Source organism: Rhizobium sp. O111 (assembly GCF_055616315.1).
Genome location: NZ_JBSHXL010000001.1, coordinates 1,612,138 through 1,666,799, shown reverse-complemented (window position 1 = coordinate 1,666,799; position 54,662 = coordinate 1,612,138). Strand labels below are relative to the sequence as shown.

Here is a 54,662-nt window from a genome sequence, read left to right as displayed (position 1 = left end):
TGTCCTGGTGACCAGCAAGCTTCTGACCTCGCACGCCACATATGCCAATAATGGCCAGGTGGCCGCCAATGCGCAGCTCGACAAGGCGCTGTTCCAGGCGCTTCTGGCCTTCCGCAGCGAACGTGGCGACAGCGCGACCGCGCTGACACTTTCCGCGGCTGATGCTGCCGGGAGCATGGAGAGCGTGCGCAAGCAGCGCGCGATTGTCGATGCGGCGCTGACTGAGGTCAAGGATATCTCTTCCGGCCTCAGCACAGACACATTGAAGACAGTGCTCTCCGATCTCGATGCCGGTTATGCATCGCTGGTGTCGCTACGCTCGTCGATCGACGCCGAACTGGCAAAGCCGGTCGACCAGCGCGACGCGGCACTTGCGCCACGCGTGCTTTCGTTCGGCAGCGAATTCCTTGCCAAGCTCGAGACGACGTCGGCTGCCACCGAGGCTGAAATTCGCACGCTCGACAATTCGCTGATGGATCTCGTGCAGCTGCGCTACTTCGCGTGGTCGGCGCGCGCAGCCGGCGGTTCGGCGACGGTCGCCATCAATGGCGCGATATCAGGCAACCGGGCGCTGACGCCCAAGGAAGCCTCCGAGCTTGTCGCCGGTGACGTGCGCATCGCTTTCGCCTGGGCATCCACCAAGATCCTTGCCGATCACCCCTCCGTTCCCGAGGCGATCAAGAGCGCCGTCACGACCGCTGACTCCAGCTATTTCTCCGGCTCGTTTTCTGAAAAGCGCGCCGGCATCGTCGCCGACCTGACCAACGGCCGTCCGTCGACGATGGGCATCGACCAGTGGCGCACGGAAGCGACGACTGCACTCGGCACGATCGGCAATGTCGCTTCGCTGGCGATGGATGCGCTTGCCGCCAAGGCGGAAACGACGCGTCAGGCAGCGCTTGCCACGCTCATCTTCTACAGCCTGATGCTGGTTGCCACGGTTGCCGTGACGGTCGCCGCCTTCGTGATCGTCGTCTTCCGCGTCGTTCGTCCGATCGGACGCCTGACGACGGCGATGAGCGTGCTTTCCGACGGTCACACCAACATTCTGGTGCCCTACGCCGAGCGCGGCGACGAGATCGGCAACATGGCCCGCTCGGTCGAAGTGTTCCGTCTTGCCGCTATCCGCAACAAGGAGCTGGAAGCCGAGGCCGAGGTCAATCGCCAGCAGTCAGAGCGCGAGCGCATCGAAGTGCAGCGTCGTGCCGAGGAAGAGGCCGAAATCCGCCTCAACCAGGCAACCGGCGCGCTCGCTTCCGGCCTGAAGCTGCTGGCCGCTGGTGACATGACCTGCGAGCTCAACACGGCGTTAGCACCGCAGTTCGAAGCGCTCCGCCACGACTTCAACACTTCGGTGATCCAGCTTCGCCAGGCGCTTGTCGGCGTCGGCAGCGCGGTCGACATGGTGCGTAACGGCAGCAGCGAGATCTCCGGCGCGTCCGACGATCTGGCCAAGCGCACCGAACAGCAGGCAGCCTCACTGGAGGAAACGGCCGCCGCGCTCGAAGAAATCACCTCGAACGTCGTCGCCACCTCCAAGCGGACCGGCGAGGCGCGCGACGCGGTGCGCGAGACCCGCAGCCGTGCCGAGCACTCCGGCTCGGTCGTGCGCAATGCCGTCGAAGCCATGCGCCGGATCGAGGATTCCTCGCAGCAGATCAGCAAGATCATCGGCGTGATCGACGAGATCGCCTTCCAGACCAACCTCTTGGCGCTGAATGCCGGCGTCGAGGCGGCACGCGCCGGTGAAGCCGGCAAGGGTTTTGCCGTGGTTGCCCAGGAAGTGCGCGAACTGGCGCAGCGTTCGGCGAACGCCGCCAAGGAGATCAAGGGCCTGATCGGCAACTCCGCCGTCGCCGTCTCCGAGGGCGTGCGGCTGGTCAACGAAACAGGCGAGGGGCTGACGGCGATCGAGCAGCTCGTGCAGCATGTCAACGCGCATATGGATGCGATTGCGACGGCCGCACAGGAGCAGTCGGTCGGTCTCGGCGAGGTCAACACCGCCGTCAACCATATGGACCAGGCAACGCAGAAGAACGCCGCGATGGTCGAGGAGATGAATGCGGCGGGTGCTGGCCTGGCGCAGGAAAGCACCAATCTCAGCACGCTGATCGGCGCCTTCCAGCTCGGCGGCCGCACCGCTCAGCTGCGCGACGTCGCCCGCCGCATGCAGGAACCGGCAGCCCCGGCACGGGCAGCTGCACCAGCAGCTGCACCGACGCGGGCGCCGCGCGCGGCTGCACCTGTCTATGCCAGCCACGGCAACGCGGCTATTGCCAACAAGGATTGGGAAGAGTTCTGAGGACGGCTTCTCCGGCTGAATGAGCGGACGCCCGGACCTCTGGTTCGGGCGTTTTGCGTTTTGTGCTGGGGCGGGAGAGAGACGCGACGGGCAGCCGAGGCGGCGAGCATCGTTGGGGGTGAGATTGAAACTCATTAACGTGTTGATTTAAGGTCATAATCCACAGTCTCGACGTCATCCTCGGGCTCGTCCCGAGGATCTGCCGAGGGGTGGTCTGGGCTGTACGTGCATTGATTTTGGTTCCTGTGGATGATCCATGACCGTTGCATTCCGGGCCGCGTGCTTAGATCCTCGGCACAAAGGCCGAGGATGACGCTGAGCAAGAGGAAAGCTCGGCCACTTCAGTAGGTTACTAGCGTCGTGTCCATTCTCGCGTCATCCTTCGGCTCGTTCCTTGATCCCACTCAATGAAGAGACCGGCCATTTCGACCATAGTGCGCCGTCGCATCCCGGCAGGGCGACGGGTGGAGGTTGCCGGTTGGACCGATGCCGTGGCGCTGAAGACGATCTCATCCATCTTCGACGATCTCGATCCCGGCGACGCGCTCGCCGAGGTGCTCTTCGGGCTGATCATGGCGCTGACCTGGACGGTCGGGTCGCGCCTGGTGATGCAGGAGGAGGGGCTGGATGTTCGGGGACTGATCATTTCCACACTCGGATGCAATGTCGCATGGGGCATTATCGACGCGGTGTTGCGGATATTGGGGACCACGTTTTTCAGGAGCAGGCGGTTGCATCTGTTTCGGCAGATCAGGGGCGCGAGGGATGAAGCCTCAGCACTCGCCGTGATCCGCAATGAGTTTCCGACTGAGGGGACGGCGCTTGCCGTCGATAGCGCCGATGCGGAGGCGCTCTACCGGTCGCTGCTGGCGCTTGCTATCAGGTCCGAGCCGGCAAGGGTTTCGTTGACGCGAAGTGATCTGCGTGCGGCAGTCGCGGTGTTTTTCCTGGTCGCGGCCACGGCCATTCCGGCGGTGATCCCGTTCTTTCTGATCGACGATGCCGATCGCGCGCTGAGGGTGAGCAATCTGCTGCTGATCGGGCTCCTGTTTTTCACCGGCTATGCCTGGGCGCGCTTTTCCGGCGGGCGGCCGCTTTATGCGGGGGTGACCATGACGTGTCTCGGGTTGATCATGGTCGGCATTGCCGTGGCGTTGGGTGGTTGAGGCAGCGATTTAGCCGATCTCCTCGGGGATGAAGCCGCCGGTCTGGCGTTTCCAGAGGCGGGCGAAAAGGCCGTCGCCTTCGGCGAGTTCCGCCGGGCTGCCTTGTTCGACGATGCGGCCCTGATCGAGCACGACGATGCGGTCCATCATGGCGATGGTGGAGAGGCGGTGGGCGATGGCGATGACCGTCTTGCCGCGCATGACGAGATCGAGCTTTTCCTGGATGGCGGCTTCGGACTCGCTGTCGAGCGCAGAGGTCGCTTCGTCGAGGACGAGGATCGGCGCGTCCTTCAACAGCACGCGGGCGATCGCCACGCGCTGCCGCTGGCCGCCGGAGAGCTTGATGCCGCGGTCGCCGACATAGGCGTCGTAGCCCTTGCGGCCGTCCGCGTCGCGGAGTTCCGCAATGAAGGCGTCGGCGCTCGCCGTTTCCGCCGCCTCCTCGATCTCGGCGCGCGCTGCCTCCGGTCGGCCGTAGCGGATGTTGTCGCCGACCGAGCGGTGCAGCATCGCCACATCCTGCGCGATGACGCCGATGTTGCGGCGCAGGCTTGCCTGGGTGATGTCGCGGATGTCCTGGCCATCGATCTGGATTGCGCCGGAGCCGATGTCGTAGAAGCGCAGGAGGAGGCTGACCAGCGTCGTCTTGCCGGCGCCGGAGAGGCCGACGAGGCCGACTTTTTCGCCGGGATGGACGGTGAGTGCGAGGTTTTCGATGACGGGTTTTCCGGTCTTGTAGGCGAAACTCACGTTGTCGAAGCGGATTTCGCCGTTGGTGACGGAGAGATCGACGGCACCTTCGCGGTCGGTGATGGTGGGTGGCGTCGTCATGACGGGCATGGCGTCCTTGATTGTGCCGATCGCCTGGAAGATCTGCTGGCCCATCTGCAGGAAGGTGAAGGTGTGGCCGGAGAGGCGGTGAAGCACATAGATGGCGCCGACGAACTCGCCGATCGTCAGGAACTGATGCACGAGCCCGGTGAAGCCGATCGAGACCATCGCCAACCAGAGCAACATGTTCAGCGCCACGACGATGAGCTCGGAGGTGCGGTATATGCGCTGCTCGCTGTGCTGGGTGCTGACCGACTTGCCGATGACGCGGCGGATGGCGCCGGCCTCGCTGTCTTCGGCGGCGAACTGCTTGATCATCTGCATGTTGGTGTAGAGATCTGTGATGGCGCCGGCGACCAGACTGCGCTGCTTGGCGGTGCTACGCGAGCGTTCGGTGAAGACGGGCGCCATCTTGACCGCGAGCGCGACGTTGAGCGCCATCCAGATGGCGGCGGGCAGTGCGAGTTGCCAGGAGAGCGCGCTGAGCAACACCACCGAGCCGACCATCTGAAGCAGGAAACGCGGGATCGACTGGAAGGCGGCGATGATCTCCTGCTGCACGGCCGACGACACCTGCTGCAGCCGCGAGGCGACCTGGCCGGCATAGAGATCGTGGAAGAAGGCGAGGTCCTGGCGCTCCACCGCCTTGTGTCCCTGCCACTGGATGGCGGCGGGCATGCCGACGCCGAGCGTGTGCGAGGTCAGCGTGTTGACGAGAAAGGAGGCGATCGGCATGGCTGGGAAGATCAGCAGGCCGAGGAAGGTCAGGAACGGCCATTCATCGTGCAGAAATGGCGCCGCGCCCTTCTGGGTGACGCCGTCGACGATGACGGAGAGGCCCCAGACCATGGTGAGGTTCATCGCCTCGATGGCCATGGATGAGAGCGCCAGCGCGATCAGCACGCCGCGGAACATGGCGATGAAGTGCAGGAGGACGGCAACCGGTCCCTTCGACGGCAGCGGCCGGTAGGGGATGTCGAGCGGCCGGATCAGGCGCTCGAAGGGGCGGTAGATCGCATCTGAAATCGACATCGGCTCTCGGGTCTGTTGGGGGGTGACGGGCGCATGCAGACAGTCCCCGCGGGCATCATATCTTCAGGTGGTGACTAACGGCGACGCACGAGAAGTTCGTAGGCGGCGAAGGTCAGCGACATCAGCGCGAAGACGCCGATTGCCAGCGGATAATTGACCGGCGCGTCGGCGTCGAAGAACTTCGGCAGGCCGATGACGGCGACGGCGGATATCAGGGCGGAAACCGCTGTTTCCCGGGCGATCATGCTGACAACAGGCGACATGCAGTGCTCCCTCGGCTGTATGAACGGCGGCGTGAACATGCGGACTAGGGAAGATTAGAGCAATCTCAGCGGGTATCAAGCGTTTGTGGCGCCGTACTTGGCGCGCGGTGCGTGCATGTTTTTGCTGTGGAGGCTGGCGGCGCGGGCGGCGGCTTGATAGGGCTTTTGCCTGCAATCTGTTGAGCCACATGTCTCAATCCACCCGAGGATAATCTGCCATGGCCATCCAGACGTCTCATTCCAAATCGACCGGGGAAGTCATCAAGATACCGGCGATCGGGCTGGAGCTCGGCGTGCGGGTCGATCCGTCGACGACCGACGGCGCGTTCTGCTTCATCGACACAGTCAATGCGCCTGGGTTCGGCCCGCCGCGCCATCGGCACAAGGAGACGGAAGTCTTTCGGGTGATGGAGGGGCGGTATCTGTTCGAGGTGGATGGCGTGCAGTTCTACGCCGAGGAGGGCGATGTCGTGACCGTGCCGGGAGGTGCTGCGCATGCCTTCGTCAATGTTACCGACCGGCCGGCGCGGCAATATATCCTGATCGCGCCCGGGCTCGATGCGCGGGCCTTCTTCCTCGGGCTTGCAGACGTCATGCGCGACGGTCGGCCTGATACGGCAGCGCTTAACGTATTCGCGATGACGTGGGACGTGGAGTTTCTCGGGCCGCCGTTGTCAGTGCCGACCGAGTGACGGCCTGTCCGCTCAATCCTTCTTGATATCGATACCCGCCTCGATGGCGGCCGCGATAAAGGCCTTGCGGGCGTCCTCGTTACTGCGCTTGCCCTTGATGACGTCGGCGCAGACGAGAAGCGCCTTGTCGAGCGCGGGTCCGTCTTCCGTCGGCCAGTCCTCGATCATCGCCCAGGAAGCGGCCTGGGTCGTGTCGATTGTCACATACTGGCCGGGTTCTTCGAGCGCCAGCATGACGGGTTTCGGCCAGGGCTGCTGGGTGAGATCGCTGTCGGATTTTGCCATTGGACTGGTCGCCTGTTGTCTGTTGTCGAGTGGCGGCCTGCTTAAAGTGGCGGGCGGGTATGGGCAAGCGGAAAGACGCGGGATGCCAGCCATTGGCCGATGATGGCGGGTTCGTCCTCGTTGAGATTGTGGTCGGTGGGTGATGAATGGCTGGTGACGTCGGCGCCGGCCGCCTGGAATTGCCTGGTGATTGTGACGGCGTCCTCGGGGGAGCGGCGGTCGTCTCGGTCGCCGGAGAGGATGAGGACGGGCTTGGCGGGCATGGTCGGGATGATCGCGCCGGGATCAGGCGAGAGCGGGCGGATGAGGATGGCGCCGGCCACGATATCGGGATCGCGGATCATCAGGGAGGCGGCGATGATGGCGCCGTTGGAGAAACCCAGGAGGATCGGCGGACGGGTGAGCAGGCCGCTCTCGATTGCGGCTTGGATGAAGGTGTTAGGCGTTCGGTCTGGAGCGCGAGGTCGGCGTGGTCGAGCGTGCGGTCGGGGTTGCGGCGGAAGAAGGCGTAGCCGCTCTCCCAGGGGATCGGCCCGCGCAGCGACAGGTATGGCCAGCCGGGGGCGGCGGTTTCCGCCCGCGGCGGGAGTTCGGTCTCGTCGCGGTTGCTGCCATGTAGGAGGAGGAACGGCGGGCGGGTGTCGGTGGATGAGGTCGCGCGGTAGTGGAAGCCTTCGAGGTCGGGCATTGGGGTTTTGGCTTCCTGTTGATTGTCGGGTGTTGGTCAATGACCGTTGCGGGTGTGGTTGGCCCTTTGTCCGGCGTTTTCTCGGACGTTAGGATCCCCACGGCGTCATCCTCGGCCTCGTGCCGAGGATCTAAGCACGCCGCACGGAATTCAAGGGGGCGGATGAATTGGCGTGGGTGCCAGCGGTGGCTTTGTCCACTGCCGTAGCGGCTTTGGTGGGCGTCGGCAGATCCTCGGGACAAGCCCGAGGATGACGGTCGAGAGAGGATTGTGATTCTCGATCAATGGGTTGGCGGTGGTATGGTTTTTGTTTTGCTTGCCGTGCTGCCTAGTCAATCTTCCGGCCCTTTGTCCGGCGTTTTCTCGGACGTTAGGATCCCACGGCGTCTTCCTCGGGCTTGTCCCGAGGATCTAAGCACGTTGCTCGGAATGCAAGGGTGCGGATGAATTGGCTTGGGTGCCAGCGGTGGTTTTGTCCATGACCGTAACGGTTTTGATAGGCGTTGGCAGATCCTCGGGACAAGCCCGAGGATGACGGTCGAGCGAGGATTGTGGCGCTCGATCAATGGGTTGACGATGATGGGTATCACGCTCCTCGTCCGTCAGTCCCCGACCGGATCAACGATCCCCCAAACACCAAAACGCCCGGACAAAGCCGGGCGTTTCGATCTCGTGTCCTTACTCGGCCGCTTCGGCGTAGGCTTCCAGCGGCGGGCAGGTGCAGATCAGGTTGCGGTCGCCGAAGACGTTGTCGACGCGGTTGACCGGGGACCAGTATTTGTCCACGCGGAAGGCGCCGGGGGGGAAGCAGGCCTGTTCGCGCGAATAGGGGCGATCCCATTCGCCGACGAGGTCTTCGACCGTGTGCGGGGCGTTCTTCAGCGGGTTGTTGGTCTTGTCGGAGCGACCTTCCTCGATGTCGCGGGCTTCCTGGCGGATCGCCAGCATGGCTTCGCAGAAGCGGTCGAGTTCGGCCTTGGTTTCCGATTCCGTCGGCTCGATCATCAGCGTGCCGGCAACGGGCCAGCTCATGGTCGGGGCGTGGAAGCCGCAGTCGATCAGGCGCTTGGCGACGTCGTCGACGGTCACGCCTGCGCTGTCGACCAGCGGGCGCGTGTCGATGATGCACTCATGCGCCACGCGGCCGGCCTCGGACTTGTAGAGCACGTCGTAGGCGCCCTTCAGCCGGGCGGCGATGTAGTTGGCGTTGAGGATCGCCACCTTGGTCGCCTGCGTCAGGCCTTCGCCGCCCATCATCAGGCAGTAGCTCCAGGAGATCGGCAGGATGGAGGCCGAGCCGAAGGCTGCTGCCGATACCGCGCCGGAACGGCCGTCGGTTTCCGGATGGCCGGGCAGATGGGCCGCTAGGTGCGACTTGACGCCGATCGGGCCCATGCCGGGACCGCCGCCGCCATGCGGGATGCAGAAGGTCTTGTGCAGGTTGAGGTGGCTAACGTCGGAGCCGATGTCACCAGGGCGGGACAGGCCGACCATGGCGTTCATGTTGGCGCCGTCGAGATAGACCTGGCCACCATGCTTGTGCACGAGATCGCAGATCTCCTTCACCGTTTCCTCGAACACGCCGTGCGTCGAGGGGTAGGTGATCATGCAGCAGGAGAGGTTCTCCGAATGCTGCTCGGCCTTGGCGCGGAAGTCGTCGAGGTCGATATCGCCGTTTTCGCGAACCTTGACGACCACGACCTTCATGCCGACCATCTGGGCGGATGCCGGGTTGGTGCCGTGCGCGGATGTCGGGATCAGGCAGACGTCGCGATGACCATTGCCGTTGGCGATGTGGTAGTTGCGGATCGTCAAGAGGCCCGCATATTCGCCCTGCGCGCCGGAGTTCGGCTGCATGGAAAAGGCGTCGTAGCCGGTGACGGCGCAGAGCTTTTCGGTGAGGTCGTCGATCATCTCGCGATAGCCGAGTGCCTGATCGGCCGGCACGAAGGGATGGATATCCGAAAACTCGGGCCAGGTGATCGGCAGCATTTCCGCCGTGGCGTTGAGTTTCATCGTGCAGGAGCCGAGCGGGATCATCGAGCGGTCGAGCGCCAGATCGCGGTCCGACAGGCGACGGATGTAACGCGTCATCTCGCTTTCGGCGCGGTTCATGTGGAAGATCGGATGCGTCAGGTACTCGCTGGTGCGAGCGAGACCTTTTGGCAGGCGATAGCTCGGCTCGAAATCGGCGACGGCGAAGTTGCCGCCGAAGGCGCGCCAGACGGCTTCCAGCGTCGCCGGGCGGGTGCGCTCGTCGAGGCTCATGCCGATCTTGGTGGCGCCGACCTTGCGCAGGTTGACGCCTTCGACGACCGCCGCGCGCAGGATGACGCCCTGCATGTGGCCGACATCGACGGTCACGGTGTCGAAGAAGGTTTCAGGCTCGATCGTGTAGCCGAGCTTTTCCAGGCCCTTGGCCATCAGAACGGCCTTCTGGTGGACCTGCTGGGCGATCGCCTTGATGCCCTTGGGGCCATGGAAGACGGCGTACATCGAGGCCATGACGGCGAGCAGAACCTGCGCGGTGCAGATGTTCGACGTCGCCTTTTCGCGGCGGATGTGCTGTTCGCGGGTCTGCAGCGACAGGCGATAGGCGCGGTTGCCGCGGGCATCGACCGAGACGCCGACGAGACGGCCGGGCATGGAGCGCTTGTGGGCGTCCTTGACCGACATGTAGGCCGCGTGCGGGCCGCCGTAGCCGACGGGAACGCCGAAGCGCTGCGACGAGCCGATGGCGATGTCGGCGCCCATTTCGCCCGGTGACTTCAGAAGCGTCAGCGCCAGGATGTCGGCGGCGACGATGGCGATTGCGCCGGTCTGGTGCAGGCGCGAGATCAGGCCGGTGAAATCATGCACATGGCCGTGCGTGCCCGGATACTGGAAGATGGCGCCGAAGACGTCGACCGGGTCTAGATCGGTGAAGGGATTGCCGATGACGACGCTCCAGCCGAGCGGCTCTGCGCGGGTCTTGATCAGCTCGATCGTCTGCGGATGGCAGGCGGCGTCGACGAAGAAGGCCTTGGCCTTCGACTTGGAGACGCGCTCGGCCATGGCCATGCCTTCGGCGGCGGCCGTTGCTTCGTCGAGCAGCGAGGCGTTGGCGACGTCGAGGCCGGTCAGGTCGCAGATCATCGTCTGGTAGTTCAGGAGCGCCTCGAGGCGGCCCTGGGAGATTTCCGGCTGGTAGGGCGTGTAGGCCGTGTACCAGGCCGGGTTTTCCAGGATGTTGCGCTGGATGACCGGCGGTGTGATCGTGCCGTAATAGCCCTGGCCGATCAGCGAGGTCAGGACCTTGTTCTTGTTGGCGGTTTCGCGCAGCTTGTCGAGCGCCTCGCGCTCCGTCATCGGCGCGCCCCAGACGAGCGGTACCTTCTGGCGGATGGAGGGCGGCACGGTCGCGTCGATCAGCCCGTCGAGGCTGTTATAGCCAATGACCTTGAGCATATCGGTCATTTCGGCCGGCGAGGGGCCGATGTGACGACGATTGGCGAAGTCGTAGGGCTGGTAGTCGGTAAACTGGAATTCCGTCGGCGTCGTCATTACGCGGTGAGCTCCTTGTAGGCCGCTTCGTCGAGCAGGCCGTCGGCATCGGCTGAATTGGCAAGCTTCAGCTTGAAGAACCAGCCAGACCCTTGAGGGTCTGAATTGACCAGAGACGGATCGGCGACGATGGCCGGGTTCACTTCGGTGATCTCGCCTTCCAGCGGGCAGTAGACATCCGAGGCGGCCTTGACGGATTCGACGGTGGCCGCGTTGTCGTTCTTGCCGAAGGTGGCGCCGACTTCAGGCAGTTCCACGAACACCAGATCGCCGAGCTGCTCGACGGCATAGGTGGTGATGCCGACGGTGGCGACACCGGCTTCGATCTGCAGCCATTCGTGTTCTTCGGTGAATTTCAGCATGGGATGGTCCTCTCTGGGGAATGGGGTGTTTGGATGGTGTAGGTACTGAAGGCTGTGCCTGGCGATACCCCCCTCTGTCCTGCCGGACATCTCCCCCACAAGGGGGGAGATCGGCGAGTGGGGAGGGCAGCGCTAAACAATGAAGGTAGAGCGAGCGGATGCGCCCAGCCAATCTCCCCACCTGTGGGGGAGATGTCCGGCAGGACAGAGGGGGGTACCCCACGCGCAACGCTAACAGCGGCGGCCCGCTCCACGCTCACCGTTTGGTGAGACGTCCGCCGCTGGTCGATCTCCCCCCTTGTGGGGGAGATGCCCGGCAGGGCAGAGGGGGGTACTCCACGCACAACGCCAGCGGCGGCGGCCTGCGAACAGTGCGCCTGAACAGGCAGTGCAACGATATGGATCGCCGCCGCGCTCATGGTCTTATCGCTTGTAGGTCGGCGTGACGAAGGGCAGGGCCGCGACTGTCACCGGCAGGTACTTGCCGCGAACCTCGGCGTAGACGACCGTTCCGACGTCGGCAGAGGCGACCGGTACATAGCCCATGGCGACAGGGCCTTCGACGCTCGGGCCGAAGCCGCCTGAGGTGACTTCGCCGATTTCAGTCTTGCCTTCCTGGTCGGCATAGAGCTTGGCGTGGCCGCGCACCGGCGCCTTGCCGTCGGGCTTCAAGCCGACGCGGCGGCGGGTGGCGCCGTTGTCGAGTTCGGAAAGGATGCGCTCGGCGCCGGGGAAGCCGCCAGCACGGGCGCCGCCGGTCTTGCGGGCCTTCTGGATAGCCCAGACGAGGGCTGCCTCGACGGGGGTCGTGGTGGTGTCGATGTCGTTGCCGTAGAGACAAAGACCAGCTTCGAGGCGCAGGCTGTCGCGCGCGCCGAGGCCGATCGGCTCGACGTCGGGATGCTCAAGCAACCGCTTGGTGACATCGACGGCCATGTCCGAGGGGATCGAGATCTCGTAGCCATCCTCACCGCTATAGCCGGAGCGCGAGACGAGACAGGAGACGTCGTGCAGGCGACAGTGGCGCACGTCCATGAACTTCATGGCGGCGACATCGGCCCAGAGTTCGGCCAGAGCCTCGACGGCGCGCGGACCCTGCAGCGCGATCAGCGCGCGGTCGAGCACGGTGATGTCGCAGGTGTCGGAGAGATGCTTCTGAAGGTGCGCGACGTCGGCATCCTTGCAGGCGGCGTTGACGACGACGAAGAGATGGTCGTCGAGATGGGTAATCATCAGGTCGTCGAGAATGCCGCCATTGTCGTCGGTGAAGAAACCGTAGCGCTGGCGTCCTTCGGCCAGCCCGAGGATATCGACGGGAACGAGGCTTTCCAGCGCGAGTGCTGCGTCCTCATACTTGCCCGACTTCGCCTTGATGACGACCTGACCCATGTGGGACACATCGAAGAGACCGGCGGCTGCGCGGGTCTGCAGATGTTCCTTCATCACGCCGGCCGGATATTGGACCGGCATGTCATAGCCCGCAAACGGTACCATGCGGGCGCCGAGCGACAGATGCAGGTCATGCAGCGGGGTTTTCTTCAGGGCAGCAGTATCGTCCAAGGACGCCTCCGGTGTTTGCGCGTGGGTTCCATGCGCGGGCTCAAATATTCGGGCGCGGTTGCGCCTTGTTTCGAGCCCCCTCTGTCTGTTTGCCTGAGATTGTTATCCCTTCGGCGCGCGTTTCGAAAACGCGTCTCTCCAGAGTTCCGTCTGCCCCTTGCTGGTCCTTTTGCCTGAGAGTTTCCGGGGCGGTTGCTCCTTCGGCACCGGCTGCGACGAGCCGGCTTCTCCCAACAAGGTTGAGCGCAATTATCTGGCGATGGCGGTGCTTGGCAAGGGGGAATGTCGCCGGCGAGCAATTTTTTGTCGCGGTCTTCTTTGCCGATCGAATTGCGGATCGATCGGGACGGGTGGTCTCAGTCTTCTTCGTAAAGCTTGAGAGCCTGCTGGAGCGCGGCCTGCGGCTGGCGCTGGCCCATGGTCATCAGGTCGAGCGCGACTTCGGTGGAGTTGATGACGGCGGCTGATTCATCGGTATCCTGGCCGGCATCGGTCCGGCGCTTGATGTCGGCCACCTTGCGGGCATCCTTGGCGGCGGTGCTGGCGGAGACGCGCGGGGGGATGCGCAGCGCTTCAAACGCCGCGGCCGCCGTACTTGCCGAAATGGAACCAACCAGAACTGTCATGTGACAGATTTAGGACGGCGGACCTTCCTGTCCTGATAAGAATATCGCTAAAATATGATCGATCGTGATTGTTCTTGTGCTTAATTCCGGTTCTCAAGCTATAGTGCGAATGTATTGCGCCGCTATATCTGCCTCATTGCCGCGTTACTTCCCGCATTACTCGACAACAAAATAGTACCGGTCCTTCAGAGGAGACGTTCAGATGCGCCGTTTTCACTCTCTTGCCTTGGCGGCAGCGCTTGTCGTCACCGCCTTCATAGCCACGGCCTGCACCACGACGGAGCAGAGCCGCGATGCCAGCATGCCGCTGAACTCGGCCTGCGCCTATGGTTTCAACAACGACCGGCCGTGCAGCTATTGAGGTGGAGTGGTGAGCTGCCCGCCGCCTATTCGATATAGAGGTCTACCAGGGCTTTGCGCCTGTCCTTGTCGATGACGACGAAGAGATGGCCTCCTGCGGGTCCAAACTGATCCTCATCGGCGCGATAGATGTCGTTCGCGTTGAATGGTGTGAATTCGGAGCGGAGGTCGTTGTCGATATAGTCCACGCTCTGAGAATTGCGGCTGGCATTTTCTCTTGAGAAGCGCCAGCCGACCAGCATCGATGCCATGTCGTTAGGCTCGATCTCGAAGCCGCACGTTACCAGAGCGTCCGTTATGACGAATGGTCCTGTGCACTTGATATTCTTTGCCGACACCGGGAGTTCCTTGATCTTGAGCATCGAACGAAGTTGCCCGGGCGCCTCATCATAGAGCGCCACCGCGGTGATCGAGACGATCACGAGCACCACCCACGCTGATGCTGCGTACAGCCATTTTCGTCGTATCGCCAATCGCAAGTCCTCGAAGCTGCGTTCACTCAGAATGCGCAATCATACGTTGCCATTTCTGTAAGGCCGATCAATCCTGCAATTAAGATTAGAGCGAATTATCGATGGAGTGGGCGGAGAGCAGCGGACGCGGTCAATTGGCAACGCATCCTGCCTGCGCTACACAAGGCCTATGATCCAGGCTCTTCTCGTCGCTGTCGGCGGCGCCATCGGTTCCGTGCTTCGCTATTATGTCGGCCAGTGGTCGTTGCGGCTGATGGGCACGGGCTTTCCGTGGGGGACGCTTGTCGTCAATGTTGTGGGATGTTTCGTCATCGGCGTTTTCGCGGAGCTGATCGCGCGGCGTTTCAATGCGTCGAACGAATTGCGGCTTTTGCTAATCACCGGTTTTCTCGGCGGCTTCACGACGTTCTCCGCCTTTTCGCTGGATGCGATCTCGCTGATCGAGCGCGGGGCGATGGCGTCGGCGGCGGTCTATATGGTGGCGAGCGTCGGGCTGTCGATGGCGGCGGTTTTCGCGGGGCTTGCGATCATGCGCGCATTGATCTGAAAGGGGATCTGAGATTCAGGTTTCCGTTTTTGCGTAAAATGCTCTAAAGCCAGCGGCAAAGGCCGCGCCTGGTGCCGGCAACTCTTTCCGAAAGTACAGACATGGCTGGCATTGAACATATTACCGTCGAAGCCGACGAGGCGGGCATGCGCCTCGATCGTTGGTTCAAGATCCACTATCCCGGCCTCGGATTCGGTCCGCTGCAGAAGCTGATGCGTTCCGGCCAGGTGCGTGTCGATGGCGGTCGCGTGAAGACCGATGCGCGCGTGCAGCCGGGGCAGGTGGTGCGCGTGCCGCCGCTCGATGTCGACGCCAAGAAGGCCGGGCCGATCGCCAGCCATGATCTCAAGCACGGCGGCGACTACGAGCTGTTGCAGCGAATGGTGCTGCATGAGGACGACAAGGTGATCGTGCTCAACAAGCCGGCCGGCCTTGCCGTGCAGGGCGGTTCCGGCGTGACGCGCAACATCGACAAGATGCTGGAGGCCTGGACGAGCCCGAAGGGCGAGAAGCCGCGGCTGGTCCATCGTCTCGACCGCGACACCTCGGGCGTGCTGGTCATCGCCCGCACGCGCGGTGCTGCGCAGAAGCTGACGGCGGCGTTTCGCGAGCGCGACACCAAGAAGACCTACTGGTCGCTGGTCAAGGGCGTGCCGCGCAAGCACGAGGACAAGATCTCGACCTGGTTGGTGAAGGAACAGACGCCGGATGGAGACCGTATGCGAGTCTGCAAGCATGGCGAGGAGGGCGCCGACCACGCGATCTCCTATTACAAGGTGCGCGAGACGGCGGCGCAGAACCTCGCCTGGCTGGAGATGGAGCCGTATACCGGCCGTACCCACCAGCTGCGCGTCCACGCGCTGCATATCGGTCATCCGATTATCGGCGACCCCAAATACTTCGACGACGACCACAACTGGGATTTCCCCGGCGGCATCCAGAAGCGGCTGCATCTGCACGCCCGCAAGATCGACATTCCGCATCCGAATGGCGGGCGCCTGCGGGTGACCGCGCCGCTGCCGCCGCACATGGTTCAGACCTGGAACTTGCTCGGCCTCGACCTGGCTGAAGCTGACCGGGAAGACTTCGAATGAATTCGGGAATGAAACTGGCATTGTTCGATTGCGACGGCACGCTTGTCGACAGCGCTGCGCTGATCCATGAGGTGATGGCGCGCACTTTCGTGCATTTCGGTCATGACCGGCCTGATCTCTCGCAGACCAAGGCGATCATCGGGCTGACGCTCGATATCGCCATCGCCCGCATGCAGGGCAAGCCGCATGTGGACGACGAGGCGGTGGCGATGACGGCGCATTACAAGGCGATCTACGCCGATGTGCGCGCCGAAGCCGGCGTCGACGTGCCGCTGTTCGATGGCATCAGCGAGTTGATCCGTACGCTGGCTGAAAAGGACGAGGTGCTGATCGGCGCCGTCACCGGCAAGTCGCGTCGCGGGCTGGTGCATGTTCTGGAGACGCACGGCTTTTCCCGCGATTTCATCGTGTCGCGCACTGCTGACGATTGCCCGTCGAAGCCGCATCCGGCCATGGTGACGGAATGCTGCAGTGAAACGGGGATGAATCCCGCCGATACCATTGTCATCGGCGACGCGATTTACGATATGCAGATGGCAAAGGCTGCGGGCGCCACCGCGATCGGTGTGTCCTGGGGCTATGCCAGCGTCGACGATCTGATTGCGGCAGGCGCCGATACGATCGCCTATCATCCGGCCGATATACTGAAGCATTTTTCCTGAGGTGAGCCATGCGTGATCTGTTGAACGACCTGTCCGAGGGGCTGAGCCATCCCGATCCGATCCGCCGCGCGCAGATCCAGATGAAGAAGCCGCTGCCGAAGCGTTTTTATAAGGACGTCTCGGTGAGTGAGGCCCAAGGCACCGACCCCCAAGGCACTGGAGCCGGCTTCGTCGTCGAACTCGACGGCAAGGCCGTGCGGACGCCGGCCCGCAATCTTCTGGCGGCTCCGACGCGCAAACTTGCCGAGCTGATGGCCGACGAGTGGAAGGCGCAGGGCGACGAGATCGATCCAGGCTCCATGCCTTTGACCAAGCTGATCAACACGGCGATCGATGGTGTTGCAACCGATACGCAGGCCGTCTTCGAAGACATTCTGCGCTTTTCCGGCACCGATATGCTCTGCTACCGCGCCGAAGGGCCGGAGGAGCTGGTGGCGCGGCAGACCAAGCTCTGGGATCCGGTGCTCGACTGGGCGTCGAATACGCTCGGCGCGCGCTTTATCCTCGCCGAGGGCATTGTCCATCAACAGCAGCCACAGGGTGCCATTGCGGCGTTTTCGGCGGGGCTGCGCAAGCACGACAATGCGATCGCGCTCGCCGTGCTGCACACCATCACGACGCTGACGGGATCCGCACTGCTGGCGCTGGCTTTTGCCGAACGCGAGCTCGACGAAAACGAGGTGTGGTCGCTGGCGCATCTCGAAGAGGACTGGACGATCGAGCACTGGGGCAGCGACGAGGAGGCGGAAGAGCGCCGCGCGCTGCGTTTCATCGATTTTCTGGCGGCCACGCGTGCTTTTTTGGCACTGAAGGGCTGAAATAGATTGCCATGACCGTCTTTATGGCGAAGATCGCGACTCTTAATGGGGTGGACGCGGTTTTTCGTCATGAATATGTTTCAGTCGGTTATTTCAAAAATTTTACTGTCTTTTATCGCGCTCGTTTCGGGTTTGGCGCTGATTTCCTGCGGCTCGCTGATGCCCAAGGAGCCGCCGGGACCAATTTACGACGTGCGCAGCGCCGTGGTCGTTTCCGGCCCGAAAGTGCCGCCCGCGGTGCTGGCGGGCGTGGGTGATCGCGTCAACAAGGCGATCAATGCCACGGTTCGCACCGAGGTCTATCCGCGCGTCGTGCTCACCATCCGCGTCGTCTCCGTCACGACGGGGCAGGGCTACGACAAGAGCCAGAGCTCGGCGAAGATAACGGTTGACGCGGCCTCCGTCGAAGACGGCACCGTGATCGCCGTGTCGACGTTCGACGTGCTCAGCCGCTCGAACCTTTCCGATGCGTCGGAAGAAATTCTTGCTGAAAACATCGCAGCGCGTATCCGGTCGATCTTCACGCTCAGCCCGGGCTCGGAATAAGCGCGCCGTAACGGGAGGTCGCCTTGAAGGAAATTCTCGAAGAGCTCGAACGCCGCCGTGACATCGCCCGCAAGGGTGGCGGGGAGGCCAGGATCGAGGCGCAGCACAAGCGTGGCAAGCTGACCGCGCGCGAGCGCATCGATCTCATTCTCGACGAGGGGTCCTTCGAGGAGTTCGGCATGTTCGTCGAACACCGCTCCAACGATTTCGGCATGGAGAAGAGCCGGATCGCCGGCGATGGCGTGGTGACCGGCTGGGGCACTGTCAATGGCCGCACGGTCTTCGTCTTCGCCAAGGATTTCACGGTCTTCGGCGGCTCGCTGTCTGAGGCGCATGCCGAGAAGATCATAAAGGTCCAGGACATGGCGCTGAAGAACCGCGCGCCGATCATCGGCATCTATGACGCCGGCGGCGCGCGCATCCAGGAGGGTGTGGCAGCACTCGGTGGCTATGCCGAGGTGTTCCAGCGCAACGTTCTCGCCTCGGGCGTCATTCCGCAGATCTCGGTCATCATGGGGCCATGCGCCGGGGGTGACGTTTATTCGCCCGCGATGACAGATTTCATCTTCATGGTGCGCGACACCTCCTACATGTTCGTGACCGGTCCTGACGTCGTCAAGACCGTGACCAACGAGACGGTCACGGCGGAGGAGCTCGGCGGCGCCTCGGTGCACACGACGAAATCCTCAATCGCCGACGGCGCCTATGACAACGATGTCGAGGCGCTGCTGCAGGTGCGCCGGCTGATCGATCTCCTGCCGCAGTCGAACACATCGCCGGTGCCGGAGATCGAATGTTACCAGTCAGTGACGGAGACGGATGCGTCGCTGGATACGCTGGTGCCCGCCAATGCCAACAAGCCTTACGACATCAAGGAACTGATCCTGAAGACGGCGGACGAGGGGGATTTCTTCGAGATCCAGGCGAGCTTCGCCAAGAACATCGTCTGCGGCTTCGGCCGGATCGAGGGCTCAACGGTCGGCTTCGTCGCCAACCAGCCGATGGTGCTGGCAGGCGTTCTCGACAGCGACGCCTCACGCAAGGCCGCCCGCTTCGTGCGCTTCTGCGACTGCTTCAACATCCCGATCGTCACCTTCGTGGATGTGCCGGGCTTCCTGCCGGGGACGGCGCAGGAATATGGCGGGTTGATCAAGCACGGGGCGAAGCTGCTCTTCGCCTATGCCGAGGCGACCGTGCCGAAGCTGACCGTCATCACCCGCAAGGCGTTCGGCGGCGCTTACGATGTCATGGCGTCGAAGCATATGCGCGGGGATCTGAACTATGCCTGGCCGACGGCGCAAATCGCCGTGATGGGTGCCAAGGGCGCGGTCGAGATCATCTTCCGCAAGGATATCGCCGATCCTGAAAAGATCGCCGAACATACGAAGATGTACGAGGAGCGGTTCCTCTCTCCCTTCGTGGCGGCCGAGCGAGGCTATGTCGATGAGGTAATCATGCCGCACTCGACCCGCAGACGGTTGGCGCGCGGATTGAAGATGCTGCGTAACAAGGATCTTACCAATCCCTGGAAGAAACACGACAATATTCCCCTCTAAGGTGAATAAGTCGTGGAAAATCAATGAAAATCAAGCGGATGTGATGGGAGCACCAAAAAACGTGACTTCTCTGTTTTCAACCAGATCGCTAACGCTCCTCTGTCTTTTGACCTAAGGAGAGTTTTATGCCCCGTTTCGAACGCCTTAACGCGTACCAGCCGTACGCCTTGGCCGCGCTCCGCATCATCACCGCTCTGCTCTTCATCGAGCACGGCACGATGAAGCTTTTCGCCTTCCCGATTCCCCAGGGTGAAGGCGGTCCGCTGCCGCCGCTGATCCTTTTCGCCGCTCTGCTTGAGACCATCGGCGGTCTGGCGATCCTCGTCGGTTTCTTCACGCGCCCGGTTGCCTTCATCCTGTCGGGCCAGATGGCGGTCGCCTACTTCATGGCGCACCAGCCGCGCGGCTTCTTCCCGGCCGAGAACGGCGGCGAAGCGGCAATCCTGTATTGCTTCGTCTTCCTGGCCCTGGTGTTCACCGGCGCCGGCGCTTTCGCGATCGACAAGAACAAGGCGTGATCTGACGGCCGCGGGCCTGTCCCGCGGCGCGGTCTGATCAAGCAACATAAAGGATGCGCCGGGGACGAGCGCATCAACCGATCGGCCCCTTTCGGGGCCGATCGTGTTTTCAGGATTTATCAGCCGAGACGCTCGGCGTGCCACTTCAGGTGATCGTCCATGAAGGTCGAGATGAAGTAGTAGGAGTGGTCGTAGCGTTCGTGCATGCGCAGCGTCAGCTTGATGTCGGTGTCCTTGATCGCTTCTTCGAAGAGCCAGGGGCGCAGGCCGTTTTCCAGGAAGCCGTCGGCCTTGCCCTGGTCGATCAGGAACTCCGGGAAGCGTGCGCCATCCTTGACCAAGGCGCAGGCGTCGTACTGACGCCATGCGGCACGGTCTGAGCCGAGATATTTTTCGAAGGCCGGGGCGGACCAGTCGGCGGTCGAAGGCTCGACGATCGGCGCGAAGGCCGAGCAGCTCTTGAAGCGGCCGGGGTTCTTCAGCGCGATAGTCATGGCGCCGTGGCCGCCCATGGAGTGGCCGAAAATGCCCTGGCGATCCATGTCCATGCGGAAGTGCGGGCGGATGAAGGCGGGCAGTTCCTCGGTGATGTAAGTGTACATCTGGTAGTTTTCGGCCCAGGGCTCTTCGGTGGCGTTCAGATAGAAGCCGGCGCCCTTGCCCATCTGCCAGTTGGTCAGTTCATCCGGCACGTCGTTGCCGCGCGGGCTGGTATCGGGGCAGACGATGATCAGGCCGAGCTCGGCTGCCATGCGGCGATACTCGCCCTTTTCCATGACGTTGGCGTGGGTGCAGGTGAGGCCCGAGAGATACCACAGAACCGGGCAGGGCTTTTCGATCGCCTGCGGGGGCACGAAGACCGCGAAGGTCATGTCGCACTTCAGGGCATCGGACGTATGCGTGAAAACGCCCTGCATGCCGCCAAAGGCGGTCGCCTGGGAAATGATGTTCATTCTATTCTCCTGGTGGTGGCGTGACGGCCTTGGCGCGGCGGCACAGCCGATCGAATGTTTCGAGGAAACGGGAGCGGTCCTTTGGACCGAAGGCGGCGTTGTAGCCCTTGCTTTCGCCGGTCTCGCGCAGATGCGCGCCGAGATCGCGCATGGCGGAGGCCATGCCGATATTGGTGTCGTCGAAGACACGGCCGGTGGGGCCGGTGACAAAGGCGCCCGCCGCGACGCAACGCACCGCGAGCGGCACATCGGCGGTGACCACCACGTCGCCCGATCCGCAATGTTCGGCGATCCAGTTGTCGGCGGCGTCGAAGGCGTTGGAGACGATGACGTTGTGCACCATCGGGTCGCGCGAGGGGCGCAGGCCGGAATTGGCGACGAAGGTCACTTCGATGCTCAGCCGTTCGGCGACCTTGAGGACCTCGGGCTTGACCGGGCAGGCGTCTGCGTCAACGTAAATATGGTGCATGGGTGTTTGTCGGTGTCCTGTAGTGTCAGTCTTCAAAGAAGCGGTGATAGTCTCGCGCGGCAGGTAAGAGGCGGACCAATTCTATGCCCGATCCATCGGAAATGGGTTCATAGACCACGATATATTGTCTGAAAGTAAAAAGCAGGAGGTTTGGGAACTTCGGAAAACGGGTTACGCCAAGAAATGGATTGTCGGCAAATATCTGTGCCCGATCTTCAAGCCTCAACGCGAACTCGTCCGCCCGAGATTCGCTATCCTTGGCAATGAAGTTCCAGGCATCAAGGGCATCCAGAAGGAACTGCCGTCGACGACGTATCGTGCCGCGGCTCATATCTTTCCGGTGCGGAACTTGACGAGGAGGTCCTTCATCGGCTCCATCGGTTCCGAAGGGCCACTGGCCAGCCCTTTTTCGATCTCGGCCTCGAGCCCGGCAATAAATGCCGCCGCTTGCCGTTCACGCTCTTCGACCAAGCGAAGCCCCGTCGACACAACATCGTTCGCGCCGTCGAAACGGCCGGTCTCGACCAAACGATCGATGAGATCCTGCTGTTGTTTTGTTAGAGACAAGGCGGATGTTGCGGACATGCGTGGTCCCTTGGTTTGTCGTTGGCTGCAGCTTATCAAATCGACACAGTCGGCGCTTCCTAAAAATACATGGATTGGCATGCGAAGGCGCTGCGCGCGGCCGGCGCGCAGCGGGTTTCACGGTGAGCGCGATCCTCACGCCTCCTTCAGCGTGCCGGCTTTCTTCGCGGCGAAGGTCGCGAGTACATCCATCAGCGTCGGGTTCAGGCAGTCGTAGGCCGCAAGCCCGAGCTCGTTCAACCGGCTGCGAACGCCTGACATCGCCGAGGGTGGGGTCCCGCTCTCGATGATCGAGGAGACGAAGGCGGCGAAGGTGGGTTCGGGCCAGCCTGCTTCCCGGAAGCGTTCGGGGTGGACGAAGGACAGGCCCTTGAAGGCGTGGTCGCGCTCGACGGGGCCGTACATGTGGACGCCGCACTCCTTGCAGGCGTGGCGCTGGATCAGCGCGTCCTTGTCGACGACGGCGAGCTTGTCGCCATTTTCGAGAACGCTGACGTTGTCTGTCGAGGCGACAGCGACCACCGAGAAGGCGGCACCTTTCGGCTTCCAGCACTTGGTGCAGCCGCAGGCATGGTTGTGGGCGACCGTGCCCTTGACCGAGACTTTTACCGGGCGGCTGGCGCAAGCGCAGACGAGCGTGCCGCCCCCGAAATTCGCCTGGCCCTTCTTGACCCCGCCATCGAGCGCGGGGTGGATCGATACCTGGTATGCCATGCTCAGCTTCTCCTCCTCAGCTGCCGGTGGCTCCCAAATCAGGACCGATTTGTGAAAAAGCCGCCGGCCATTTCAAAGTCGTGCCGCATTGCGTGGTGGGTCTGTCGTGGCGTGGAATGTCGAACGCAAATCTAACAAACCGGCCCGGTGAAAACCAGCGAATCCGCATGGTGGGGTTTGTCGGTTTCTGCCGGCATGCGCTGATCATATCGGCCCCCGGTCGACCCGACAGCCACGCGATTTTCAGGCCGCGCTACCTCTTTCGTTTCATATTGCCTAACGCTCCAAAGTGGAGCATGTTTCGCGCACTCAGCGAAACCGTGTGAATTTTCCTACAACTTATTGGAGGTAATTATGCTTGCCATCAACGACATTGCTCCAGATTTCGAGGCGCAGACGACCGAAGGCACGATCAATTTTCACGATTGGATCGGCAGCTCCTGGGCGGTCCTGTTTTCGCATCCCAAGGATTTCACGCCGGTCTGCACCACGGAACTCGGTTACATGGCGAAGATCAAGCCGGAGTTCGACAAGCGCGGCGTCAAGATCATCGGCCTCTCCGTCGATCCGCTGGATCGTCACGACGGCTGGATGAACGACATCGAGGAAACGCAAGGCACGCGCCCCAACTACCCGATGATCGCCGACGTCGATTTCAACGTCTCCAAGCTTTACCACATGCTGCCGGCAGCCGTGTCGGGTGATCCCACTGTGCGCACCGCGGCCGACAACCAGACGGTTCGCAATGTCTTCGTCATCGGCCCGGACAAGAAGATCAAGCTCATCCTCGTCTACCCGATGACGACGGGCCGCAACTTCGATGAAGTCATCCGCGTCATCGATTCTCTGCAGCTGACCGCCAAGCACAAGGTCGCGACGCCGGCCAACTGGCAGAACGGCGGCGACGTCATCATCGCCGGCTCGGTCTCCGACGAAGACGCCAAGAAGCAGTACCCTGACGGCTGGGTGTCGCCCAAGCCCTACATCCGCATCGTGCCGCAGCCGAAGGGCTGAGCCTGGTCGCGGGACATCGATATCGGACAGAACGCAGGAGGCGAAGATGATCTTCCGTCAGCTTTTCGACCCCGCATCCAGCACCTACTCCTACCTGATGGCAAGCAGGCGGGGCGGCGAGGCGCTGATCATCGATCCTGTGCTTGAAAAAGTCGATCGCTACCTGCAACTCATCCACGAACTCGACCTGAAGCTGGTCAAGGCCGTGGACACGCATCTGCATGCCGATCACATCACCGGTCTTGGCGCCGTGCGCGACAAGACCCACTGCACGACCGTGATGGGGGAGCAGACCAAGGCCGATGTCGTCTCGATGCGCCTGTCCGACAACGACAGGCTGACCATCGAGGGCCTGTCGCTCGATGTCATCTATACGCCCGGCCATACGGACGATAGCTATAGTTTCGTGCTTCCCGACCGTGTCTTCACCGGCGACACGCTGCTGATCCGCGGCACCGGCCGCACCGATTTCCAGAACGGCGATCCGCGCGCCCAGTTCGAATCCATCTTCGGCCGCCTGCTGAAGTTGCCGGATACGACGCTCGTCTACCCCGCCCACGACTACAAGGGCGACACCGTCTCGACGATCGGCTAGGAGAAGACCTTCAACCCGCGCCTGCAGGTGCGCTCGGCCGATGAATATGCCGACCTGATGAACAATCTGAAGCTCGCCAATCCGAAGATGATGGACGTGGCGGTGCCGGCCAACATGAAGATCGGCATGGATCATCACGACGTCGACAGCCACGGATGGTCATTGAGCGTCCGGCAGGTTTTTGATCTGATGGGCAGGCCTGATGTCGCGCTGATCGACCTTCGCGAGGATAGCGAACGCCAGCGCCACGGCGTCATCCCGTCATCGCTGCATTTTCCCTATCCGGCGCTTGCAGAAAGCATCAGCGCCGGCGGCGTTCTGCATGAACTCGGCGTATCCACCACCAAGCGCCTGGTCTTCTACTGCGCCTTCGGCGAACGCTCCGCCATGGCTGTGCAGGCCGCGCACGACGCCGGCATCGCATCCGCATGCCACATCGAGGGCGGCATCGACGCCTGGAAAAAGGCCAATGGGCCGGTCACCCACTGACCTGTCTTGGCTTGTGAGCAGAGCGGCCTGATCAGGCCGTCTTTGCCACCGGCAATGTCTCGCCAAGCCACGTCGCACAGTCGCTCAGCGCCCGCTTGGCGATCAGCTGCCGCTTCATGATCGTCTTGTCCTTGCCGCGAAAGCGCTTCACGCCCTCCGGCTTGACGATCGAGCCCGGCTCGAGCTCCGGAAACAGCCCGAAATTGATGTTCATCGGCTGGAAGGAGCGCTTGCCCGGTTCCTCGTCGTTGCTGATATGCCCGCCGGTGATATGGCCGAGCAGCGAGCCGAGCGCGGTCGTCGCCGGCGGCAGAGACACCGTTTCGCCCTTGCGTTCGGCAGCCGCGAAACGGCCGGCGAGCAGGCCGACGCTGGCGCTCTCGACATAACCTTCGCAGCCGGTGATCTGGCCTGCGAAGCGCAGGCCCGGCCGCGACTTCAGCGTCAGCGAACCGTCGAGCAGCGTCGGCGAGTTGATATAGGTGTTGCGGTGCAGGCCGCCGAGACGCGCGAACTCGGCATTCTGCAATCCCGGGATCATCTTGAGGATCTCGGTCTGCGCGCCGTATTTCAGCTTCGTCTGGAAGCCGACCATGTTGTAGAGCGTGCCGAGCGCATTGTCCTGGCGCAGCTGCACGACGGCATAGGCCTTGACCGTCGGGTTATGCGCGTTGGTAAGCCCCATCGGCTTCATCGGTCCATGGCGCAACGTCTCGCGGCCGCGCTCCGCCATGATCTCGATCGGCAGGCAGCCGTCGAAATAGGGCGTGCCTTCCCATTCCTTGAAACCGACCGTGTCGCCGGCGATCAGCGCATCGACGAAGGCATTGTACTGCGCCTCGTCCATCGGGCAGTTGATGTAATCCTTGCCGGTGCCGCCTGGGCCGACCTTGTCGTAGCGAGACTGGTACCAGCAGATATCCATGTCGATGCTCTCGCGATAGACGATCGGCGCGATGGCATCGAAGAAGGCGAGCGCATCGGCGCCGGTCTCGGCCTGGATGGCGCTCGCAAGCGACGGCGCCGTCAGCGGGCCGGTGGCGACGATCGCCAGATCCCACTCCTTCGGCGGAAGACCGGTGATCTCCTCGCGCACCACAGTGATGAGCGGATGATCGTGCACCGCCCGGGTGACTGCTTCCGAGAACCCGTCGCGATCGACAGCCAGCGCGCCGCCGGCCGGCACCTGGTGCTTGTCGGCGCAGGCCATGATCAGCGATCCCGCCATGCGCATTTCCGCATGGATGACGCCGACGGCATTGGCGGTCGCATCGTCGGAGCGGAAAGAGTTGGAACAGACGAGTTCGGCCAGATGGTCCGTCTTGTGAGCATCGGTGCCGCGCACGCCGCGCATCTCGTGCAGGATGACGGGGACGCCGGCGTTTGCGATCTGCCACGCGGCTTCGGAGCCCGCGAGCCCGCCGCCGACGACGTGGATGGGAGAATGGGAAGAGGTCTTTGTCATGCGCGGCTGATTATCACGCCGCGCCATGACAGCAAACTGGATATTGGCAGGAAACCGGATATTTGAGCGGCACCTGCCGTACCCCGGTCACCCTCACCATTCTCTAGAGATCAAGCTCCAGCCGCGTCTCGCCCTCGGCCGGAACCGCGCAACAGATCAAAGCCTCGTCCTCGGCCACTTCGGCCGTCGGCTCCCTCACATAGGCAACCGCACCCGACAGCACCTTGGTCCGGCAGCTGCCGCAATTGCCGAGCCGGCAGCTGAACTCCGGCTGCAACCCGCGCGCCTCGGCAAGCTCAAGCAATGTGCCGCCCTCGGGCTCCCACCGCGCTTCCTTGGCCGATTGCGTGAAACAGACAGGCACCGCGACATCCGCCGCCGCCCGAGCCTGCACGGAGGCAGCCTCGGCCGAAACGCCACCCGATCGCGCAACCGATGCGACGCCAAACGCCTCGGCATGGATCCTGCCATCCGCGATGTTGAGACCACGCAGCCCGTCATAGACCGACGGCATGAAGCTCGGCGGGCCGCAGAGGTAGAAGTCGTAATCGTTGAACGGCAGCACGGCGCGCAACAGCGCCATGTCGATCCGCCCCTGCGCGTCATAGTCTCGCCCCTCGACCGCACCCGAGACATCCCCAAGCAGCCGGACCAGCCTGACCGCTCCGCCGGAGGCCGCGACCAGCGCACCGATCTCGTCGTCAAAGGCACGCTCGGCCTTGTTGTGCGCGGAATAGAACAGCCACACCGGCCGCATCCCGCGCTTGCGAAACCCCTCGTAGACGACATGCCTGAGCATGGCGAGCAGCGGCGTAATGCCGATACCGGCCGCCAGCATCACCGCCGGCCGCTGCTCCGCCGCATCGATGCCGAACGTGCCGCCAGGCGCGCGCGCCTCGATGATATCGCCGACACTGATGTGGTCGTGCAGATGGCGCGAGACGACACCCTCCCGCTTCACGCTGATGCGGTAGCGGTAGTCGGACGGCGCCACGGACAGCGTATAGGTCCGGATCAGCGGCCGATCTTCGCCCGGTACATTGACGCGTATCGGCAGATATTGCCCGGCCGCATGCGCGATCAGCCCGCCACCATCGACGGGCTCCAGGTGGAACGAGCGGATGCCTGCACTGTCATCGACAATCCGTGCCACCCGCAACGGCCGCCAGCGGCTCGCCATCTCGGCGGCGCTGATGCGCCCGGCCGCCGACTTCCAATCGCCGGTCATCAGCGCGTTCGGCGATTGCCCGTCGGCGCGCGCATTCCACCGCAGCGGCAGCGCATCCGCCCGATAGACGACATGGCGCGGGCGGAAGCGCCAGAGACGTTCCGCACCCTGGAAGGCGGCGATCTCGGGCGAATCCAGGATGACCTCGGCATCACCCGACAATTGCAGCAGGTCGCCGCTGTCGAAGTCGACGAAGACAAGCCCGGCGCGGCCATTGATGAGAATATTGCCGAGCGTATTGAAGAACAGATTGCCGGCGAAGTCGGGGATCGTCAGAACCCCATCCTCGCCGATCCGCACGAAGCCCGGCTTGCCGCCCCGGTGCGAAACATCCACCTGCCGCTCGCCATCGTCACGATCGGCATAGGACGCCACGAAGAACGTGTCCGACTTCGAGATCAGCGCCACCGCCCGCGCATCCAGCACCTCCGAAACGATGGGCAGCACGGCCGAGAAGATTTCAGGCTCGCGGCTGAAGCCGAAATCGCGCAGCTGGATATATTGCGGGCAGTTGCCGTAGGACTGCCCGACAGTCACATCGAAGCGATCCGCCGCCTTGCGTGCGATCGTGCCGTTCAGCCGGTTGCGCCGGCGCGTCTGCAGCTCGATGCCGAGCATGCCGATCGCATCGCCATCCTCCATCCCCCGATCGGCCGGATCGCCGGGCTCGCGCGCAAGCTTGACGCTCAGCGTATGCACATCGGGACTGTCGAGGAACCCAGGATAGTTGGCCCGCAGCGTCGCCCATGCGTCGCCATTGGCGTCCACCGTACCGAGCACGATGAAGGGGAGCTGCGGGTAGAACTGGCGATGCTGGTCGATCAGGTGGTCGCGCAGCACGCGCGCGCCCACATCCTTCATGCGCGCCGCGACGCCGGCTTTTTCCTGCAGGGCAATCTCCCCGTCATGCCACGGGGAAGGCTTTTCAGTCTGCTTCAATGCAAGCATGACATTCTCCTTCGTGGATTTTCAAAGACCGGCGGCGGCGCGTGGCCTGTCTCAGGCCGCGTCGGGAATGCCGATCGCCGTCTTCTGAAATGGCCGGAAGCCGGGCAGCGCTTCCATGCGCTTCAGCCAGGCGCTGACATTGCCGTAGCGGAAGCGATCGACATTCCCCTCCGGCGCGCGGGCGATGTAGCTGTAGAGCGCGACGTCGGCGATCGTCGGCCGATCCGCCGCGATCCATGGCTTGTCCGCCAGTTCCGCATCGATCAGCGCCAGAATGCGGTGCGCGCGTCCGATCACCTCTTCGGTGTCGAAGCTCGCGCCGAACACCGTCACCAGCCGCGCGGCGGCCGGGCCATAGGCGATCTCGCCGGCAGCCACCGAAAGCCAGCGCTGAACGGCAGCGGCGCCCACGGCATCCTCAGGCAGCCAGTCCGGCGCATGCTTCTTGGCGAGGTAGACCAGGATCGCATTCGAATCCGCAAGCACCAGCCCGTTATCATCGAGCACGGGGATCTGCCCGAACGGGTTGAGCGCCAGGAAGGCCGGCTTCTTGTGCTCGCCACCGGCGAGATCGATATCGACAATCTCTGCGTCGATCCCGGCAAGCGAGATGAACAGGCAGGCGCGGTGCGCGTGGCCGGAAAGCGGGTGCGAGTAGAGCTTCATGGAACTGGTCTCCGTTGATATTGCCCGGAAGAATAATTGTTCCTGATTTCGTATGGAATTTCGATTATGAGAAATGGACTGTTTCTCTGAGTGGAATAAAGGCGACGATATGGATCGGCTTCAATGCATGAAAGTCCTGGTGCGGGTCTCTGAGACGGCAAGCTTCGCGGAAGCAGCGCGCCAGTTGCACATGAGCCCGCCCGCCGTCACCCGCGCCGTGGCCTTTCTCGAGGATGCCACCGGCGCGCGTCTCTTCGTGCGCTCGACGCGATCGGTCAATCTGACCGAGGCCGGCCGACGCTATGCCGATGATTGCAAGCGCATCCTGACCGAGATCGACGAAGCCGAGGCTTCCGCCGGCGGCTCGCACGCGACGCCATCAGGCATGCTGACCATCACCGCGCCCGTGCAGTTCGGGCAGCTGCATATCATGCCCGTCATGACCGAGTTTCTCGATATCCATAAGGGCGTGACCGGCCGTGTGCTCTTGTTCGACAGGATCGTCAGCCTGGTGGAGGAGGGGATCGACGTTGCGATCCGCATCGGCCGCCTGCAGGATTCCGACCAGACGGCGATCAAGGTGGGAAGCGTCCGCCGCGTCGTCTGCGGCGCGCCCTACTATTTCGAGCGCCACGGCGAACCGAAGACACCCGCCGATCTCGCCAACCACGCCACCATCGTCAACACCGGCTCGTCCGCACCGCTCGACTGGCACTTCGCCCCCGACGGCGCCGCCGCCACGCTCCATCCGCGCCTCTATTGCAACACGGTCGACGCCGCGATCGCCGCCTCGGTCACCGGCTGGGGACTGTCCCGCCCGCTCTCCTACCAGGTCAGCCGGCACGTCGCCGCCGGCCAGTTGCGTCTGACGCTTCAGGATTACGAGGAACCGCCGCTGCCGATCCACGTCGTTCATGCCGAGGGACGACACGTTTCCGCCAAGACACGGGCCTTCGTGGATTTCGCGGTGGCGAAATTGCGGGCGTTGGAGATGTAGGTGGCGGCTTTGGCGCCCACATGACGCGGAATAGAAAACGGTACCGCGGCGGATGGGTTTTAGGCGCCATAGGCTTGGTGCGTAGAGAGGTACCAGCTTCACCAAATGGAAAAAGGAATAGCTGGCCGGGAAAGACTGATTGATTGGGATATGAGGCTAAATAAAAGTCGTAAACGGACCGTGCTGCACTGGAACTAAAACAAATACTAAGCTTATGTTGACATTAGAAGTTGTAATGACACTCGGATCACGGTCGATCCATTTTTCACGGTTTTGAAATGGTGCGGATTTCTAGACAGTTACAAATCCAAAGGTGCCCTCATTGCTCCGTTGCCACACCCATGATGTACAATGTCTGGGCGTCGGAAAACGCAAAAGGAACAGATAGAGCCGACGATCAGCCGCCGAAAGCATGGGCGCTATATTTGTGCGCAACATGCGGCGGAGGCGTTGTCGTCGAAGGCACCACCGCTTTTCACGACAGCCTAGTGGCAAATGTTTTTCCCGCCCCGCGTATAGCCCATGAAGACGTACCGTCTGTGGCCCGGACATTCCTACAGCAGGCGTTCGACGTGTTGCACGCGCCTGATGCAGCTGCGGTTATGGCAGGTAGTGCAGTCGATGCTATGTTGAAGGCAAAAGGGTACCACGAAGGTAGCCTTTATTCACGCATTGATAAAGCTCGAGAGGATGGCCTGCTTACCCAAGGAATGGCCGAGTGGGCTCATTCCGTTAGACTGGGATCCAATAGACCGCGTCATGCGGATGTCGATCGTCCGCACGTTAATCCCGATGAGGCTAAGCAGTCGGTTGAATTTGCCGAGGCGCTAGGAAGCTTCTTATTCGTCCTTCGGCAAGAATTGAACGCGGGATAGCAGCGGCGGAAACCGCCGAAGCTGCGGCAACGACGTAGTCCATGATGCGTATCTGCGGTCAAAATTAACGCGCGGAATACGCCATTTGTATCGTTTAATCAGTATCTTAAACGCGAAAACGGCGCCGTAAAGGCGCCGTTTTGGGTACTTCAGGCGTTCCGCTATTAGCGGAAAGCGCGCGAAGCGATGTTGTGGATCTGGTAGCGGCTTACGCCGATGTCGGCGAGGGCCTGGTTGGAGAGGCTGCCGAGTTCGCTAAGGGTACGGCGGTAGCTAATCCAGCTCTTTGCAATGCGGATCGGGTTCATGGGGTAGTTCCTCAAGATCAGTTCAGTGAGCGGCGCGATTGCCGTCTCAGTGGTTGACGCTGATATAGGTTATCCCGGTCATATTGTGCAGTGCATTTATTAGGCTCCTGCCATGCAATTGTGCAATACGATGCACAGATAAAGCGCAACTGTCACTTTTTGAGCAGGCGGAATACTGGGCTTTGGCGCAACCCAGGCGTTAATGATAGGTTAAGACAAAAGAAAACGCCCGTTGCCGGGTGGCAGCGGGCGTCTTGGTGAGGCGATTGGCTTGGGAGGAAGCGAACCGCCCTGAGATCAGCGAAGATATTAGCGAACGGCGTCGCGAGCAACGCGCTGGATGTCGGCGCGGTCGATGCCGAGATCGTGCAATTCGCGGTTGGTCATGCGGCCGAGTTCGGTAACCGTCTGACGATACTTGCGCCAGTTGTTGAAAGAGCGAGAAATGTTCATGTTGGTCCCCTTTCCGAGGGCTTGCGTCTGCCAGCTGCCGCCTATCGGCGCTGACCTCTATTTGATGAGCTGAATATATATTGCACTGCGAAGAGCTAACAGAGACAAGAATTCAACGCACATATGCAGCCGCTGCATTTCTCAAGCTGTAAATCGCACGATTTGGCCACGTTCTGGTCAATCAATAGGCAAAATGAGCAATCCAGCGGCGTCTGCGCGCATGAGCCGCCCTGCGGAGGATAAAACGAAGACGCCCACCGGATGCGCAATCCGGCGGGCGTCCATACGTATGACCGGCAACGGGGAGGAGGATGTTGCAGGTCGATCGGGGTGTTTGGAGGGGAGGATAGATCCAAATCCCGATCATGACGGCGGAAATCATATCCGAAGGCGTCCGGTAATCCGGTCCGGGTACATCCCGGCTGCGCGCATGCTCAATGGTTTTGAGTGAAGAGTGCGATGCAGTATCTTGGCCGTCTCCATGCGCAATATGCATGGCATGACGTAGCGTAAGAGCAAAGTCTTGCCGGGCGATTAACAGCCGCTCCGAAATGGTCTGTGAAGGAAATAACACGGAGCCGTTTCCTCAATCGTCAAACCACGTCTATAAGGTTGAAAATGAGGCGCGCCGGAGGGCTGTTTGCGCGCGATTTGCGGGGTAGGGCATGTATCGCGGACGTCTGGAGAGGGATTTGTCGCAGTGGGTCGGCAAGGGGTTGCTCACCGAGCAAACCGCCGAGGCGCTGCTCAAGGAATATGACGGACGACCGGCAAGCTTCAGTCTCGGCAATGTGCTGATGATCCTCGCCGCCATCCTGCTCGGCGCAGCCATTCTGCTGGTCGTCGCGTCCAATTGGGAGGCGATACCGCGCCTCGTCAGGATGTTCTTCATCCTTGCGCTGATCTGGTCGGTCCATCTCGGCGCCGGTGCTGCCCTTGTCCGCGGCCAGATCGCCGCCGCCAACGCGCTCCTCGTCATCGGCACACTCACCTTCGGCGGCGCCATCTCGCTGGTCGGGCAGATGTATCATCTGTCGGGTGACGAGCAGACGGTCATGTATCTGTGGTTCGTTATGGCCGTGGTCTCGGCCGTGCTGTTCCGCTCGGGCGTGGTGTCGGGCGTGGCGGGCTTCCTCGCCTGGGGCAGCTTCGGTCTCTATCTCAGCGGCTCCGACATGCGCCTGATGACGCTCGGTTCCTGGGCGGCGCCCGTCATGGCGGCAATCGTCGTGGCCTTGGTGCGCTACACCGGCGCCGGCCGCGTGCGCCATCTGGCCTATCTGCTGCTGCTTGGCTGGCTCGCCTGGCTCTACACGCTGAATTCCGACCTGTGGCTGGCGCTGATCTATGTCATCGGCGGCATGGCGGTCTTCATCCTGGTCAGCCTGCCGGTGGCGCGCCTGTCCTCGCTGATCAGGGGCGCCGGTGCCGCACCTGCCTTCTATTCCTTCCTGCTTGCCGTCACTGGCCTGTTCCTGCTGCATGTCGAGCTCGATGCCAGCAAATGGGTTCTCCCGCTCGGCGTCGTCACGCTCGCCGCCTCCGTGCTGGCGATTGCGCTGCAGGGGCGTGACAACGGCGCCGTCCGCTATCTGGCCTACACGGTCTTCGCCGTCGAAATCCTCTATCTCGGCTCGGTGACGGTCGGTTCCATCCTCGGCACCTCCGGGCTCTTCCTCTGCTCCGGCCTGTTCGTCGCTGCCGTTGCATGGATTGTCATCCGTCTCGAACGACGATTTGCCGGCAAGGCCAGGGAGGCGATTCAATGAGCATATTCTCCTTCAAGGGCTATTCGAAACGCCGCTGCGTCACCGCCGCCGTCACCGTGGCGCTGCTGCAGACGGCCGTGCTCGGCTATATCGTTCAGAGCCGCGCATCCGTCCTGCGCAATGGAACGCAGGTGCTGTTGAAGACCGCGCCCGTCGATCCGCGTGACTTCCTGCGCGGCGATTACGTGGTGCTGAACTACGACATCTCCTCCGTGCCCGTCTCCTCGATATCGGGCGCCATGCCGAAGGAGGCCGCCGAGCGCAGCCTCTGGGTGCGCCTGAAGCCGGGCGAGGGCGGTTTCTGGCAGATCGCCGAATCATCCTTCGACAAGCTCCCACCAGCCGACGGTACGGCCGTCTTGCACACCCAGCCCTTCTATAGCTACGGTGAGACCTCGCAGGCCGAAACCATCCGTGTCGAGTACGGGATCGAGCGCTATTATGTTCCGGAAGGCGCCGGACATGCGCTGGAAGAGGCGCGCCGTGATGGCCAGGTGTCGATTGCTGCAAGCGTTGGCGCCAATGGCATGGCGCAGATCAAAAGCCTGCTGGTGGATGGCAAGCCGGCCTATGAGGAGCCGCTTTACTGAGTTTGACCGGTTGCGGGCGCAAGTCCGCGCGGTGGCGGGAAAAATCGCTGTCATTTGACCTTCATTTTTCCTTTGCCTCCTCCAAATCGGGTGATATAGAGACGCCGCGCTCCGGAAGGCCTCATGTGCAGGCATATGCATGCGGTTTTTGAGAACGCGGGTATGGTGAAATTGGTAGACACGCCAGATTTAGGTTCAACCTAGAACGTAATTCACCCAGCCATTTATCTTCCTCAGATGAGTAAAAGAGCCTCGGGAAACCGGGGCTTTTCTTTCGCTTCAATACATTCACCAATCCATGTATTGACGAGGGGGAAGATTAGATATGCCACACCATGTGTCATTTACCACGCACTTAGAGGCGTGACACTGACCGATCCCTCTCGTCGTCGCGGATTACCACGCACTTAAGCAAAGCCCCGAAGAACGGCCCCTTAGAGGGGACCGAACGGGAGCCTTTGGACCACGCAACGACGAGGACCATAGAATGACCTTCCACGACTCCATCATTGAAAGCCCCCTGTTCGAACGTCAGCTTGAGCTGGAACAGGAGATGAGAACCTCAGGTATCCAAAGGTTCAGAAAGAACATCGAGAAGGCTGCCGAGAAGGGGCAGATGACTTCGACCATGGCAGTGAACCGTCTCGTCACTGAGGCGCACAATCGCATGGTCGCTGGGGTCAACGAGTTCATCGCAGCAGCCAAGACCGGCGCTGGTCGTAGACACACGGCATTGAAGTTCGTTGAGAAACTCGATGTCGATACGGTCGCCAACATCACGGCCCGTGTAGTCCTCGACGAACTAACCCGTAAGTCCAATCTGACCAAGACCGCCCTGGCTATCGGCGCGATGCTGGAGAACGAGTTCAATTCCCGCATGTTCGAAGCGGAGATGCCGAAGGCCCACAAGAAGTTCTTGAAGAAGGCCAATGGCGAGACGCTTGATCGTCGTCGGTGGTCGCACCTGCTTTACCCAGCCCGCATGCTCGGCGTTGAGCTGGAAGAATGGTGCGAGAAAGACCGGCTTCTCGTCGGTCTGAAGCTGGTGGACATCTTCATTGAGAAGACTGGTCTGGTCGAGAAGCAGGACGTTCAGTCGGCCCGCTTTGGTACCCTTCAGTTGCTCGTCGCCAATGAGACCACCATGAAGTGGATGGAGGCTGAAAACAGCAGGCTCGAACACCTGTTCCCGATCTTCATGCCGACCATCGTGCCCCCGAAGCCGTGGACCTCTCCTTTCGAGGGTGGCTACTACACGGCCTTTCGTCGCCTGCGCTTGGTCAAGACCCACAACACCCAGTATCTCGAAGAGCTGGCCAACCGTGATTTGACCGAGGTCTACGAAGCGATCAATGCGCTTCAGGACACCGCATGGGCGATCAACTCCCCGGTCCTCGACGTGATCAGGACGCTCTACGAAACAGGGTCGGGTGCTGGCGGGCTGCCGCAGGCTGACAAAATCCCACTTCCCCCGAAACCGAGCTGGCTGCCGTCAGGTGACGAAAAGATGTCGGTCGAGGACATGACGGTCGAACAGAAGGAGGACTTCAAGGACTGGAAGACGGCGACCCACCGTGTCCACAAAGACAACGCCATGATCCAAGGCCGTCGGGCTGTATTCCTCCGCACGATCGGTGTAGCCGAGAAGTTCAAAGACGAGGAGGCGTTCTACTACCCCCACACCCTCGACTGGCGTGGCCGTGCCTACCCGCTGCCGCTGTATCTAACCCCTCAGGGCAACGATCTCCAGCGTGGTCTGCTCACCTTCGCCAATGCCGTGCCAATTGCGGACGAGGAAGATGCGCTGCCGCGCGACGATCAACGTGGAATTCGAGCGACAATCAGGATGGGACTTTGCGGGTGGTGGGCGTAACGGAGTGAGGGCGTAGCCCGATCGAAGTTATGCCCACCACCCGTGGCGCAAATTCAGGCATGCCTTGCGCCTGTGATCGCGGTCAATCTGGCGATTTTCCATAACCGGAGAATCACTTTGTGCCAGGTCGCCATGTAAACGATCATCAAATGAGGCTTTTCATGAAGTTACGTCAAAATCATTCCGTCACGGTTGCTGCCGCAAAAGCCGAGATCGGCCGCACGACAGCTTTCCGGATCGAGAAGGATCCGCGTCTGCCATCTCAAAAAACAAAACCGCGAGAGCGCCGGCGTCCGGATCCACTGGCCCATATCTTTGACGCCGAGATCGTGCCGCTGCTTCAGGCTGCGCCCGGAATACGGGCGGTGGCGATATTCGAGGAGATGTTGCGCCGCCACCCGGAGCTTGGGGACGGCATTCGTCGGACGATGGAGCGGCGCATTCGCTCCTGGCGCGCTGTGCATGGCGCAGAGCAGGAGGTCATCTTCCGGCAGGTTCACGAGCCCGGCCGGTTGGGCCTTTCGGATTTCACCAACATGGATAGTCTGGAGGTCACGATCGCCGGCCAGTTGCTCGATCATCTCCTGTATCACTTCCGCCTTGCCTATTCCGGCTTCGAACATGGTCATGTCATCCTCGGCGGCGAGAGCTTTGTCGCCCTGGCGGAAGGGCTACAAAACGCCCTGTGGTCCCTTGGCGGCGCGCCGCATGACCATCGCAGCGACAGCCTGTCGGCGGCGTTCCGCAACCTGACTGCCGACGAGCAGGAGGATCTGACGCGTCGATACGAGGAACTTTGCGCTCACTATCACATGAAGCCAACGCGCAATAACAAAGGCATCGCCCACGAGAACGGCTCGATCGAGAGCGTGCACGGGCATATCAAGGCAGAGATCCGTGATGCGCTGCTCATGCGCGGCAGCAACGACTTCGACGATCTTGCCGCCTACCGTGCCTTCATCGATGAGATCGTTAGCCGCCGCAATGCACACAATCTCAAGCGTATCGAGGCAGAAAGACCTCATCTTCAGGACCTGCCGCAGCGCAGGACGACAGACTTCGAGGAGGTGGTTGTCAGGGTGATGCGCACCGGCGGCTTCTCGCTGCGCAAAGTCTTCTACAGTGTGCCTTCCCGCTTGATCGGTCATCGGCTACGGGTGCGCCTCTTCGATGACCGACTTGATGTGTTCGTCGGCGGCACCTATCTCATGACGCTTTCCCGAGGGCGGGGACATCCAGATGGTCGCCACAGCCAGGTCGTCAATTACCGGCACGTCATTCACTCGCTCCGTCAGAAGCCGATGGCGCTATTGCGGCTCGTCTACCGAGACCAGCTCTTCCCGAGGCTGGAATATCGGCAAACCTTCGAGGTCTTGCTGGAGCGGCTGACCGACAAGCAGGCCTGCAAGACCATGGTCGAGATCCTGGCGCTGGCCCATGAGCGAACCTGCGAACGCGAACTGGCCGAGCAACTGGCCAGAACGTTGGATGCCGGCGAGCTTCCCGATATGGCTGAGTTGCGAAAGCACTTTGCGCCCGACCCCGCCGCCTTACCCGTCGTCTCCGTCCATCTGGCACCGCTAAGCGGCTACGAGGTCCTTGTCAGCGCCGACCAGGTGGGAGAACGCGCATGACCAATCCCAATGATATCGATGCTGGCCGTCTGAGCATTATGTTGAACGAGCTTCGCTTGCCGGCGATCAAGATGCTTTGGGCAGACTTTGCCCAACAGGCCGACAGAGAGGGTTGGCCCGCGGCCCGCTTCCTATCGATTATCGCCGAGCATGAGCTTGCCGAACGTGACAGACGCAGGATCGAACGCCATCTGTCCGAGGCCAGGTTGCCGCCGGGCAAAACGCTCGACAGCTTTGCCTTCGACGCCGTGCCGATGATCTCCAAAGCGCAGATCATGGCGATGACGGCGGGAGATAGCTGGCTGGCGAAGGGGGCTAATGTTCTCATGTTCGGGCCGCCGGGGGGCGGTAAAAGCCATCTTGCGGCAGCCATCGGCTTGGCGCTGGTCGAGAACGGCTGGCGCGTGCTCTTCACCAGGACGACGGATCTCGTTCAAAAGCTCCAGGTCGCGCGACGCGAACTGCAACTGGAATCCGCCATCAACAAGCTCGACAAGTTCGATCTGCTTATCCTCGACGATCTTGCCTATGTCGCAAAGGATCAGGCTGAGACCAGCGTCCTCTTCGAGCTCATCTCGGCACGCTATGAGCGGCGATCTATCCTGCTGACCGCAAATCAGCCCTTTGGCGAATGGAACAAAGTTTTTCCAGATCCCGCCATGACGCTCGCCGCGGTGGATCGCCTCGTTCATCACGCCACGATCTTCGAGATGAACGTCGAGAGCTACCGTCGCCGCTCAGCTATGGAGGCAAAACGGCAACGCGGGCGGCCTCCAATCTACGCGACAATCAACGAGGCTACACAGATTGACGCTCCGCGACAATTAGAAGAGCAATGACCGCTTGCCAGCGTCAATCACGCTGCTAAACTCCCACTGTCCGCGACACAACAGTCCCATCTAGATTGTCGCGCGAGTTCCTTCCAGATTGCCGCGCTATAATGCGCAGTGGCTGGCAATCCATGGGGCAGGGTGCTGGGGCTACGACAAGGTTAGTCTGCTGGCCCGCTACTACTGGGTCTTAGAGAACGAAGCCCAGATCATCGCCTCGGCTGAGAACCCCTACGACAACCGCTTCTGGATGGGAGCCGACAAGGGTGAAAAGAAGTGGCAGTTCCTTGCTTTCTGCTTTGAGTGGGCAGCACTGCGCCGTGAAGGCTACGGCTACATGTCCTCTCTGCCTATCCAGATGGATGGCACCTGCAACGGCCTGCAGAATTTCTCTGCGATGCTGCTTGATGAAGTCGGTGGCGCTGCGGTCAATCTCATCCCTGCCGATGAGCCGCAGGACATCTATCAGCGCGTCTGCGATATCGTCTGCGAACAGCTCGCCCGCGATCTCGACAGTGCCGCAATGGTGTCGATCAAGGGCAAGTCTGACAACGGTGTGGAGTTTGAGCGCGTAGTCTGCTCGGTCTCCGAGTTGGCTGCTGGCTGGCTACCGAAGATGGGCCGCAAGGTCACCAAGCGTCCAGTCATGACGCTGGCCTACGGTGCCCGTAAGTTCGGCTTCGTGTCTCAGGTAGACGAGGACACCATCGGGCCATGGCGTAACGCTGAGCCTGAGAGCTACCCGTTCATCAGCCAGGGCGATGATGGTAAGCCGCTCGACTACGGCTACAAGGCGGCTCAGTACATGGGCGGTCTGATCTGGGACAGCGTAGGCGAGGTGGTAGTGAAGGCGAGGGAGGCCATGGACTGGCTTCAGGCTGCCTCTCAGGTCGCCTCGAAGGAAGGCCTTCCGATCAACTGGACCACGCCTGTAGGCTTCCTCGTTCAGCAGGCCTATCGGGTGCCTAACACGAAGCGGGTGATCACCACTTTCAACTCGCAGCGTATCGACCTCACCTATCAGAACGGGGTTGGCAAGATTGACAGTCGCCGTCAGGCGTCTGGCATCAGTCCCAACTGGGTCCACTCACTCGACGCCTCGCACCTGATGAAGACCATCGGTCGGTGCAAGAGGGAGGGGATCACATCATTCTCAATGATCCACGACAGTTATGGCACCCACGCAGGCAACGCATGGGCCATGGCACGGTACCTTAGGGAGGAGTTTGTCCATATGTATGCCTCAGTGGATGTATTGGGCAGGTTCAAGGAGGAACTGGAACGACAGACAGGCGAGACGCTTCCCGATCTCCCAGCCAAGGGCAACCTCGATCTCAATCAGGTTCTGGAGAGCGAGTTTTTCTTCGCCTGAATGCATGGATAGGTGAATGCAATATCGATCAAGGTGATCCCTCTCGGGGGATTACCACGCACTTAAGCAAATCCAACGGTGACCCATGAAAGACACCCCGACAACCAGTGAAGTTTCGCTCCTTGCCAACGAGGTGAAGGATGCCCGTGCCGATCTCTCGAAGCTCCGCACCTACGGCCACGCAGTCCGCGTTCAGCGGGCTGTCAAAGCGATGAACCGCAAAGCGGACCTCATCAGGCAGACGTTCGCTGTCCTCTAGCGGCAGCCCGCAGCCCATTACCACGCACTTAAGCAAATAGCTCAACGCCGCCTCAGCGCGGCCCATCAAGCAGGTCTCAGAACATGAACAACTCCGACGCCAACACGGCTCAGAGCGCACTCGGTCGCGCCATCGCTCTCTGGAATACCGGACGCGAAATCTCCTTCCAGCACGGCCAAGAGCTGCGCGAAGACGGCTACGATGTAGCTGCCCTCCGTCGCTTCCACTTCAAGCTTCCTTACTGAGGGCATCGACATGAAAGTTAAGTGCATTGATGACGTGCCTGGGCTGACCCTCGGCAAGGTCTATGAAGTCGTAAAGTCCAGCCACGATTGCCACTACGTCAAAGGCCATGGGCTTGACGGTGGTTTCGGCTACTTCATGCACCGCTTCGAGGTCGTCGAGGAAGCCCCTCAGGCTGACCAGTGGGACGCCTCTCGTGGCCCCAAGATGGCCGACCCCAAGGGCAAGGCAATCCTCAAGTACCAGATGCCGGTGCTGGAGCAGTTCGAAATGAAGCTGCCGCGTGGCGCTGAGATCATCCGCATGGAAGATCAGGGCGGCATGTTCTGGCTGTGGGCCGTGGTCGATACCCGTGTCCCTGATGAGACGAGAAAGTTCCGAGCGTTCAAGACCGGAGCATCCATCCCCGACAACTTCAACGGCAAGTACGCAGGCTTCTGCAAAATCCATGTGCAGCAGGAGCTGGGCCTTTACATCTTCGAGGACCGAGCATGATCAAGTTGACCCCTGCGATCTACGGTGCAACTCCCAAGGACTTGGGCTGCATCGAGCTGGACACCAGCGAAATGATGTTCTGGCTTTACCTCCCGGTGAAGATGCCGAAGCAAGACCATGAGGTTCTGCCCAAGCAGCTCGAAAAGTTCATGCCCATTCTCGATGCGGTCGCTTGCGATCTGATCGGGAGCGAGCCTGGACGGTGGGACCGGAGCTACATCTACCTCTCGGTCAAGATCACTCACGTAACCCCAGACGCCCCCGGCAATCGCCCCGGTTGGCACAGTGACGGCTTCCTCACGGATGACCTGAACTACATCTGGGCTGACCGCAACCCGACCGAAGTTTGGGTCAACGACACGGGCGTACGTGTTTGGGAAGACCACAACAAGAGCTTGGACGACTTCACCGAATACGCTGAGCGGTGGCACCAGAATGGTCGTCGCCACTTGGAAGTCAACCACCTGTACCGCCTAGACCAGACAGTCATCCATCGGGTGTCACCGAACGTCGAGAGTGGCAAGCGGGCGTTCATCAAGGTCTCCGTCTCCGACAAGCCTTACGTCCAGCTCGGCAACTCCATCAACCACGATCTGCCTGCACACCCGTTGCCTTCACTGGAGCGGAAGGCTGAACGCAACTGCCCACAGGGGAACGCATGATCCTCGCAGCTCTCATCGGTCGCTTCGTCATCGCGGCCCTCATCATCGCTGGCATCTATGCCGCCTACAAGTTCGTCAACGACGCATCCAAGGAAAGCAAGTCCAATGACCGGTAAACTCATCGCTCTCGGCGCAGCAGCGCTCGTCATCGCAGTCACCTCTTTCGGTTCCTTCTTCGTCGTCGATCAGGGCGAGCGCGGCATCGTCGTCCGCAGTGGTAAGGTCACGGCAGTCCATGACGCTGGCCTCTATTACAAGATGCCGTTCATCGACAGCGTCGAGACCATCGACATCCGCTCGAAGGCCAAGCAGTACGAAAGCATCAGCGTCATCACGTCTGACCAGCAGGTCGCCTCGCTGGACCTGTCCTTCAACTACTCGATCCCCGGTGACAAGGCCGGTCTGGTCTACACCGAGTACGGCAATGAGGATAACCTCATCAACCGTCTGGTCGAGCGCCAGTTGATGGCCCAGGTGCGCAACGTCTTCGGTTCCTACAACGCCCAGCGTTCGGTGACCGAGCGAGCAAAGCTCTCCAGCGAAATCCAGTTGGCAGTTCAGAACTCGGTTGGTGGTCCAGTGACCATCGAGACCGTGCAGATCGAGAACGTCGCATTCTCCAAGGCCTACAACGACAAGATCGAGGAGCGCATGAGCGCCGAGATCGCTGTCCAGAAGGTGGCACAGGATGCACTGAAGGCGAAGCAGACCGCACTCATCACCGTCACCGAAGCTCAGGCTGAGGCAGACAGTGTTCGTGCCCGTGCTGAAGCCACTGCCACCGCAGTCAAGCTGGCCGGTGAAGCTGAAGCCACGGCAATCAAAGCCAAGGGCGATGCTCTCCGCGAGAACCCCGGCCTCGTTGCCCTCACGGCAGCCGAGAAGTGGGACGGCAAGCTGCCCTCCACGATGGTCCCCGGCGCTGCCCTTCCGTTCGTGAACGTGAAGTAATGCCCGAAGCTCTCCTCGGTTTCGTCATCCTCGTGAGCGTCTTCATGGCGCTCGCTCTCCCCATCGCGTTTCTGGCCTCCCGCATGGGCCAGAACATGAAGCCCTAAATTTCCCGCTGCTTATCAGCACTCAACATCTGAGAGAAATCATCATGTTCCGTGAAGCATTCACCACCATCTCGAAGACAGGCCTCGGCAACCAGATCGTCAAGATCAGCCTCGCTACCATGAACGTTAAGAGCTACATGAACCTGATCGTTGAAGGTGGCACGACCCGCTTCGACAGTGTCACGCTCTCCCCTGAAGACGCGATCAAGCTCCGCGACAATCTCGTCAAGGCGTACCCAATCGAAGCCGCCAAGCCGTCCAAGTACAAGGTCGGTGACAAGGTGATCTACCGCGCCATCGTCGGCTACGCTGTTCGTGGCATGGATGGCCGCAAGGGAACCGTAAAGGCGGTCAAGGCGAACGAATGGTATGACGTGGACTTCGGCCACTCGCTGGGCCAGCTCGTCCCGGTTCACTCCGACTACCTCACGGTCGCTGAAGAGCCGCGTGCGATCCAAGCCGGTGACAAAGTCCGTCGCATCAATACCTCGTGGGGTAAGGTCAAGAAGGGTGAAATCTATACGGTCGAACGTGCCGGTCACTCGATTGATCTGGTGGGCATGGGCACCGGCTACAGCACGGGCAACTTCGAGCTGGTCTCAGAGCTGCCGGGGAACGCTGGTCCGGTCGCCGGTCGCTACATCGTGGCTGCCCTCGAAGGCTCCACCTATGCCCCGAACGCCAAGCCTTACGTCCACCTCACGGACGTTGCAGCGAACACCGAAGCTGAGCGCCTGGCCAAGGAACACGGCGGTACCTTCCACGTCTTCAAGGCAACCTTCGAAGCTTCCCGTGAGAAGCCGGTGATCCCTCCGGTCAAGACGACCAAGCTTTAACCTAATCTATCCACACGTGGATATTTCCCAGCCCCTTCGCCATGCCGGTGAGGGGGCTTTTTTCTTTCCCAAAGCAGGACTTTCAAATGGCAGAACGCAAGAAGAACCCGTCGCTCACTTCCCCTCGTGGCCCCTTCAAGTTCCCGAAGCTCGACAAGATCGACTACGGCACGAAGGAATACCCGAAGCCGAACGGCGAGTTCTCCACCAAGCTGGTACTGGAGGCTGACGCCCCGGCTACCAAGGCCTTCATCGCTGCCCTGATGCCGCACTATCAGGAAGCCATGGCGGAGGCTGCGGCCAAGTTCAAGGAACTCAAGGTCGAGACCCGCAAGAAGCTCGGCAAGGTCACCGAGAACGATCTCTTCACTACCCTCTACGATCAGGAAACCGAGCAGCCGACCGGCTATATCGAGTTCAAGTTCGCGATGGCTGCAAGCGGCGAGCGCACGGACAAGACGAAGTGGTCGGCCAAGCCCGCGATCTTCGACGCCAAGGGCAAGCCGATGGTCAAGGTACCGGAGATTTGGTCGGGCACCGAAGGCAAGATTTCCTTCGAATGCCAGCCGTACTTCATCCCAGGCACCGGCGCTGCTGGCCTCAAGCTGAAGCTCAAGGGCGCTCAGGTTATCGAGCTGGTCTCTGGTGGTCAGCGCTCCGCATCGAGCTACGGCTTCGGTGCTGAAGATGGCTACGAATACGAAGAGCCGACTGCTGACGAAAGCGCTGGCGAGTTCGGTGATGAGAGCGGTGAAGACACCTCGTCGAAGACGATTGACGAGGAGATTCCCTTCTGACCTTCCGCACAACCTCCGCATCGCTGCGGCTGGTAGGCATTCGAGAAGGCTTCCGATCTGGCCTTGAAGACAAGGTAGGCGACCAGCTCAAGGCGCAGGGCATTGACCCACGCTACGAGCAGGTCGTCATCCCTTACATCAAGCCAGAGCGGAAGGCGAAGTACACCCCAGACTTCCAGCTCCCGAACGGTATCTTCATTGAAACCAAGGGGCGCTTCGTCACTGAAGATCGGCAGAAGCATCTGCTGATCAAGGCGCAGCACCCCGAGCTGGACATCCGGTTCGTCTTCTCGAACCCCAAGGCCCGCATCTCCAAGACCTCCCAGACAACCTACGCCGACTGGTGCGAGAAGCATGGCTTCAAGTACGCGGCGAAAACCATCCCCCAGGAATGGATCGATGAGTAGCATCTACACGATCCGCAAATCGACAGACTATCTGGTCGTCCACTGCGCAGCCACGCCTCCGACATGGAACGGCGGGGCCAAAGAAATTCGCCAGTGGCACCGAGACAAAGGCTGGATCGATATCGGATATCACTTTGTCATCCGCCGCGATGGCACGGTCGAGACCGGTCGCCCCGAGAATACCGTGGGCGCACACGTCGAGAACCACAATTCCAACTCCATCGGTATCTGCCTCGTCGGCGGTGTCGATGAAAAGCTCAAGGCTCAGAACAACTTCACCCCGGCCCAGTTCGCTGCGTTGGCTGAGAAGCTGCGTGAGCTGAAGGCCAAGTACCCGAACGTCACCGTTCAGGGACACCGAGACTTCCCCGGTGTGAAGAAGGACTGCCCCTCGTTCGATACCCGCAAGTGGATCGCTGAGGCAGGCGTCTTCACCGAGACTGCTGAGCCGATCAAGCTCGACAACGATGGTCTCGTCATCCGCGCAGTCGAGGTGACCAGCGCAAACCCGACACTCTTCAGCCTCGCCAAACGCTTTGGCTACACGGCTGCCGAGCTGCAGAAGGCCAACCCTCTTGTTGACCCGACCCAGCTCAAAGTTGGCCAGCTCATCCGCCTTCCGGACTGAGATTACCACGCACTTAAGCATGACCTCCGCTGCCCTCACGGTTCCCTGCCGTGGGGGCTTTTTCGTTTTTACGACCTCAACATCTGAGAGATCACATGAACACTTTCAAAGTGGGCGACCGAGTTCGCCACTATAACACCCCCGCGTTCGGTCTTGGCACCGTGAAGGGTTTCAGCCCCAAGCACCCTGAGCTGCTCGTCGTCGAGTTCGATAACCCGACAGGAGCTGACCACGATGGTGATGGCCTTGGTCGTTACAATCATTGCTGGCGCACCTCTATGCTGAGCGCATTCATCAAGGTAGCTGAGTCAGCTCCGCAGCCGGTCCCCGCCAAGCCAGCCATCAAGGTCTTCGTCGGTTCGCACGTTCGTCACCTCGAACACCCCGAGTACGGCAACGGTCGCGTCCGCTTCCTGCACCCGAACGGTACCTCGCTGGCTGTCGAGTTCGAGAACGCAACGAACCTTGACCACGACTGCGCTGGCCACACGAAGGTCAACCACGGTCGCTGGACGAAGGCATCGAGCCTTAAGCTGATCAACCCGTTTAAGGTTGGTGACACGGTGCAGATGTGCGCCCTGCAAGATCGCCTTACGGGGTGGGCTGGTGCCATCTGGTACGTTGACGAGTTCGCCGAGAAGATCGGGACGATCATCGCTGTCTACCATGACTGCGTGGATGTTCGGGCAACGGTAGGCGGTCAGCCTATGAACCAGTTCCTCCACTGGAATGACCTCACTCTGGTCAAGGTCGATCCCGTCGAGGCTGTCCGCAAGGCAACCCCGAAGGTCCGCTCTTTCCAGCCAGGAAGCCAGTGCGACCGTATCGTCAAGTACCTGCTCGCTGGCAACTCGATCACCCCGATCAAGGCACGTCAGCTCTTCGGTGCTGAACGCCTCGCAGCTCGCATCCTCGAAATCCGTCAGGCCGGTCACAAGGTGGTTGCCACCATCAAGACTGACCTGAACGGCAAGGTCTATGGCGAGTACACGCTCCGCAATGTCGGGAGGGTCTGGGCATGAACCAGAAGCTCATCGGCTACATCGCCTGGGACTTCGCAGAAGACCGACCCATGAACGGCACCCGTCGCTTCAAGGTCTGGACCACCGAACTGCAGGCTGCTCGGGAAATCCCGAAGGGCAGCAACCGCTATGGCGTAAAGCCGGTCTTCGTTGAGGTGGCCGCATGAAAGCTGCCATTCACTTCCTCCTCGACTTCCTGAATATCGCCGGTCTGGGCATCCTCGCAGCTCTCGTAGCGTCCTCCACGGGCGCTGCGTTCGTGGCCTTCGGGCCGCTAGTGGGTTCCGTTGTCGCGTTCTTTTGGATCGCGGTCGGCGTCTCCTACGAGAGATCGGAGCGGCTCTAGCGCATGCAATCAGACAGCTCCTTCGTTCGCAAGGAGCCATGCCCGAAATGCGGTTCAAGGGACAACCTTGGCCGCTACTCGGACGGCCACGGCCACTGCTTCGGCTGTGACTACTACGAGCCGGGAGATGGCTCCGACCCTCAACCTTCAAGGAAATCAAAGATGTCGCGAGACCTTATCTCGGGCGGGGAATACCGCGCCCTATCGAAGCGTGGCATCACTGAAGAGACCTGCCGCAAGTTCGGCTACCAGATCGGTCACTTCAAGGACCAGCTCGTCCACATCGCCCCGTACTATGACGAGGATGGGAACATCACGTCACAGAAGGTGCGCTTTGCCGACAAGACCTTCACGGTCACCGGCAACATGAAGCCTGCGCTCCTGTTCGGTCAGAACCTCTGGAGTGGTGGAGGCCGCAAGGTCGTGATCACCGAAGGCGAGATCGACGCGATGTCGGTCAGCCAGATGCAGGGCAACAAGTGGCCGGTCGTGTCAATCCAGAATGGCGCACAGTCCGCAAAGAAGGCTCTCGCAGCGCAGCTCGAATGGCTCACTACCTTCGAAGAAGTCGTCCTCATGTTTGACATGGACGAGCCTGGGCGAATTGCGACAGCCGAGTGTGCTGCTCTCTTTCCTCCTGGTAAATGCAAGATCGCCCGCCTGTCTGACAAAGACCCCAACGCTCTGCTCATGGCAGGGAAGGGGGACGAGATCATCACCGCGATCTGGCAAGCGCAGACCTACCGGCCCGATGGGATTGTGTCCTTCAAGGATATCAAAGAGGCAGCCCGCAAGCCCGTCGAGATGGGCCTCCGCTGGTTCTCTGACAAGCTCACGAAGCTGACCTATGGTCGCCGCTTTGGTGAGGTATACGCCTTCGGCGCAGGCACGGGTATCGGCAAGACAGACTTCCTCACCCAGCAGATCACCTTCGATGTCACCGAGCTGGGACAAAAGGTCGGCGTGTTCTTCCTTGAGCAAGGCCCGACCGAAACAGCCAAGCGCCTCGCAGGTAAGTTCGCTGGTCACAGGTTCCACGTTCCTGATGAGGGCTGGACCCAGACCGAACTGGACGATGCCCTCGACAAGTTAGATCAAGGAATGCTGTTCTTCTACGACAGCTTCGGCGCGACTGACTGGAACGTCATCCGCGAAACCATCCGCTTCCTCGTCCATAACGAGGATGTTCGTGTCTTCTACATCGACCACCTCACAGCCCTCGCGGCTGCCGAGGAGAAAGAGAAGGAGGCGCTGGAGAAGATCATGGCTGAGATGGCGTCTCTGGCCAAGGAGCTGAAGATCATCATCCACCTCGTGTCTCACCTTGCCACACCGGAAGGGAAGCCACACGAAGAGGGTGGTCGTGTCATGATCAGGCACTTCAAAGGCAGCCGCGCAATCGGCTTCTGGTGCCACTACATGTTCGGCCTCGAACGTGACCAGCAGCATGAGGATGAGCGTCTCCGTTCGGTGACAACCTTCCGTGTGCTGAAGGATCGATATACGGGGCAGGCCACCGGGGAGATCATCTACCTCGGCTATGAGCGAGAGACCGGCAGGCTCTACGAAGCCAGCATCGACTTTGCAGACGAGACTGACTCGGACTTCAAGGACGAGAGCGCCCCGTTTTAACCAAACCTATCCACAGGTGAATATGTCACTCCAGCGAGAGGACGACTATGGCTCGTTACATCTTTGACTGCGAGACCGATGGGCTACTGGACACCCTCACAAGGGTCCACTCATTGGTCCAGCGAGACCTCGACAGTGGTTTCACGATCTCCGCCACCCCGAACGACTACGGCTCGGTTGATCCTACGATCATCACCGACTGGACCGTCGAGGAGGCGTTACATGCCTTGATGCACGCCGATGAGATCATCGGTCACAACATCATCAAGTTCGACATCCCGGCATTGCAGAAGGTGTTCCCGTGGTTCCAGCCGAAAGGCAAGATCACCGACACCTTGATCTGCTCCCGCTTGATCTGGTCCGACATCTCCGACCACGATCTGAAGCAGGTACGTAAAGGCTATCCCGGCAAGCTGGTGGGTTCCCACTCCCTGAAGGCATGGGGCTACCGCCTCGGTGTTCTGAAGGGTGAGTTCGGTGAGACAACCGACTGGCTTCATTGGAACCCTGAAATGCAGACCTACTGCGAGCAGGACGTTGAAGTCACTGCGGAGTTGTACGCCCGCATCCAAAAGAAAGAGCCGACTGAGAAGTCCCTCTGGATCGAACACGAGTTCGCCAAGATCATCGCCATGCAGGAGCGCCATGGCTTCGCCTTCGACGAGGGTGAGGCCGTCAAGCTCTACAACCAGCTCGTCAAGCGGCGGCTGGACATTGCCATTGAGCTGCAGGTCGCGTTTCCTCCGGTAGAGAAGACCGAGGTGTTCATCCCCAAGGTGAACAACAAGTCCCGAGGCTACGTTAAGGGCGAGCCGTTCACGAAGAAGTGGATGGTCGAGTTTAACCCATCCTCCCGGCAGATGATCGCAGATCGATTACAGGCCATGGGGTGGGTGCCTCAGGAGTTCACTCCATCTGGCCAGCCTAAGATCGACGAAACGATCCTCCAGGCATTGCCCTACGCTCAGTCGAAGGTGCTGGCCGAACACTTCCTCGTCGAGAAACGCATCGGTCAGTTGGCCGAGGGTGATCAGGCGTGGCTCAAGTCCATCAAGAAAGGACGCATCCATGGCTCCGTCAATACGAACGGGGCGGTCACTGGTCGCTGCACTCACAGCCGCCCGAACGTGGCTCAGGTGCCGAAAGTGGGAAGCCCTTACGGTGCTGAATGCCGCGCTCTATTCACCACAACCGCCCGCTGGATTTTGGTTGGTGCGGATTTGTCTGGCTTGGAGCTACGGTGCCTCGCCCATTTCATGGCCCTCTTCGACGGCGGTGAATACGGACGCATCGTCCTCGACGGTGACATCCACACGGTAAACCAGAATGCTGCTGGATTGCCGACCCGAGACAACGCCAAGACGTTCATCTACGCCTTCCTCTATGGGGCAGGCGATCAGAAGATCGGCAGCATCGTTGCGCCTGATGCATCCCCTGAGGAGCAGAAGCGCATCGGCAAGAAGCTTAAGCGACAGTTCCTTGCGAAGACCCCGGCACTGCGCCGCCTTCGTGAAGTCGTCGAGCTGAAGGTTCTCGGGTTCATCCCGAAGGCTCGCCCGCTGATGGTCAACCCTTCATACGAGGGGATGTGGCGTCAGGACAGCGCCAAGCAGTGGTGGTTCAAGGCAGGCGCGGGTGGAGTTCTCACCGGCCTCGACGGACGCAAGCTGAACGTTCGGTCGTCTCACTCAGCACTGAACACGCTCCTCCAGTCTGCCGGGGCGCTGATCTCGAAGGTCGCAATGATCTTGGCGTATCAGGAACTATCCACCCGTGGATATGTGTTCGGCAAAGACTACGCCTTCGTGGCGCACATCCACGACGAAATCCAGACCGAATGCCGCCCCGAGCTGGCTGAGGAGATTGGCAAGATCGTCGTCCAGGGGATGCGCGATGCGGGCACCTACTTCGCCTTCGGTTGCCCAATCGACGGTGAGTTCAAGATCGGCACCAACTGGAAGGAAACCCATTGAGCCATGATCGAAATCCTCAAACAGGCCCATGAGGCCCCCTTCAAAACCAAATCGAACTTTGCCCGTGAGAACGCTGATCTGATCGCCATGGCGGCCAGTGACGGCTTCATCACGACCCGCGTGGCCACCGGTCTCTACTCCCGCAAGTGGATGATCACGCCCCTCGGTCTCTCCCACTACTACGCCCTCACAGGATTGAACCATGACTGAGCGCCAATCCGCAGCGGTCTCTGTCGCGATCATCGCGCTGCTCGCCACCCTCATCGTCATGCGCATCACTAGCTGGTGCCTCTAAGGAGAACAAAATGAAACGCTGGGTCACCTTCGGTTCTACCGAAAGCGGCGACAACATCACCCCGATTATCTGGGATGAGCAGCCGCCTCGCCACGTTGTTGATGATGCCTACCGGGAACTCTATCCCGACGAGTATCGCTACTGCGATGGCGTGAACTGGACTGCCGCAGAAGCGGAGGAGGGCGTCATCCTTCATGACTAGAACCCTCCTGATTGACGCAGACGTGGTTGCCTACGAGGCAGCTTCGTCCTGCGAGGTCGCCACCCACTGGGGTGACGGCTACTGGACTTGGCACGTCGATGAGAACGCGGTGAAGACCAAGGTCACCGACATGATCGAAAGCATCATGGACAACCTCGACGGTGACGACTGCAAGCTCTGCCTGACCGACAGCGAGGGCAACTTCCGCAAGTCCGTTCTGGGTACCTACAAGGGTAACCGCGTCAACGTGAAGAAGCCGCTTGTCCTCAAGCAGGTCAAGCAGTGGATGATCGACGAGCTTGGTGCTTACTTCCGCCCCGGCCTCGAAGGTGACGACTGCATGGGCATCCTTGCCACCGTGAAGTCCCCGAACGAGCGCGTCATCGTTTCCATCGACAAGGACATGAAGACGATCCCCGGTCTCTTCTGCCGCCCCCTCAACGGCAGCTTCGAGATCGAAGAGATCAGCGAGGCTGAGGCCGACTACTGGCACCTCTACCAGACACTGACCGGTGACACCACGGACGGCTACTCAGGCTGCCCTGGCATCGGCCCGAAGAAGGCTGAGGCGATCCTCAACGGCGTGGCCGATTGGGACGCTGTGGTGGCCACCTACGAGAAAGCCAAGCTCACCGAAACCGATGCGCTGGTGCAGGCACAAGTGGCCCGCATCCTCCGCGCGTCTGACTATGACTTCAAGAAGAAGGAACCCATTCTGTGGACACCAAACTGAAAGTAGGGGATGTCGTCATCTCAAAGGAACACGGCGAAGACATCCGCATCGGCGGTCGCTACCTGATCATTGGGATTGATGGGAGCGGCTACATCCAGTTCCGCGATGATGACAACGACGTTCGCAGTCGCAATCCCAAGGACTACGAGCTGGCACCAGCAGCAGAGCAGCCGAAGGTCGTGTCTGACGGCTCCTCGACGGACTACTACCAGCTCCCAGCGAACTCGACCGATCTCCTCGATCTGATCGACCACAAGCGAATGACGTTTGGTCTCGGCAACATCTTCAAGGCCTGCTACCGGCTGGGCGAGAAGAGCGGGACCGATGCCGCCTATGACCTCCGCAAGATCATCTTCTTCGCCACCCGTGAGCTTGCTCGGGTCGAGAAGGCTTCCGCTTAACTATTTAAATCCACAGGTGAATTAAATGATCAAGAAGTTCCTTACTGGCTTCCAGCTCCTCGCAGTCGCGTGCCTCTCGGTGATGCTCGTTGGCGTCTCGCTCGCTGAGGCTGCCTCCTTCGGCGGCTTCCGTGGTGGCAGCAGCTTCCGCAGCTCGTCGTTCTCGCGATCCTATTCGCGCCCGAGCTACAGCTATAGCCGCCCTTCGACATCGTACTCGCGACCATCGTCGAGCTACAGCCGACCGTCCACGACTTACAACTCCTACTCCTCGACGACCGTTAACCGCTCCGGTGGCGGCGGCTTCATGAGCAGCATGTTCGGCTCCATCGCAGGCTATGGCATCGCGCAGTGGCTCTTTGGCGACGACAAGCCTGTAGAACAGGCACCGGCTCCAGCGGCCCCTACCGTAGTTGCCCCAGCCTGTGTTCCGACTGCCGAGAAGCCGTGCCCAGTGGCTCCAGCCGTGGAAGCCCCGAAGGCCCAGTGACCAATCTGCAAGACCACACAAACGAAAACCTACCGAGCAACTTGAAGGTCTCCCGCAAGGGGGACCAGCTCGTGCTGCAGACCAGAACTGCGACCATCAGCCTAGATTTCAAACGTCGAGACGAGGTGGTCGAAGCTATCAAATCCTTGGGGTGATCAGCTCTCCCCAAGGGCCGGATAATTACCACGCACTTTAGAATAACCGAGATGGCCAAAGATCAAGATCATTTCCCCCATGTCCCTAAAGACCTCGCAGAGGCTCTCGATAAAAGGTTCCCTGAGAGGACGCCCTCATTAAAATCCTCCTTGGATGAGATCAGATGGATGGGCGGTGAGAGAGCTGTCGTGAGGTTCATCCTCGAACAGTATCGTCGTCAGAATGAGACGGTGATCAACCAAAAGGTTCTCACTTAATGTGCCCACCGAAAGTCAAGCAGCAGAAGGTCGAGCCGATCGCTCAAGCAGCGCCGCCCGCCCAACCTGCAGCTACCGTCAATCAATCAGCTCCGCAGTCTCCTGACGAACTGTCCCCAGAAGCCGCAGCCATCAAGGCCAAGCGCAAGGGCCGGTCTAGTCTCCGCATTCCCCTCGACGCGGGTGTTGGTGGCGGAGCAACCGGGATCAACGTCCCACAGGCATAAGGTACCAGAATGACCGGGCAAACTGCTTCCGGTCGTTATCAGCAGCTCAGTCAAGCTAGGTCTGCCGTCCTCGAAAGAGCGCGTGCATCGGCCAAGCTGACAATCCCCTCGCTCCTTCCTCCCGCTGGCCATTCAGAGTCCTCGTCTCTCCCGACCCCGTTTCAGGGCATCGGCGCACGAGGTGTGAACAACCTGGCCTCCAAGCTCCTGCTGGCCCTTCTCCCTCCGAACTCCCCGTTCTTCCGCCTGATGATCGACGACTTCACGCTCGAAAATCTGATGAAGCGAAAGGGCATGCGGGCAGAGGTCGAGAAGGGCCTGAACAAGATCGAACGCGCTCTGATGACAGAGATCGAGACCACGGCAATCCGTGTCTCCGCGTTCGAAGCGCTGAAGCAGCTCCTCGTTGCTGGTAACGTCCTCATCTATCTTCCCCTTGAGGGAGGCATGCGGGTTTTCCGTCTCGACCGTTATGTGGTCAAGCGTGACCCGATGGGTAACGTGATCGAGATCATTACCCGAGAAGACATCTCCCCTGACATGGTTCCTGAAGCCATGCAGTCCCACGTTAAAGCCAAGTCGAAGTCCAACGACAAGACTGTCGAGCTTTACACTCACATCGTCCGTCAACGCGATAAGTGGACCATCCGCCAAGAGATCAAGGGCATGACCGTGCCAGCGTCTCGTGGCTCATACCCGCTCGATAAGTGCCCGTGGATACCCCTTCGGTTCACCAAGATCGACTGCGAGGATTACGGTCGAGGCTACGTCGAAGAATACTTCGGTGACCTCCTGTCCCTCGAAACACTCACGCAAGCCATCGTTGAAGGCTCTGCCGCCGCTGCCAAGGTGCTGTTCCTCGTGAACCCCAATGGCACGACCCGAATGACTGACATCGCCAAAGCGCCCTCGGGTGCCGTGCGAGCCGGTAACGCTGAAGACGTGAGTGTCCTGCAGCTTGAGAAGTATGCCGACTTCAGGATCGCCTCGGAGACCATCAAGGATATCCAGCAGCGCCTGTCCTTCGCCTTCCTCCTGAACACCGCCATCCAGCGGGGAGGGGAGCGTGTGACCGCTGAGGAAATCCGGTACATGGCCGGTGAGCTTGAGGATGCCCTCGGTGGTGTCTACTCGATCCTGTCGCAGGAGTTCCAGCTTCCGCTCGTCCGCGTCCTCATGTTCCGCATGGAGCGCCAGAAGAAGATTCCGCCGCTGCCCAAGGGCGTGGTGAAGCCGACGATCACGACTGGCCTTGAGGCCCTCGGTCGCGGCCATGACCTGAACAAGCTCAATGTCTTCGCGAGCACAGCCGCCCAGGCTGCAGCTCTGCCACCCGAAATCAACAAGGGTGACTTCATGATGCGTGTAGGCACCGCCCTCGGCATCGACATGGACGGCCTCGTCAAATCGCCTGAGCAGCTCCAGCAGGACCAGCAGACGCTGATGATGCAGCAACTCCTTGAGAAGCTCGGCCCGAAGGGGATGGACATCCTCAGAGATCAACTCAAACCAGAGGTGCAAGATGGCGCGCAAGCCCAAGCCCAGTGACGAACCTCAGTCCGAGCAGGCCGAGAAGGTCGCCCCTGAGGAAGCCCGCAAGGGTGAACCGAAGCGGACTGAGTATGAAGGTGGCATCGTCTCCCTCGACTACTAAGGACCACCAATGACCAGTTTCGGAGACGCCTTCAAGGCTGCCCGTAAGTCCGGTAAGACGACCTTCAAGTTCGGAGGTAAGTCCTACCACACCAAGACCAAGGACGAGATGGCTTCTACCAAGAAGGCTGCCTCTGTC

General features: G+C 61.0%; 60 protein-coding genes, 1 pseudogene and 1 riboswitch (2 of these 62 only partly in view). Of the genes and pseudogenes, 41 read left to right on the top strand and 20 right to left on the bottom strand.

Annotation, left to right across the window (positions count from 1 at the left end):
* Window positions 1-2,302, top strand: partial view of a methyl-accepting chemotaxis protein gene (locus ACVTFQ_RS08530; protein WP_111563627.1) — the 3' portion only. Its footprint begins 59 nt before the window's first position; 2,302 of the gene's 2,361 nt are visible here — the last part of the coding sequence; its start codon lies off the left edge, out of view; it ends in the stop codon at window positions 2,300-2,302.
* Window positions 2,303-2,709: 407 nt separating this feature from the next.
* On the top strand, window positions 2,710-3,468 hold the full coding sequence (locus ACVTFQ_RS08525) for a VIT1/CCC1 transporter family protein (protein WP_470423799.1): 759 nt from the start codon (window positions 2,710-2,712) through the stop codon (window positions 3,466-3,468).
* Window positions 3,469-3,477: 9 nt separating this feature from the next.
* Here ACVTFQ_RS08525 and ACVTFQ_RS08520 read toward each other — a convergent pair whose 3' ends face one another.
* The gene (locus ACVTFQ_RS08520) at window positions 3,478-5,331 is read right to left on the bottom strand and encodes an ABC transporter ATP-binding protein (RefSeq protein WP_111563580.1); all 1,854 of its coding nucleotides are present in this window, start codon (window positions 5,329-5,331) and stop codon (window positions 3,478-3,480) included.
* Between the two features lie 74 nt (window positions 5,332-5,405).
* The gene (locus ACVTFQ_RS08515; RefSeq protein ID WP_111563581.1) at window positions 5,406-5,594 is read right to left on the bottom strand and encodes a hypothetical protein; all 189 of its coding nucleotides are present in this window, start codon (window positions 5,592-5,594) and stop codon (window positions 5,406-5,408) included.
* A gap of 218 nt (window positions 5,595-5,812) precedes the next feature.
* Between ACVTFQ_RS08515 and ACVTFQ_RS08510 the strand changes: the two genes are divergently transcribed.
* The gene (locus ACVTFQ_RS08510; RefSeq protein ID WP_111563582.1) at window positions 5,813-6,286 is read left to right on the top strand and encodes a cupin domain-containing protein; all 474 of its coding nucleotides are present in this window, start codon (window positions 5,813-5,815) and stop codon (window positions 6,284-6,286) included.
* Between the two features lie 12 nt (window positions 6,287-6,298).
* On the opposite strand, the gene ACVTFQ_RS08505 is transcribed toward ACVTFQ_RS08510, so the two are convergent.
* The 7 genes from ACVTFQ_RS08505 to ACVTFQ_RS08475 form a co-directional block, all read right to left on the bottom strand.
* The gene (locus ACVTFQ_RS08505; protein WP_111563583.1) at window positions 6,299-6,571 is read right to left on the bottom strand and encodes a DUF982 domain-containing protein; all 273 of its coding nucleotides are present in this window, start codon (window positions 6,569-6,571) and stop codon (window positions 6,299-6,301) included.
* 41 nt (window positions 6,572-6,612) lie between these two features.
* Window positions 6,613-6,915 carry an alpha/beta hydrolase gene (locus ACVTFQ_RS08500; RefSeq protein ID WP_313760628.1) on the bottom strand — a complete coding sequence of 101 codons (303 nt, stop codon included), beginning with the start codon at window positions 6,913-6,915 and terminating at the stop codon, window positions 6,613-6,615.
* Window positions 6,915-7,259, bottom strand: a complete 345-nt coding sequence (locus ACVTFQ_RS08495) for an alpha/beta hydrolase (RefSeq protein WP_313760629.1) — start codon at window positions 7,257-7,259, stop codon at window positions 6,915-6,917. The genes ACVTFQ_RS08500 and ACVTFQ_RS08495 overlap by 1 nt, the downstream gene beginning before the upstream one ends.
* Before the next feature lie 678 nt (window positions 7,260-7,937).
* Window positions 7,938-10,802, bottom strand: coding sequence for an aminomethyl-transferring glycine dehydrogenase (gcvP, locus tag ACVTFQ_RS08490; protein ID WP_112437454.1), 2,865 nt, complete (start codon window positions 10,800-10,802; stop codon window positions 7,938-7,940).
* Window positions 10,802-11,164, bottom strand: coding sequence for a glycine cleavage system protein GcvH (gcvH, locus tag ACVTFQ_RS08485; RefSeq protein WP_111563586.1), 363 nt, complete (start codon window positions 11,162-11,164; stop codon window positions 10,802-10,804). The genes gcvP and gcvH overlap by 1 nt, the downstream gene beginning before the upstream one ends.
* A 423-nt stretch (window positions 11,165-11,587) precedes the next feature.
* Complete coding sequence (gcvT, locus tag ACVTFQ_RS08480) at window positions 11,588-12,724, bottom strand: glycine cleavage system aminomethyltransferase GcvT (RefSeq protein ID WP_112437452.1); 1,137 nt, start codon at window positions 12,722-12,724, stop codon at window positions 11,588-11,590.
* A gap of 151 nt (window positions 12,725-12,875) precedes the next feature.
* Window positions 12,876-12,967, bottom strand: a riboswitch (glycine riboswitch).
* Between the two features lie 113 nt (window positions 12,968-13,080).
* The gene (locus tag ACVTFQ_RS08475) at window positions 13,081-13,350 is read right to left on the bottom strand and encodes a hypothetical protein (RefSeq protein WP_018902329.1); all 270 of its coding nucleotides are present in this window, start codon (window positions 13,348-13,350) and stop codon (window positions 13,081-13,083) included.
* 202 nt (window positions 13,351-13,552) lie between these two features.
* Here ACVTFQ_RS08475 and ACVTFQ_RS08470 point away from each other — a divergent pair, with 202 nt between their 5' ends.
* Entirely contained in the window at window positions 13,553-13,711 is a 159-nt protein-coding gene (locus ACVTFQ_RS08470; RefSeq protein ID WP_162718294.1) for a hypothetical protein, read from the top strand.
* Window positions 13,712-13,736: 25 nt separating this feature from the next.
* Here the strand turns inward: ACVTFQ_RS08470 and ACVTFQ_RS08465 are convergent, their stop codons facing one another.
* Window positions 13,737-14,222 (bottom strand): hypothetical protein, encoded by a 486-nt coding sequence (locus ACVTFQ_RS08465; RefSeq protein ID WP_146618506.1) that lies wholly within the window; start codon window positions 14,220-14,222, stop codon window positions 13,737-13,739.
* A gap of 130 nt (window positions 14,223-14,352) precedes the next feature.
* Here ACVTFQ_RS08465 and crcB point away from each other — a divergent pair, with 130 nt between their 5' ends.
* The 7 genes from crcB (at window position 14,353) to ACVTFQ_RS08430 (ending at window position 19,924) form a co-directional block, all read left to right on the top strand.
* Window positions 14,353-14,730, top strand: a complete 378-nt coding sequence (gene crcB / locus ACVTFQ_RS08460; RefSeq protein WP_111563590.1) for a fluoride efflux transporter CrcB — start codon at window positions 14,353-14,355, stop codon at window positions 14,728-14,730.
* Window positions 14,731-14,831: 101 nt separating this feature from the next.
* Entirely contained in the window at window positions 14,832-15,824 is a 993-nt protein-coding gene (locus ACVTFQ_RS08455) for an RluA family pseudouridine synthase (RefSeq protein WP_018902332.1), read from the top strand.
* Between the two features lie 8 nt (window positions 15,825-15,832).
* The gene (locus tag ACVTFQ_RS08450) at window positions 15,833-16,486 is read left to right on the top strand and encodes an HAD-IA family hydrolase (RefSeq protein ID WP_111563629.1); all 654 of its coding nucleotides are present in this window, start codon (window positions 15,833-15,835) and stop codon (window positions 16,484-16,486) included.
* An 8-nt stretch (window positions 16,487-16,494) separates the two neighbouring features.
* Complete coding sequence (locus tag ACVTFQ_RS08445) at window positions 16,495-17,304, top strand: ATP12 family chaperone protein (RefSeq protein ID WP_111563591.1); 810 nt, start codon at window positions 16,495-16,497, stop codon at window positions 17,302-17,304.
* A 69-nt stretch (window positions 17,305-17,373) separates the two neighbouring features.
* Window positions 17,374-17,850, top strand: coding sequence for a hypothetical protein (locus ACVTFQ_RS08440; protein WP_111563630.1), 477 nt, complete (start codon window positions 17,374-17,376; stop codon window positions 17,848-17,850).
* 23 nt (window positions 17,851-17,873) lie between these two features.
* Complete coding sequence (locus tag ACVTFQ_RS08435) at window positions 17,874-19,406, top strand: acyl-CoA carboxylase subunit beta (protein WP_111563592.1); 1,533 nt, start codon at window positions 17,874-17,876, stop codon at window positions 19,404-19,406.
* Window positions 19,407-19,531: 125 nt separating this feature from the next.
* Window positions 19,532-19,924, top strand: coding sequence for a DoxX family protein (locus ACVTFQ_RS08430; RefSeq protein WP_111563593.1), 393 nt, complete (start codon window positions 19,532-19,534; stop codon window positions 19,922-19,924).
* A 119-nt stretch (window positions 19,925-20,043) separates the two neighbouring features.
* Here the strand turns inward: ACVTFQ_RS08430 and fghA are convergent, their stop codons facing one another.
* The 5 genes from fghA to gfa form a co-directional block, all read right to left on the bottom strand.
* Window positions 20,044-20,877, bottom strand: coding sequence for an S-formylglutathione hydrolase (fghA, locus tag ACVTFQ_RS08425; RefSeq protein ID WP_112437425.1), 834 nt, complete (start codon window positions 20,875-20,877; stop codon window positions 20,044-20,046).
* 1 nt (window position 20,878) lies between these two features.
* Window positions 20,879-21,346, bottom strand: coding sequence for a YaiI/YqxD family protein (locus ACVTFQ_RS08420; protein ID WP_111563595.1), 468 nt, complete (start codon window positions 21,344-21,346; stop codon window positions 20,879-20,881).
* Between the two features lie 25 nt (window positions 21,347-21,371).
* Complete coding sequence (locus ACVTFQ_RS08415) at window positions 21,372-21,677, bottom strand: type II toxin-antitoxin system RelE/ParE family toxin (RefSeq protein ID WP_112437424.1); 306 nt, start codon at window positions 21,675-21,677, stop codon at window positions 21,372-21,374.
* Window positions 21,674-21,931, bottom strand: a complete 258-nt coding sequence (locus tag ACVTFQ_RS08410) for a type II toxin-antitoxin system ParD family antitoxin (RefSeq protein ID WP_047512087.1) — start codon at window positions 21,929-21,931, stop codon at window positions 21,674-21,676. Before ACVTFQ_RS08410 ends, ACVTFQ_RS08415 begins: the two co-directional genes overlap by 4 nt.
* A gap of 135 nt (window positions 21,932-22,066) precedes the next feature.
* The gene (gene gfa / locus ACVTFQ_RS08405; protein ID WP_111563597.1) at window positions 22,067-22,645 is read right to left on the bottom strand and encodes an S-(hydroxymethyl)glutathione synthase; all 579 of its coding nucleotides are present in this window, start codon (window positions 22,643-22,645) and stop codon (window positions 22,067-22,069) included.
* 354 nt (window positions 22,646-22,999) lie between these two features.
* On the opposite strand from gfa, the gene ACVTFQ_RS08400 reads away from it, so the two are divergent.
* Window positions 23,000-23,659 (top strand): peroxiredoxin, encoded by a 660-nt coding sequence (locus tag ACVTFQ_RS08400; RefSeq protein WP_047512084.1) that lies wholly within the window; start codon window positions 23,000-23,002, stop codon window positions 23,657-23,659.
* 46 nt (window positions 23,660-23,705) lie between these two features.
* A pseudogene (locus ACVTFQ_RS08395) lies at window positions 23,706-24,743 on the top strand (MBL fold metallo-hydrolase).
* Window positions 24,744-24,774: 31 nt separating this feature from the next.
* Here ACVTFQ_RS08395 and trmFO read toward each other — a convergent pair.
* The 3 genes from trmFO to ACVTFQ_RS08380 all read right to left on the bottom strand — a co-directional run bounded on the left by trmFO (window position 24,775) and on the right by ACVTFQ_RS08380 (window position 29,050).
* Entirely contained in the window at window positions 24,775-26,208 is a 1,434-nt protein-coding gene (gene trmFO, locus ACVTFQ_RS08390; RefSeq protein ID WP_111563599.1) for a methylenetetrahydrofolate--tRNA-(uracil(54)-C(5))-methyltransferase (FADH(2)-oxidizing) TrmFO, read from the bottom strand.
* 103 nt (window positions 26,209-26,311) lie between these two features.
* A complete protein-coding gene (locus ACVTFQ_RS08385) occupies window positions 26,312-28,384 on the bottom strand; it encodes a 2Fe-2S iron-sulfur cluster-binding protein (RefSeq protein ID WP_470423798.1) in 2,073 nt (690 codons plus the stop codon).
* 51 nt (window positions 28,385-28,435) lie between these two features.
* Entirely contained in the window at window positions 28,436-29,050 is a 615-nt protein-coding gene (locus ACVTFQ_RS08380; protein ID WP_111563601.1) for a glutathione S-transferase family protein, read from the bottom strand.
* Between the two features lie 109 nt (window positions 29,051-29,159).
* Between ACVTFQ_RS08380 and ACVTFQ_RS08375 the strand changes: the two genes are divergently transcribed.
* Window positions 29,160-30,047 (top strand): LysR family transcriptional regulator, encoded by an 888-nt coding sequence (locus ACVTFQ_RS08375; RefSeq protein ID WP_111563602.1) that lies wholly within the window; start codon window positions 29,160-29,162, stop codon window positions 30,045-30,047.
* 278 nt (window positions 30,048-30,325) lie between these two features.
* Window positions 30,326-30,922, top strand: coding sequence for a DUF4145 domain-containing protein (locus ACVTFQ_RS08370; RefSeq protein WP_112437340.1), 597 nt, complete (start codon window positions 30,326-30,328; stop codon window positions 30,920-30,922).
* Window positions 30,923-31,086: 164 nt separating this feature from the next.
* Here the strand turns inward: ACVTFQ_RS08370 and ACVTFQ_RS08365 are convergent, their stop codons facing one another.
* Complete coding sequence (locus ACVTFQ_RS08365) at window positions 31,087-31,230, bottom strand: DUF1127 domain-containing protein (protein ID WP_018900063.1); 144 nt, start codon at window positions 31,228-31,230, stop codon at window positions 31,087-31,089.
* A 309-nt stretch (window positions 31,231-31,539) separates the two neighbouring features.
* Entirely contained in the window at window positions 31,540-31,683 is a 144-nt protein-coding gene (locus tag ACVTFQ_RS08360) for a DUF1127 domain-containing protein (RefSeq protein ID WP_018900062.1), read from the bottom strand.
* A 665-nt stretch (window positions 31,684-32,348) separates the two neighbouring features.
* Between ACVTFQ_RS08360 and ACVTFQ_RS08355 the strand changes: the two genes are divergently transcribed.
* The 26 genes from ACVTFQ_RS08355 to ACVTFQ_RS08230 form a co-directional block, all read left to right on the top strand.
* Window positions 32,349-33,452 (top strand): DUF2157 domain-containing protein, encoded by a 1,104-nt coding sequence (locus ACVTFQ_RS08355; protein WP_111563604.1) that lies wholly within the window; start codon window positions 32,349-32,351, stop codon window positions 33,450-33,452.
* Window positions 33,449-34,042, top strand: coding sequence for a GDYXXLXY domain-containing protein (locus tag ACVTFQ_RS08350; RefSeq protein WP_111563605.1), 594 nt, complete (start codon window positions 33,449-33,451; stop codon window positions 34,040-34,042). Before ACVTFQ_RS08355 ends, ACVTFQ_RS08350 begins: the two co-directional genes overlap by 4 nt.
* Window positions 34,043-34,529: 487 nt before the next feature.
* Complete coding sequence (locus ACVTFQ_RS08345) at window positions 34,530-35,915, top strand: hypothetical protein (protein ID WP_470423797.1); 1,386 nt, start codon at window positions 34,530-34,532, stop codon at window positions 35,913-35,915.
* Window positions 35,916-36,034: 119 nt separating this feature from the next.
* On the top strand, window positions 36,035-37,549 hold the full coding sequence (gene istA / locus ACVTFQ_RS08340) for an IS21 family transposase (RefSeq protein WP_113178755.1): 1,515 nt from the start codon (window positions 36,035-36,037) through the stop codon (window positions 37,547-37,549).
* On the top strand, window positions 37,546-38,388 hold the full coding sequence (istB, locus tag ACVTFQ_RS08335) for an IS21-like element helper ATPase IstB (protein ID WP_113178757.1): 843 nt from the start codon (window positions 37,546-37,548) through the stop codon (window positions 38,386-38,388). The genes istA and istB overlap by 4 nt, the downstream gene beginning before the upstream one ends.
* A gap of 88 nt (window positions 38,389-38,476) precedes the next feature.
* Window positions 38,477-39,751, top strand: coding sequence for a DNA-directed RNA polymerase (locus ACVTFQ_RS08330; RefSeq protein WP_470423796.1), 1,275 nt, complete (start codon window positions 38,477-38,479; stop codon window positions 39,749-39,751).
* Window positions 39,752-40,093: 342 nt separating this feature from the next.
* The gene (locus tag ACVTFQ_RS08325) at window positions 40,094-40,255 is read left to right on the top strand and encodes a hypothetical protein (protein ID WP_470423795.1); all 162 of its coding nucleotides are present in this window, start codon (window positions 40,094-40,096) and stop codon (window positions 40,253-40,255) included.
* A 10-nt stretch (window positions 40,256-40,265) separates the two neighbouring features.
* Window positions 40,266-40,748 (top strand): DUF7352 domain-containing protein, encoded by a 483-nt coding sequence (locus tag ACVTFQ_RS08320; protein ID WP_470423794.1) that lies wholly within the window; start codon window positions 40,266-40,268, stop codon window positions 40,746-40,748.
* Window positions 40,745-41,410 (top strand): hypothetical protein, encoded by a 666-nt coding sequence (locus tag ACVTFQ_RS08315; protein WP_470423793.1) that lies wholly within the window; start codon window positions 40,745-40,747, stop codon window positions 41,408-41,410. Before ACVTFQ_RS08320 ends, ACVTFQ_RS08315 begins: the two co-directional genes overlap by 4 nt.
* A 105-nt stretch (window positions 41,411-41,515) precedes the next feature.
* Window positions 41,516-42,361 (top strand): prohibitin family protein, encoded by an 846-nt coding sequence (locus ACVTFQ_RS08310; RefSeq protein ID WP_470423792.1) that lies wholly within the window; start codon window positions 41,516-41,518, stop codon window positions 42,359-42,361.
* Window positions 42,362-42,512: 151 nt separating this feature from the next.
* Window positions 42,513-43,304 carry a hypothetical protein gene (locus ACVTFQ_RS08305; RefSeq protein WP_470423791.1) on the top strand — a complete coding sequence of 264 codons (792 nt, stop codon included), beginning with the start codon at window positions 42,513-42,515 and terminating at the stop codon, window positions 43,302-43,304.
* A gap of 86 nt (window positions 43,305-43,390) precedes the next feature.
* Window positions 43,391-44,101, top strand: a complete 711-nt coding sequence (locus ACVTFQ_RS08300; RefSeq protein ID WP_470423790.1) for a hypothetical protein — start codon at window positions 43,391-43,393, stop codon at window positions 44,099-44,101.
* Entirely contained in the window at window positions 44,098-44,508 is a 411-nt protein-coding gene (locus ACVTFQ_RS08295) for an endodeoxyribonuclease (protein WP_470423972.1), read from the top strand. The genes ACVTFQ_RS08300 and ACVTFQ_RS08295 overlap by 4 nt, the downstream gene beginning before the upstream one ends.
* Window positions 44,501-45,136: an N-acetylmuramoyl-L-alanine amidase gene (locus ACVTFQ_RS08290; protein ID WP_470423789.1), complete on the top strand. Its 636-nt coding sequence runs from the start codon at window positions 44,501-44,503 to the stop codon at window positions 45,134-45,136. The genes ACVTFQ_RS08295 and ACVTFQ_RS08290 overlap by 8 nt, the downstream gene beginning before the upstream one ends.
* 95 nt (window positions 45,137-45,231) lie before the next feature.
* Window positions 45,232-46,158 carry a helix-turn-helix domain-containing protein gene (locus ACVTFQ_RS08285; protein WP_470423788.1) on the top strand — a complete coding sequence of 309 codons (927 nt, stop codon included), beginning with the start codon at window positions 45,232-45,234 and terminating at the stop codon, window positions 46,156-46,158.
* Entirely contained in the window at window positions 46,155-46,325 is a 171-nt protein-coding gene (locus ACVTFQ_RS08280) for a hypothetical protein (RefSeq protein WP_470423787.1), read from the top strand. The genes ACVTFQ_RS08285 and ACVTFQ_RS08280 overlap by 4 nt, the downstream gene beginning before the upstream one ends.
* On the top strand, window positions 46,322-46,504 hold the full coding sequence (locus tag ACVTFQ_RS08275; RefSeq protein ID WP_470423786.1) for a hypothetical protein: 183 nt from the start codon (window positions 46,322-46,324) through the stop codon (window positions 46,502-46,504). Before ACVTFQ_RS08280 ends, ACVTFQ_RS08275 begins: the two co-directional genes overlap by 4 nt.
* 162 nt (window positions 46,505-46,666) lie before the next feature.
* Window positions 46,667-48,136, top strand: a complete 1,470-nt coding sequence (locus ACVTFQ_RS08270) for a DnaB-like helicase C-terminal domain-containing protein (protein ID WP_470423785.1) — start codon at window positions 46,667-46,669, stop codon at window positions 48,134-48,136.
* Between the two features lie 47 nt (window positions 48,137-48,183).
* A complete protein-coding gene (locus tag ACVTFQ_RS08265) occupies window positions 48,184-50,109 on the top strand; it encodes a DNA polymerase (protein ID WP_470423784.1) in 1,926 nt (641 codons plus the stop codon).
* A 3-nt stretch (window positions 50,110-50,112) separates the two neighbouring features.
* On the top strand, window positions 50,113-50,319 hold the full coding sequence (locus ACVTFQ_RS08260) for a hypothetical protein (protein ID WP_470423783.1): 207 nt from the start codon (window positions 50,113-50,115) through the stop codon (window positions 50,317-50,319).
* A gap of 95 nt (window positions 50,320-50,414) precedes the next feature.
* Entirely contained in the window at window positions 50,415-50,606 is a 192-nt protein-coding gene (locus ACVTFQ_RS08255) for a hypothetical protein (protein ID WP_470423782.1), read from the top strand.
* The gene (locus tag ACVTFQ_RS08250) at window positions 50,599-51,339 is read left to right on the top strand and encodes a hypothetical protein (protein ID WP_470423781.1); all 741 of its coding nucleotides are present in this window, start codon (window positions 50,599-50,601) and stop codon (window positions 51,337-51,339) included. The genes ACVTFQ_RS08255 and ACVTFQ_RS08250 overlap by 8 nt, the downstream gene beginning before the upstream one ends.
* On the top strand, window positions 51,324-51,740 hold the full coding sequence (locus ACVTFQ_RS08245; protein WP_470423780.1) for a hypothetical protein: 417 nt from the start codon (window positions 51,324-51,326) through the stop codon (window positions 51,738-51,740). Before ACVTFQ_RS08250 ends, ACVTFQ_RS08245 begins: the two co-directional genes overlap by 16 nt.
* A gap of 25 nt (window positions 51,741-51,765) precedes the next feature.
* Entirely contained in the window at window positions 51,766-52,230 is a 465-nt protein-coding gene (locus ACVTFQ_RS08240) for a hypothetical protein (protein WP_470423779.1), read from the top strand.
* 649 nt (window positions 52,231-52,879) lie between these two features.
* On the top strand, window positions 52,880-54,418 hold the full coding sequence (locus ACVTFQ_RS08235; RefSeq protein WP_470423778.1) for a portal protein: 1,539 nt from the start codon (window positions 52,880-52,882) through the stop codon (window positions 54,416-54,418).
* A gap of 115 nt (window positions 54,419-54,533) precedes the next feature.
* Window positions 54,534-54,662: the 5' portion of a hypothetical protein gene (locus ACVTFQ_RS08230; RefSeq protein ID WP_470423777.1), read on the top strand. The gene runs 288 nt beyond the window's last position; the window shows 129 of its 417 coding nt (coding positions 1-129); the start codon lies at window positions 54,534-54,536; its stop codon lies off the right edge, out of view.

What these genes read in the sequence shown, in the direction of transcription:
- ACVTFQ_RS08525 (WP_470423799.1), top strand. Translation starts at nt 2,710, where the DNA reads ATGAAGAGACCGGCCATTTCGACCATAGTGCGCCGTCGCATCCCGGCA.
- ACVTFQ_RS08520 (WP_111563580.1), bottom strand. Translation starts at nt 5,331, where the DNA reads ATGTCGATTTCAGATGCGATCTACCGCCCCTTCGAGCGCCTGATCCGG.
- ACVTFQ_RS08515 (WP_111563581.1), bottom strand. Translation starts at nt 5,594, where the DNA reads ATGTCGCCTGTTGTCAGCATGATCGCCCGGGAAACAGCGGTTTCCGCC.
- ACVTFQ_RS08510 (WP_111563582.1), top strand. Translation starts at nt 5,813, where the DNA reads ATGGCCATCCAGACGTCTCATTCCAAATCGACCGGGGAAGTCATCAAG.
- ACVTFQ_RS08505 (WP_111563583.1), bottom strand. Translation starts at nt 6,571, where the DNA reads ATGGCAAAATCCGACAGCGATCTCACCCAGCAGCCCTGGCCGAAACCC.
- ACVTFQ_RS08500 (WP_313760628.1), bottom strand. Translation starts at nt 6,915, where the DNA reads ATGATCCGCGATCCCGATATCGTGGCCGGCGCCATCCTCATCCGCCCG.
- ACVTFQ_RS08495 (WP_313760629.1), bottom strand. Translation starts at nt 7,259, where the DNA reads ATGCCCGACCTCGAAGGCTTCCACTACCGCGCGACCTCATCCACCGAC.
- gcvP (WP_112437454.1), bottom strand. Translation starts at nt 10,802, where the DNA reads ATGACGACGCCGACGGAATTCCAGTTTACCGACTACCAGCCCTACGAC.
- gcvH (WP_111563586.1), bottom strand. Translation starts at nt 11,164, where the DNA reads ATGCTGAAATTCACCGAAGAACACGAATGGCTGCAGATCGAAGCCGGT.
- ACVTFQ_RS08475 (WP_018902329.1), bottom strand. Translation starts at nt 13,350, where the DNA reads ATGACAGTTCTGGTTGGTTCCATTTCGGCAAGTACGGCGGCCGCGGCG.
- ACVTFQ_RS08470 (WP_162718294.1), top strand. Translation starts at nt 13,553, where the DNA reads ATGCGCCGTTTTCACTCTCTTGCCTTGGCGGCAGCGCTTGTCGTCACC.
- crcB (WP_111563590.1), top strand. Translation starts at nt 14,353, where the DNA reads ATGATCCAGGCTCTTCTCGTCGCTGTCGGCGGCGCCATCGGTTCCGTG.
- ACVTFQ_RS08455 (WP_018902332.1), top strand. Translation starts at nt 14,832, where the DNA reads ATGGCTGGCATTGAACATATTACCGTCGAAGCCGACGAGGCGGGCATG.
- ACVTFQ_RS08450 (WP_111563629.1), top strand. Translation starts at nt 15,833, where the DNA reads ATGAAACTGGCATTGTTCGATTGCGACGGCACGCTTGTCGACAGCGCT.
- ACVTFQ_RS08445 (WP_111563591.1), top strand. Translation starts at nt 16,495, where the DNA reads ATGCGTGATCTGTTGAACGACCTGTCCGAGGGGCTGAGCCATCCCGAT.
- ACVTFQ_RS08440 (WP_111563630.1), top strand. Translation starts at nt 17,374, where the DNA reads ATGAATATGTTTCAGTCGGTTATTTCAAAAATTTTACTGTCTTTTATC.
- ACVTFQ_RS08430 (WP_111563593.1), top strand. Translation starts at nt 19,532, where the DNA reads ATGCCCCGTTTCGAACGCCTTAACGCGTACCAGCCGTACGCCTTGGCC.
- fghA (WP_112437425.1), bottom strand. Translation starts at nt 20,877, where the DNA reads ATGAACATCATTTCCCAGGCGACCGCCTTTGGCGGCATGCAGGGCGTT.
- ACVTFQ_RS08420 (WP_111563595.1), bottom strand. Translation starts at nt 21,346, where the DNA reads ATGCACCATATTTACGTTGACGCAGACGCCTGCCCGGTCAAGCCCGAG.
- ACVTFQ_RS08415 (WP_112437424.1), bottom strand. Translation starts at nt 21,677, where the DNA reads ATGAGCCGCGGCACGATACGTCGTCGACGGCAGTTCCTTCTGGATGCC.
- ACVTFQ_RS08410 (WP_047512087.1), bottom strand. Translation starts at nt 21,931, where the DNA reads ATGTCCGCAACATCCGCCTTGTCTCTAACAAAACAACAGCAGGATCTC.
- gfa (WP_111563597.1), bottom strand. Translation starts at nt 22,645, where the DNA reads ATGGCATACCAGGTATCGATCCACCCCGCGCTCGATGGCGGGGTCAAG.
- ACVTFQ_RS08400 (WP_047512084.1), top strand. Translation starts at nt 23,000, where the DNA reads ATGCTTGCCATCAACGACATTGCTCCAGATTTCGAGGCGCAGACGACC.
- trmFO (WP_111563599.1), bottom strand. Translation starts at nt 26,208, where the DNA reads ATGACAAAGACCTCTTCCCATTCTCCCATCCACGTCGTCGGCGGCGGG.
- ACVTFQ_RS08385 (WP_470423798.1), bottom strand. Translation starts at nt 28,384, where the DNA reads ATGCTTGCATTGAAGCAGACTGAAAAGCCTTCCCCGTGGCATGACGGG.
- ACVTFQ_RS08380 (WP_111563601.1), bottom strand. Translation starts at nt 29,050, where the DNA reads ATGAAGCTCTACTCGCACCCGCTTTCCGGCCACGCGCACCGCGCCTGC.
- ACVTFQ_RS08375 (WP_111563602.1), top strand. Translation starts at nt 29,160, where the DNA reads ATGGATCGGCTTCAATGCATGAAAGTCCTGGTGCGGGTCTCTGAGACG.
- ACVTFQ_RS08370 (WP_112437340.1), top strand. Translation starts at nt 30,326, where the DNA reads ATGGTGCGGATTTCTAGACAGTTACAAATCCAAAGGTGCCCTCATTGC.
- ACVTFQ_RS08365 (WP_018900063.1), bottom strand. Translation starts at nt 31,230, where the DNA reads ATGAACCCGATCCGCATTGCAAAGAGCTGGATTAGCTACCGCCGTACC.
- ACVTFQ_RS08360 (WP_018900062.1), bottom strand. Translation starts at nt 31,683, where the DNA reads ATGAACATTTCTCGCTCTTTCAACAACTGGCGCAAGTATCGTCAGACG.
- ACVTFQ_RS08355 (WP_111563604.1), top strand. Translation starts at nt 32,349, where the DNA reads ATGTATCGCGGACGTCTGGAGAGGGATTTGTCGCAGTGGGTCGGCAAG.
- ACVTFQ_RS08350 (WP_111563605.1), top strand. Translation starts at nt 33,449, where the DNA reads ATGAGCATATTCTCCTTCAAGGGCTATTCGAAACGCCGCTGCGTCACC.
- ACVTFQ_RS08345 (WP_470423797.1), top strand. Translation starts at nt 34,530, where the DNA reads ATGACCTTCCACGACTCCATCATTGAAAGCCCCCTGTTCGAACGTCAG.
- istB (WP_113178757.1), top strand. Translation starts at nt 37,546, where the DNA reads ATGACCAATCCCAATGATATCGATGCTGGCCGTCTGAGCATTATGTTG.
- ACVTFQ_RS08325 (WP_470423795.1), top strand. Translation starts at nt 40,094, where the DNA reads ATGAACAACTCCGACGCCAACACGGCTCAGAGCGCACTCGGTCGCGCC.
- ACVTFQ_RS08320 (WP_470423794.1), top strand. Translation starts at nt 40,266, where the DNA reads ATGAAAGTTAAGTGCATTGATGACGTGCCTGGGCTGACCCTCGGCAAG.
- ACVTFQ_RS08315 (WP_470423793.1), top strand. Translation starts at nt 40,745, where the DNA reads ATGATCAAGTTGACCCCTGCGATCTACGGTGCAACTCCCAAGGACTTG.
- ACVTFQ_RS08310 (WP_470423792.1), top strand. Translation starts at nt 41,516, where the DNA reads ATGACCGGTAAACTCATCGCTCTCGGCGCAGCAGCGCTCGTCATCGCA.
- ACVTFQ_RS08305 (WP_470423791.1), top strand. Translation starts at nt 42,513, where the DNA reads ATGTTCCGTGAAGCATTCACCACCATCTCGAAGACAGGCCTCGGCAAC.
- ACVTFQ_RS08300 (WP_470423790.1), top strand. Translation starts at nt 43,391, where the DNA reads ATGGCAGAACGCAAGAAGAACCCGTCGCTCACTTCCCCTCGTGGCCCC.
- ACVTFQ_RS08290 (WP_470423789.1), top strand. Translation starts at nt 44,501, where the DNA reads ATGAGTAGCATCTACACGATCCGCAAATCGACAGACTATCTGGTCGTC.
- ACVTFQ_RS08285 (WP_470423788.1), top strand. Translation starts at nt 45,232, where the DNA reads ATGAACACTTTCAAAGTGGGCGACCGAGTTCGCCACTATAACACCCCC.
- ACVTFQ_RS08280 (WP_470423787.1), top strand. Translation starts at nt 46,155, where the DNA reads ATGAACCAGAAGCTCATCGGCTACATCGCCTGGGACTTCGCAGAAGAC.
- ACVTFQ_RS08275 (WP_470423786.1), top strand. Translation starts at nt 46,322, where the DNA reads ATGAAAGCTGCCATTCACTTCCTCCTCGACTTCCTGAATATCGCCGGT.
- ACVTFQ_RS08270 (WP_470423785.1), top strand. Translation starts at nt 46,667, where the DNA reads ATGTCGCGAGACCTTATCTCGGGCGGGGAATACCGCGCCCTATCGAAG.
- ACVTFQ_RS08265 (WP_470423784.1), top strand. Translation starts at nt 48,184, where the DNA reads ATGGCTCGTTACATCTTTGACTGCGAGACCGATGGGCTACTGGACACC.
- ACVTFQ_RS08260 (WP_470423783.1), top strand. Translation starts at nt 50,113, where the DNA reads ATGATCGAAATCCTCAAACAGGCCCATGAGGCCCCCTTCAAAACCAAA.
- ACVTFQ_RS08255 (WP_470423782.1), top strand. Translation starts at nt 50,415, where the DNA reads ATGAAACGCTGGGTCACCTTCGGTTCTACCGAAAGCGGCGACAACATC.
- ACVTFQ_RS08250 (WP_470423781.1), top strand. Translation starts at nt 50,599, where the DNA reads ATGACTAGAACCCTCCTGATTGACGCAGACGTGGTTGCCTACGAGGCA.
- ACVTFQ_RS08240 (WP_470423779.1), top strand. Translation starts at nt 51,766, where the DNA reads ATGATCAAGAAGTTCCTTACTGGCTTCCAGCTCCTCGCAGTCGCGTGC.
- ACVTFQ_RS08235 (WP_470423778.1), top strand. Translation starts at nt 52,880, where the DNA reads ATGACCGGGCAAACTGCTTCCGGTCGTTATCAGCAGCTCAGTCAAGCT.